Consider the following 57,671-nt stretch of genomic DNA (forward strand, 5'->3'; position numbering starts at 1 on the left):
CTTTCAAGATGTTGGACTCTCTGATTTATGGTTTAGCGGACAGTAATAAATTAAATATGCGTTCAAGAGGGTGTTTCAGCGGTCTATCATCGGGAAGCCGCGTGTAGGATGAAGCTCCCACTTACCATCGCTATCCATGGTGACAAACAGCCCGGCAGCCTCATGGATTTCATTGAGCATGGCGCGTGCGCTGTCCATGGGCATGACCATACACGCCGTGGCAAGCGCATCGGCAGTAACGCAGTCAGGAGCCACAATGGTCACACTGAGCACCCTCGACGTGACCGGCTTGCCGGTTACAGGGCTTATCGTATGCCCTACCACACCGATATCCGAATGATGATAGTTGCGGTAGTTGCCCGAAGTGGCTACGGCATCATTGCTAAGCCTTATCACAGCCATGCCGTCATGGATAATCGAATCCGTGCTCGGTATAGGTGCATCTATCATTACACGCCACTGTTGTCCGGTGGGGCTTTCACCGCCAACCTTTATTTCTCCTCCAATCTCAACCATATAGTCGGTGACGCCGTTACGCTCGAACATAGCGGCTACGAGGTCGCACGCATATCCTTTGGCCAATGCCGAGAAATTAAACTGCGTGGCAGGATCTTTCTTGTGCATGCGTCCGTCGGGTAATAGCATGCAATCAGGCAATCCGACAAACATGCGCACACTGTCAATCCGTTGTGCTGACGGGACCTTTATGCTGTCGACATGCAGCTTATTGGATGGCCCGAATCCCCATAGGTCCACCAAGGGACCTACCGTAGGGTCAAACGCACCATGACTGTAACGGTTGATACGCACCGACTCCTCAAATACCTTGCGGAGAATCGTATCGGCCACGACCGAGGTATCGTTGCGGTTGATGGCAGAGATTATCGAACGGGGATTGAATGTGGACACCGAATTATCGACATCTTTCAACACTTTCTGCACGCTGTCGTCGAGCACGGCGTTGGAAGCATAAGTGACCTTATAAGTAGTGGACCAAACGATTCCGTCACACATACGGTAGGGCTTACGTGAGTCACACCCCACAAAAGCCATTGAAAGAAATGCGATGACAGCAAGAGTAAGAATTGAAGCGTTAGTTTTCATAAGCAATTCCTCATGCGTCTTTTACCCTTAAAGTGAGAGATGGCGTTAGAGTGACGCAAAGTTACAATCTTTCGTCTGAACTATTGCAACCTAATTACATTTTCTTTACGGTTCGTTAACGGTTTAACATTTTTTATTGTTCACAGAAGCAATGAGGCATCCCCGTAGCTAAGAAACCTGAATCCCCTATCGAGGGCGAAGTCGTACATACGCCTCCAGTCTCCACCCGTGAAAGCCGACACAAGCAGAAGCAGAGTTGATTGAGGCTGATGGAAATTTGTCACCATACCCTCCACCACCCGATAATCATAGCCGGGGGCGATAATTATGCGGGTAGAAGCCACGAACCGCGTCGCGCCTGACTCATCCAGATGTCGAAGCAACGCTGCAAATGCCTCCCGGCGGCTTAGGACGGGATAGTTGCCATCATAAGGATACCATTGGGGCACCTCTCCATGCCAGTCACCGGTGTTCACCAGACATCCCGCATGATAAAGGCTCTCCAGAGTGCGCACCGATGTTGTGCCTACCGCTATAACACGCCTGTCAGTAAAGGCAAGCTCCTCTATCAGGCTCCTCGGCACGGATATGAACTCGCTGTGCATGCCGTGTTCGCCCACCGTGTCGCTTTTGACCGGCTGGAAAGTGCCCGCACCGACATGCAGCGTAAGCTCACGTCTGGTAATGCCGCGACGATCCACAGCCTCAAGCACTGCCGGAGTAAAATGCAACCCGGCGGTAGGGGCGGCTACCGACCCTTCTATCCTTCCGTAGACGGTCTGGTAGTCGGCGCTGTCGCTCTCCTCCGTGCTGCGGTTGAGATAAGGCGGTATGGGGATCTCACCCGCGGCCTGGATGATGCGGGAAAAAGTCACGCCGGCGACATCCCAGTCGAAACGCACCTCCGACGCATTGCCGTCACGGCCCGTGCGCGTGGCGCTGAGCGTCACCTCGGTCCCGTCTACGAGAATACTACGGCGCAGCACGCCATCCTTCCATCGCTTCGAGTTGCCGACAAAACATGTCCACGAGCATCCCGAATCAGAGGCGAAGTTCATTGCATAGTCGGCGGGAAAGGCCGGTTCGAGACAGAACACCTCGATAAGCGCGCCGCTGCCGTCATCTCCTTTGCGGAAACGCAGGCGCGCGTTGATCACGCGGGTATTGTTGTAGACGAGCATGGCGTCGGATGGCAGCAGTTCCGGAAGCTCCGTAAAAGCATGCTCCTCAAGCGTGCCGTCATGACGGCGCACCAGCAGCCGGCAGCGGTCGCGCTCAGCCAACGGATGCTTCGCTATACGATCGTCAGGAAGAAGATAGTCGTAGTCGGCTATCCGGATCAGTCGAGGATCGTCATTCATCATCAGAATTCCCTCCCTTCAAACTCGGATACCCGCTTCACCCACTCCGGATCTACAGGCACCGAATGACCGGTATGCGGATCTATTGTCACCATCACCGTGCGTCCTATGCACTTCACATCGCCGGTATTGATATCTATTATTCGTTGCTCAAGCCTGAAACTCGACTCGCCGATATGGGTGATCGCCGTCACCACACATATCTGCTCGTCAATAGTGGTCGGAGCATAGAAATCGCAGTTGACATTGGCTATCACAGTGTTGATTGCGCGCCAGTCGAGCTTGTCATCCATCATCTCCTGGAAATAGCGCATCTTGCCGAGATCCATATAGGCGAAGTACATCTCATTGTTGACATGCCCCAGCAGGTCGATGTCGTTGAATCGTATCTGCAACGGCAACACCGTGCGGAAAGGCTGGGAAGGAGCCGGCACGCGAGGATTCAACGGTTGTGGAAGGATTATTTCAGGTTTCATGGCCGCAAATTTACGAATTTTTACTAACTTTGTGGAGAGTAGGAGGCTGCGAATAGCAGGTCATCACGCCTCCCGTCATGACGAACACCATATGAGCGACGACATAATCACCCCCGACGACTTCAACGATACCGACAACGAGGACACAACCTCCGATTCCGCACAAGGAACCGGCACGCCGACAGGACGTGTCACCCTCGACACTTCAGACGACGTGGTGCGCCATCAGTTGCGCGGCATGTATCAGAGCTGGTTTCTCGAATATGCATCCTACGTGATCCTCGAGCGTGCCGTGCCACATATTGACGACGGACTGAAGCCCGTGCAGCGACGCATACTACATTCCATGCACACCCTCGACGACGGACGCTTCAACAAGGTCGCCAACATCGTGGGCAACACCATGCAGTATCATCCCCACGGCGACGCCTCGATCAACGAGGCGCTCGTGCAGCTCGGGCAGAAAGAACTGCTGGTGGAGACGCAGGGAAACTGGGGCAATGTGCTCACCGGAGCGTCGGCGGCTGCCGGACGTTACATCGAGGCGCGCCTGTCGCCGTTCGCCCTCGAGGTGCTATACAACTCAAAGACCACCGACTGGACCGTAAGCTATGACGGACGCAAGCCTGAGCCGGTGACCCTCCCGGCCAAGTTCCCGCTGCTGCTCGTGCAGGGAGTGGAGGGTATCGCCGTAGGCCTGTCGTCGAAGATACTCCCGCACAACTTCAACGAGGTGATCGACGCCGCCGTGGCATATCTGCGCGAAGAGCCGTTCAACCTCTACCCCGACTTCGTGACCGGAGGCTCGCTCGACGTGTCGAAATACAACGACGGCGAGCGCGGCGGATCGGTGAAGATACGCGCCAAGATAGAGAAAGTCGACAACAAGACCCTCGCCATCACGGAAATACCCTTCGGCAAAACCACCGGCACCATCTCCGACTCCATCATAAAAGCGGCGGAAAAAGGGAAAATAAAGGTGCGCAAAGTCGAGGATATGACCTCCGAAAATGCCTGCATCCTCGTCCACCTGCTTCCGGGCACGTCGAGCGACAAGGCCATCGACGCGCTATATGCATTCACCGACTGCGAGTTGAGCGTATCGCCCAACTGTTGCGTCATCTCCGGACGCAAGCCCCACTTCCTCGGGGTGAGCGACGTGCTGCGCCACAGTGTCGACACCACCCGCGAACTGTTGCGGCGCGAGCTTGAAATACAGCGCGGCGAGCTTATGGAGTCGCTCCACTTCGCATCGCTCGAACGCATATTCATCGAGGAGCGCATCTACAAGGACAAGCAGTTTGAGGATGGCAAAGACATGGATACGGTGCTCGCCCATATCGACAAGCGTCTGGAACCGTTCAAGAAGGACCTCTGGCGTGAAGTGACCCGCGACGACCTCCTGCGCCTGATGGAGATAAAGATGAAACGCATACTGCGGTTCAACTCCGACGAGGCCGACCGCCTCATCGCCAACTACCGCGAGCGCGTGGCCGACATCGACCGCAAGCTCGCCAACATCGTGGAGCACACCATCGCATGGTATCTCCACCTGAAAGAAAAATATGGCGAGGCATTCCCTCGCCGCACTGTGCTCCGCAGCTTCGACAGCATCGAGGCCGCCACGGTAGCCGAGGCCAACGAGCGCCTGTACATCAACCGAGAGGAAGGCTTCATAGGCACGTCGCTGAAGAAGGACGAGTACGTATGCCAGTGCTCCGACATAGACGACATCATAATCTTCTACAAGGACGGCAAGTACAAGGTCGTCAAGGTACAGGACAAGATGTTTGTCGGAAAGGGTGTGATATATGTCAACGTGTTCAAGCGCAACGACCTGCGCACCATCTACAACGTCATATACCAGAACGGGAAGGCCGGAACATACTACATGAAACGCTTCGCCGTGACAGGCGTGACGCGCGACAAGGAGTACAACCTCACACAAGGCCTCCCCGGATCGAAGGTGGCATGGTTCTCGGCCAACCCCAACGGCGAGGCCGAGGTGGTGAAAGTCACCCTGAAGCCAAAGCTAAGGCTAAAGACGCTGCAGTTTGACGTGGACTTCAGCCAGCTCGCCATAAAAGGGAAGCAGAGCCAGGGCAACATGGTCACCAAAAACGAGGTGCACAGGTTCTCGCTTAAGGAGAAGGGCGCATCGACACTCGGCGGACGTCAGGTATGGTTCGACCCCGACGTGCTTCGCCTAAACTACGACAAGCGCGGCACCTATCTCGGAGAATTCAACGGCACCGACCAGGTGCTCGTAATCCTGAAGTCGGGAGAATACTATCTTTCGAGCTTCGACGCCGGCAACCACTACGAGGACGACATACTCCGCATCGAGAAGTTCCGCCCGGGTCACGTATGGACCGCCGTCATCGACGATGCCGACCAGGGCTACCCATACCTGAAACGCTTCACGTTCGAGCCTGCCGCCAAGCGCACACGATTCATCGGCGACAACGAGAAGAGCGCGCTGGTGCTGCTCAGCGACGCTCCCGGATGCCGCATAAGGGTTACATTCGGAGGTTCCGACTCATATCGCGAGCCGCTCGACATCGACGCCATGGATTTCATAGCCGTCAAAAGCTACAAGGCGCGCGGAAAGCGACTAACTACCTATGCTGTCGGCTCGGTCGAGGAACTTGAGCCTCGCGAAGTTGAGAACGCCGAAGATGACGAGCTTGATACGGATGCCGCAACGACCGACGACTCCCCCGCTATACCTGAAGAGGAGGAGCGCTCCGATGACGAGGTGCGCGATGAGATCAACGGTCAGCAGCGCATATTCTGACACATGATGAAAAAATTCATTCTGCTTCTCGCCGGCATGCTTTCCGCTTACGGAGTCAAAGCATCCGAGCCGGCGATGCCCGACAGCATAGTGCGTCCCGTCACTTCCCATTTCACCTACTCCATAGGTTCGGCGCTGATAGCCAACACTTACCTTACCCCTCTCAAATATCACGGGTGGGGCATGCTTCTGGGCTACGACCGCACCCAGGCCATGCGGTTGCGTCCTGAAAAGCTCGTACAGCGTATCGCCGCGGGGCTCGACATCGACCGCACTGAAAATCCCGCAGGCAACGCCTCGATGTGGCGGCTCACGGGCGACTTTTCCTACGGGGTCAACTACCGTTGGCGCCTCCCCTATGAAATCACCGTTGCCGGAGGCGTATCCACAGGCATAGACCTCGGAGTGGTCTACAACAATCGGAACGGCAACAATCCCGTGGCCGTCGAGGCCGCCTGGACCGTCAATGTCACCGGTGCCGTCATGTGGCGCCATACACTGGTGGGGAAGAAGGTGCTCTTCACCTACCGCCCCACCATTCCGCTCACCGGCGTGTTCTTCTCCCCCGACTACGGCGAGCTGTTCTACGAAATCTCGCTCGGCAACCACAGCGGCCTGGCACACTGCGCGTGGTGGGGCAACTATTTCCGCATGGAGAACCTGCTTACCGCCGATATAGCATTGGGGGGCACGCAGCTGCGTCTTGGCTTCCGCAACAGTATCCTGTCAACCCGAGTCAACAACATCACCACGCGCGTGGTGACATGCGCCGCAGTGATAGGCGTAGGGGGCACATGGATGTCAGTGAACCCCTACAAAGGTATAAGCCCCGATGCACGCATCATCTCAGCAACCTATTGATTCCTACCCTACATGAAGCATCTCCATATCATCACTCGCATACTGTCCGCAATAATCCTCCTCGCAGCCGCCTCCGCCACACAGGGATGCCACCCGATCGAGGAGTGGGATGACAATCCACGTGGCAACTTCGAGGCTCTATGGACCATACTCGACGAGCACTACTGCTTCTTCGCCGAGAAAGAAGTCGACTGGCAGGCCATACATGACGAATATGCGCGTAAAGTCAGCAACAAGATGACATCCAAGGAGCTGTTCTACGTATGTGCCGACATGCTCAACGAGCTGCGCGACGGCCATACCAACCTCTCGGCATCGTTCAACACGTCGTACTATCGCAAATGGTGGAGCGACTACCCGCAGAACTATTCAGAGCGCCTTGTCGAGCAATACTACCTCAACTTCAACTTCCTAAGCGCCGCCGGATTCGACTACGCCGTACTACCGCAGAACATCGGCTACGTGCGCTACAGCTCATTCAGCGCCGGCATCGGAGAGGGAAATCTCGACGAGGTGCTGATGTACCTCAATACGTGCGACGGCCTGATAATCGACATCCGCGACAACGGTGGTGGCTCGATGAGCAACGTGGAGACCTTAGTTCGCCGGTTCATAACCTCGCGTACACTCGCCGGGTATATCTCGCACAAGACCGGACCGGGCCACAATGATTTCTCCGAGCCTTACCCCTACTATTTCGACCCTGCCGAGCGCGGACGGGTGATGTGGGGCAAGCCCGTCGTGGTGCTCACCTCGCGCGGCACATTCTCCGCAGCCAACAATTTCGTGTCGGTGATGAAATACATCCCGGAGGTCACCATCGTAGGCGCACGCACAGGTGGCGGCTCCGGCATGCCGTTCAACTCCGAGCTGCCCAACGGCTGGGGAGTGCGCTTCTCGGCATGCTCCGTGCTCGACTGCAAAGGCCAGACCACCGAGTTCGGCATAGACCCCACCCCCGGATGCGCTATCGACCTCGACCCCCAGGCCGCCCTCCTCGGCCACGACACCATCCTCGACTTCGCCATAGCCCGCCTCACCTCAGGCATATAATCAAGCCGGCCATACCCATACATTTATCGCGGATATTTGCTAACTTTGCAATCTATCAATAGAATTGATTTGCATATGGCAGACGACATAGATGAAAAGAAAGCAGAAACCCCGATAAAGCGCTCGGTGCTCGACTATGATGACATCGTGGCGATGGTGCCGAAGGCTGCGGGCCACCGCAAGCTCATCGACAGGCTGCTTCACTGGCTGTCGGTCGACAAGGTCAACGATGTGCATGACCGCTACTGCGACCACCCCGGTCCGGAGTTCTCCCGCAACCTCCTGAAAGACTTCGATATCAACCTGCGCGTGGATGGCCGCGACGTGCTCGACCGGCTGCCGGAAGGGGCTTTCATCACCGTCAGCAACCACCCGTTCGGCGCGCTCGACGGCATATCGCTCATAGCCCTCATGGGCACACTACGGCCCGACTTCAAAGTGATGGTCAACATGGTGCTCAACCGCATATCGGCCATGCGCCCCAACTTCATCGCCGTCGACGCTCTCGCCAGCGACGATCCCGCCAAGCAGGCCGTAAGCAAGAAAGGGATAATGGAGGCCATACGCCAGGTGCGCTCCGGCCATCCGCTCGGATTCTTCCCCGCCGGGGCGGTCAGCAAGATCAACGGCAGGCTGCGCATCGAGGACCGCGAGTGGCAACCCACCATCATCCGCCTCGTGCGCCAAATGGGCGTACCCGTCATACCCATATATTTCCACGGCCACAACAGCGTGCTGTTCAATCTGCTCGGTGTGATCAGCTGGCAGCTACGCACCCTGCGCCTCCCCACCGAGGTGTGGCGCAAATGCCATTCCACCATCCATATCTCTGTTGGCGACATCATCCCCGCCGAAAAAATCAAAGAATTCGGCACCGACGACAAGGCTCTCGGCCAATTCCTGAAGGATCAAACATATAAGCTACGCGACAGAAAATGACCGCCATCTCCGACATCAGCAGCCAGGTGCAGCAGGCCAAGGCACGTTGGGGCATCGTGGGCAACGCACCGGCACTGACAGCCGCCGTGCAGCGCGCCTTGCGCGTGGCCCCTATCGACCTGTCGGTGCTCGTGACAGGTGAGAGCGGTACCGGAAAGGAGTTCTTCCCGCAGATCATCCATGCCGGCTCGCCGCGCAAGCATGCGAAATATATCGCCGTCAACTGCGGCGCCATACCCGAAGGCACGATCGACTCGGAACTTTTCGGCCATGAGAAAGGGGCCTTCACCGGAGCCGTCGCCACCAGGAAGGGATACTTCGAAGAGGCCGACGGAGGCACCATATTCCTCGACGAGGTGGCCGAGCTGCCGCTCACGACACAGGCACGCCTGCTCAGGGTGCTCGAAAGCGGAGAGTTCATCAAAGTAGGCTCGTCGACAGTGCAGAAAACCAACATCCGCATAGTGGCCGCCACCAACGTCGACATGGCGAAAGCCGTCGAGGACGGGCGTTTCCGCGAGGACCTCTATTACCGACTCTCCACCATACGCATAGAAGTGCCCCCGCTGCGCGACCGAGGCAACGACGTGATGCTCCTCGCCCGCAAATTCGCCATCGACTTCGCCGAACGCTACCGCACCCCGGCGGTGACTTTCAGCGACGACGCGGCGCGGATGTTCATGCGCTACCCCTGGCCCGGCAACGTAAGGCAGCTCAAGAACGTGGTGGAGCAGATAGCGCTGTTCGACGCCGGCGAGACAATCACCGGCGACAACGCTGCCGAGTACCTTCCCGCACGGGGCGTGACAACACCGGCCACCATCGACCGCACGGGCGATACAGGCATGCACTCATACGCCGCCGAGCGCGAGCTGCTTTTCAACATGATATTCAGCATGCGCGGCGAAATCGACGAACTGCGCGCCACACTCAACGAACTGCGGGCTTCGTCATCGCCACGCCAGCACACATCATTCCACGAGATGCCCGCACTCGGCGACCTAAGCGGCACATCGCGCTCGATCGTGCGCTACACGCCGGCCCATGACCTTTTCAACAACGCCAACCAGGCCGATGACGAGACGTCATCGACAACCGACAACCGCCCCGACCTGTCGCCGCTGACACTCGAGGACACCGAGCGCGAGACCATACGCCGCGCACTGGAGCACAACGAAGGCCGGCGTAAGGCCACCGCACGCGAGCTCAACATCTCCGAGCGTACGCTTTACCGCAAAATCAAAGACTACGGACTCGAATAGCCGGCATAAACAAGCCGCTCTCCATAACCCCCCACCGATCATGCATCAGATTATCCGCACACTCTCAAACCGCATATCAGCCAACTGCTACGTAGCCATACTGACGCTGACGCTAATCGCTACAAGCTGTACGATCAGCTACAAGTTCAACGGCAGCGCCATCGACTACAACGTCTACAAGACAATCCACATCGGCCAGTTCCCCATACGTGCCGCGCTTGTCTACCCTCCATTGCAGCAGACATTCGAGAACGCCCTCCTCGACTACGTGGCACGCAACACACGTCTACAGGTCAACGACGGCATGAGCGACCTCAACCTCGAAGGTGAGATCACCGGATATTCCCTCTCTCCCCAGGCCGTGACGGAAAACGCCATAGCATCAAAGACGCGCCTCACCATCACCGTGAGGATACGCTACACCGATTCGAAGAACGACAAAAACAACGTCGACCAATCATTTTCCGCATATCAGGACTTCGACTCCAACGAAATGCTTACCGACGTGCAGGAACAGCTGTGCCAGGAGATCACCGACCAGCTGATTGACCTCATATTCAACGCCACGCTCGGAAACTGGTAAACCACGCAGCACCCGTCATCATGTCAAAATCACCTCTTCAGCACCTCACCGAACTCCTGCAAGATCCCGCGCTGCCCGTGACCGTGGAATGGGTCGATGAAATGGCACGCCTCTACCCCTACATGACCCTCCCCGCCAAGCTGCTGCTGGAACGCTCCGGTGACAGCCTCGACCAACCCACACGCCGCCGCATGATGCAGCGTATGGCCCTCAACAGCTCCACACCGCAGACCCTCTACCGGGTGGCAAACCCTAAAAGGGCTGACGATTCCGACTTCTATCCGCCCACACACACTCATGAGACGCTCGACACCGACAGCGCCATCGAGACGTTCATGTCACACTACGGACGACCGGACCCACAGGAGAATGCCCTGCTCGAACGCCTGATTTTCAATCCTGTCCCCGACTATGCGCTTACCCTCGCTGACGAAGAGGAAAGGTCGCTCCCCACCGACGAGGAAGCACAAGGCGATTCCCCCGACTCACTCATAAGCGCGTTCATACTCAAGAGTCGCCGTGAAGGAGGACATTTCCCCTCCTCAGCCGAACCTTCGGAGAAGCCACGGGAGCCTCAAACCGACCCCATCCCCGGCGAAAACCCACAGCCACTCCACACTCCCGCCTCCACATCCGACCAAGGGCTTCTGAGCGAGAGCCTCGCTAAATTTTTCATAAAACAGCGCAGATATGCCAAAGCATATGAAATAATCAGCGGATTAAGTTTGAAATTTCCGGAAAAAAGTCGTTACTTTGCAGACCAATTACGTTTCTTACAGAAACTTATCATCAACGAGCAATTTCAAAAACAAAAATAACCCAATAAAATGTACGTAGTCGTAATTACACTTACCGTCATAGTAGCGCTTCTGATGATCGGCGTAGTCCTCATCCAGAAGTCGAAAGGTGGAGGTCTCTCCTCCCAGTTCGGAGGTGCCAATCAGGTGATGGGCGTCCGCCGCACTAACGATTTCATCGAAAAGACCACATGGTATCTTGCCGGTGCCATGGGCGTCCTCTGCATCCTCGGCGTATTCTTCATGCCCCGCAACCTCATCCAGAGCGCATCACGCGTCACTCCGCAGGCTGTTGAGCAGACCCAGCCCGCCGACTTCAACACGCAGCTTCCCACAACTCCCGCAGCCGAGCAGACTCCCGCCGCTCCCGAAGCCCCTGTCGCCGAATAAAGTCACAGCAACATATTCTACCCAAAGGTGTGTCAGAGTCCTGGCGCACCTTCTTTTGTATATATACCGCACCAATGCAGACATAGCAAAATACAAGTATATGCAATAAAAATATGTCAAAAAGATTGCCATGTTAGAAGTTTTAACTATATTTGCCAAACGCACGGTCTAAATATGACAGATTTGTCCCATCAATACACAATCTTGGAAAGACCGGTCCGAATACCTAAAAAAGACATACAGCATATGGAAAAAATCGACAATCTTGACCGCAGGATTCTTGAAATCGTGATGCGCAACGCACGCATACCGTCGAAAGACGTGGCGGTGGAGTGCGGAGTGTCGCGCACAGCCATACATCAGCGCATACAGCGCATGATCGACCTTAAAGTAATAACAGGCTCGGGCTATCACGTGGATCCACACGTGCTCGGCTACACCACCTGCACATACATCGGTGTTAACCTCGAACGCGGCGCCATGTACCGCAACGTCGTGCCGGAACTCGAAAAGATACCGGAAATCGTGGAGTGCCATTTCACCACAGGACCATACACGATGCTGATAAAGCTCTATGCTCGAGACAACGAGCATCTGATGGAGCTGCTCAACGACAAAATCCAGACCATTCCCGGAGTGCTCGGAACGGAAACACTCATATCGCTTGACAACTCAATCGACCGCGAAATCCACGTCGACTACGAGTGACAAGTTGAAAACGCTCTCTAAATCCAGGTTGCTATTTGATTTCCACTGTAGGATTGAACAGATAAAGGCGCTTTGTAGCACGTGTGACGCTCGTATAGAGCCAGCGGTAAAAATCCATCCCCATCGCCTCGGGGGGTATATATCCGAGGTCAACATACACGTCCGACCATTGTCCACCCTGGGCTTTGTGGCAAGTGACAGCATACCCGTATTTCACCTGTAAGGCGTTGAAATACGGGTTTTTCATCGCACGCACCACACGTTGCGAGTCAGTCTCACCGTCAGGAGCGCCTTCCGGATCGGCCATGATGGCGTCAAACAGTTCGCGCATGGCCTGCGACGATACCGAAGCCTCCTCGCTCATGAGGGTGTCGAGCATAATCTTGCACTCCACCGACACCTCACGGTCGGGAAGCCGCAGGACAACGTCGGCAAACCGGCGTCCGTAACGAGTCTCCGAGCCATACACTTTCTCTACAATGGCCATGTCACCGTTGGCGATGAAATCCAGACCCTTTATATCCTTGGTCCAGAAATAATTGTTTTTCCCCACGAGCAATATCTCATCCTCACGCAATTCCTCCTCGTAATACAGAACCGTGGATCGCACCGCCATGTTGAACTCAGTGGCCCGGCGGTTGGATCTCGTGATAAGAATCGTATCGAGCACACCATGCTCCCCATAGCTGCGTGTAAGCATCTCCTCAAGGTCATATGGATCCACCACGGCGACATCGGGAAACGGCGACACGAACAGCTTAGGCGCAGGGAGCTGCGGCTGACGCATGGCCTTGCGCAGCCACGTGGCGTTATACAGTATACCTGAATCCCGGGCCTGGCGCACAGTGGCGGTAAGTACCACACGGGTGACACGAAGGCCGATGTCGTGGAGCACACGCGCACTCATCGCCGGACTCTCCTCGCATCCCACCGGCGGCAACTGTGCGGTGTCGCCGAGCAATATCAGGCGGCAGTTTACGCCGGAATAGACATAGTGGACAAGATCTTCCAGAAGGTTGCTCCCCGCAGGCGAGTCGCCGCCTATCATAGAAGCCTCATCGACGATGAACACAGTGTTGTGAGCACGGTTTTCAGCCACACGCACCGTGCGGCTCTGGGTTATGCCGTTGCCACCCACGTTGTAGATACGCCGGTGGATGGTGTAGGCCTGTTGTCCGGCAAAAGCGCTGAACACCTTCGCCGCCCTCCCCGTAGGAGCCATGAGCACGGTGCCTATCCCCACCCCGTTGAGCGCACGCACCAGAGCCGCACACAGCGATGTCTTTCCCGTGCCGGCATAGCCGTTGAGCAGGAACACGGAGTCGGACGGAGTGGCACGCGAACAGAAACGGGCAAGCGCCGCTATAAGCTCTATCTGCTGTGAGGTAGGCTCATAGGGCACTTGCTCGAGTACGAGCTGCGCAAAGTCCATCACGTCCATCGTTGTCGCGAATCGTTTATAGCAAGACCACGTTTGTAATCGTCAGAGGGGCATTGGAGTTTATTTAAGACTCCACTCGGCGCCCTGCTTGGTATCTTTGATATCGAATCCGGCCTGCGACAGGCGGTCGCGGATAAGGTCGGATGTAGCCCAGTCCTTGGCGGCCTTGGCCTTGGCACGAACCTCCAGAAGCAGATCCACCGCCTGCTCGAAAGGCTTCATGGCATCGGGCTGCGAGGCGCCTTCAACCATCTCGGTGCGTATGCCGAGTATGTCGACCAAAAAGATGCGGAACAGCTCCTTCAGCTCGTTTATATCAGCCTCGGTAAGGGTTGCCGAACCGTCTTTGACCTGGTTGATGATGCGGCATGCGTCGAACAGCGTGGCTATGACGATGGGGGTGTTGAGGTCGTCGTTGAGGGCATCGTAGCAACGCTGACGCAAACCGGCGACATCCGCCATCGACTTGTCGGAAGGTTTCAGTTCCTGCAAACGACGATAACCGTCAAGCATGCGGTTGAGAGCCTTCTCCGAGGCCTGCAATGCCGCGTTGGAGAAGTCGAGCGTGCCGCGGTAATGGGCCTGGAGGATGAAAAAGCGTATGGTCATCGGAGAATACGGCTGTTCCAGGGCCTCGTGCGTGCCGTTGAAAAATTCGTCAAGGGTGATGAAGTTGCCGAGCGACTTGCCCATCTTCTGGCCGTTGATGGTCACCATATTGTTATGCATCCAGTAGTTGACCGTCTCATGACCGTTATGTGCCACCGACTGCGCAATCTCGCATTCATGGTGGGGGAACATGAGATCCATGCCTCCGCCATGTATGTCGAACGTCTCGCCCAGATACTTCTGCCCCATCGTGGAGCATTCGAGATGCCATCCGGGGAAGCCCTCGCTCCATGGCGACGGCCAGTGCATGATATGTTCCGGAGCCGCCTTCTTCCACAAGGCGAAATCGGCGGGATTACGCTTTTCCTGCTGTCCGTCGAGAGCGCGCGTAGTGGCAAGAAGTTCCTCGACATTGCGTCCGGAGAGCTTGCCGTAGTGGAAGTCCTTGTTATACTTGGGAACGTCGAAATACACCGATCCCTCGCTGACATAGGCGTAGCCGCTATCGAGAATCTTCTTCACGTATTCGATTTGCTCGATTATGTGGCCCGAAGCGTGCGGCTCGATGCTCGGAGGGAGCACGTTGAGCGCCTCCATGGCCTTATGGTAGCGGTTGAGATAGTGCTGAACCACCTCCATAGGCTCAAGCTGCTCAAGACGCGCCTTTTTCGCTATCTTGTCCTCGCCTTCGTCGGCGTCATGCTCAAGATGGCCCACATCGGTGATGTTGCGCACGTAGCGCACCTTGTAGCCGAGGTGTGTCAGATAGCGGTAAAGGATGTCGAACGTGATGGCCGGACGTGCATGGCCAAGATGCCCGTCGCCATACACTGTAGGGCCGCACACGTACATCCCCACCCGACCCTCGTGGATCGGGCGGAAGAGCTGTTTTGTGCGTGTGAGACTGTTGTAGATAAGCAGATCCTGCTGTATCATCCTATATCAGGCTTTGAATGAGTTGGGGATGTTGCCGCCGTCGGAAGGATTGCCACCGGCCACGGGACGACGCTGCTCGATTACTCCGAAAGTGTTCTCGTAGCGCTCGATATTGTCGCGGAGGGCAAAGAAAAGGTTCTTGGCATTCTCCGGAGTCATGATGATACGGGCCTGCACACGTGCCTGCGGCGGATTAGGGATCATGTTGATGAAGTCCATCACGAACTCGTTGGGGGAGTGGGCAATCATAGCCAGGTTGGAGTAATGGCCGTGGGCCACTTCGGGTGTAAGCTCGATCTTTATCTCGTTCTGAGGTTTCTGTTTGTTGTCCATTTGATGATATTATTTAGTTTGTTTATATTAAGGTGATTAACTATCTATTTCTTGATAAACACGTAAGTGTCGGCAGGGAGGTTTGAGTCGTTGACATGTATGCGTATCCCCTCGCAGGATGCCTGTCGCCACACCTTCGATACATCGAACGAAGCATAACTCTCGCGCAGATAGTTGGCGGGAGCGCTATCGAGATCGTGCAACAGGTAAAGTTCCGGCCATGGATCAGTGAGGGTGAGCGAATCGACCACGAGACCGAAGTAGCGCGGCTTGTCGGAATAGTCGGCACGCATGCGCAGATTGATGTATTCCCCGGTGCGCCATATGGCGTTGAGGAACACAGCGTCGTGATCCCACCGGTAACGTTCGATGGGTCGTATGATGGCCGTGTCGCAATTTATTGTGCCGAGCGAACGCACCTCCACGGGGCCGGAAGCATACGGGTCGCCCGACTCGGGATAGTAATAGAGGAGAGCCCTGTCGCCGATACGCTCCTTTGCCACCACCACACGCGACGCCGTGAGCGTGACGAGCGGGGAATCATCGTAGCGCTGAAATGTAAACACAGTCCCATCCTGCTCGGTCGAACCGTCGATGGTGACAATCGAACTGTATAGCATACGGTGGTTGTAGTCGTCGCCGTCGGAGGAACACGCCGCCACGCCGCCACACAACAATGTCGCAGCTACAGAGAGCAATGCCGTATGCCACAGATAGGTTTTCATATCCCGAGGTCGTTGATGCGTTTATCAATCTTGAGTATGCGGCCGTCGGACATGTGCACGATGCGGTCGCACGTAGATGCGAGGTACTCGTCGTGGGTCACTATCACGAATGTCTGTCCCATGTCACGGCGAAGTTCGAAGAACAGGCGATGCAGTTCATCGCGGTTGCGAGTATCAAGGCTGCCCGTAGGCTCGTCGGCGAGCACCACGGCGGGCGAATTGACAAGCGCACGTGCCACGGCGGCACGCTGGCACTCTCCGCCCGACAGCTGCGCAGGCTTGTGGGTGCGCCGGTCGTAGAGTCCGAAGTATCTTATCAGTTCCTCAGCCCGCGACATTGCCTTACGGTGGGACATGCCGCCTATCATGGCCGGTATGGCCACGTTCTCCTGCATGGTGAACTCAGGAAGCAGCTGATGGAACTGGAATACAAAACCGACACTCTCGCAACGGAAGCGGGCCAGGCGCGCCTCCTTCATGCCCACGACATCCTCGCCGTCAAACAGCACGGCGCCGCTATCCGGACGGTCGAGAGTACCGACAATCTGCAGCAGCGTGGTCTTTCCGGCGCCGCTCGGTCCTACGATCGACAGCACCTCGCCTTTATTCACGTCGAGCGATATGTCATGGAGCACCTTAAGCGAGCCGTAGCTCTTCGATATGTTGCGGATGGATATCACAGTCTTGTATCAGTTAATTTACTTACGGCATAGGCCCCGAGCATCAGCCCGAACTGTGCCGGAATCCAGGAGACGGTGCCGAACGACGATCGCTTGAAAGCGATTTCGTCGGTAAGCAGAAGCGACGCCTTGCGCGGCTGCTCGGTAGAGCATACCACTTTCAGTCCCTTGTGTATTCCGTCGCGACGCAGACGGTGGCGCACCTCGCGTGCAAGTCCGTCATGGACAGTCTCGGAGATGTCGGCATACTTCACCTTGGCGGGGTCGGTACGTCCGCCGGCACCCATCGAGGAGACTATCTTCACTTTTGCGCGCAGACATTCCTCGACCAGTGCCACCTTGGGGGCGATTGAGTCGATGGCATCGATCACGAAATCTGGATGCAGCTCCTGCAACAGCCCCGGCACATCGTCGGGAGCGACAAAACCACACCGCGCCACTACCAGGCATGCGGGATTTATGTCGAGTATGCGGCGGCGCATCACATCGACCTTGGCCTCGCCGAGAGTTGAAACAAGCGCGGGGAGCTGACGGTTCAGATTGCTCGGCGCCACGGTGTCACCGTCGATGATGGTGATGCGCCCCACGCCGGAACGCGCCAACACCTCGGCGGCATAGGCACCGACACCGCCCACGCCCACCACGAGCACATGAGCACGCGCCAGACGGGCTACCGCCTCATCGCCCAGAAGAAGGGCGGTTCGTGAAAGGGCTTCGGCATCCATATGCGGGAAGGTGTTGAGCGGAAGTGATTAATAAGTCAATTTTTGAACTTGGCGGCGATAGCGGCAGGCACAGCGTCCTTATGCACCATGATATCCATGGTCTTGGCAAGGAAGAAAGGCACACTCACATACATGAACCCGTCGTAAAGCTGGTTGGTGTCCCAGGAATTCTGTATCTTGTAGTATTTGTTTCCCTCCTGATCCTTGGCTATGCCTACGATAACCATACCATGGTCGTCGGTGGTCTCCTTGCGGTCGAACATCTGCTGACGCATCTCCTGGGTAACCTTTATCTCCTCTACCGGGCCTTTGATGTCATAGCGCTCGTCGGCACGATCCTTGTCGGATAGCTGTACCCAGCGCGACAGCTCGGTACCGGAAAGATCCTTGGCACCCTTCTCTACGGGAATCACGGCGTAGCCCTTGCGCCACTTGAAGCCACCTTCGCTCACATCGGCGCCCCAGGCCACGGGATAACCCTTGTCGATAGCATTATCGACTATGGCCTGCAACTCGTCGAGAGGCACGTTCTGCATGGTATCCCACAGCCAGTTGTCGGCTACCTCAAGGGCAAAAGGCTCATAGAACGGATGATGTGTGAAGGAGGCCACCTCTATATAATCGTCCGTGTCGATGCCGAGAGATTCAGCGAAGCTCTTGGGCGTATAGGTCTTTCCCTTGTATTCGAAAGTCTCGGGCAGAGGGCCGAAGTAGCTGTCAAGGATAGCCTCGAAGCCTTTTTCCCACGCCGTGGAAAGACGCTTGTCGCCCGATGACAGCACGGCATCGAGATATGACTTCAACACTTTCGACAACTCGCCGTGGACATGCTTCTCCTCGCCGTAGTTCAATCCGGTATAAGCCTCTTCGGGCATCGCGCCATAACGGGCCATGACGTAAGGCACATCGTGGGCGGCACCACCCTGAGCGAAGTTGATCTTGCCGTCCATGCGCACATACTTGCGCGCCTTGTCGAGATAACACTGACGCACCACGTACATCTCGCTCAGATCCATCTCGGGACCGCCCTTGCGCATGATTTCATCCTCGAAAAACGTGTTGGTGGAGAAGCACCAGCATGTGCCGGACTGGTTCTGGTCACGCACCGGAGTGGTCTTTACCGTCTTTATGTCCTTGAACTTGAATCCTGTGCTGTCAGGCACCACAACTTTGTCGTCGCCTGCGGCTGCACGGGCCATGGCCGAGCCATCCCATGCCGAGGCGTTGAATGCCACGGCCGAAGCCATGACGCAAGCAAGTATATGTTTCATCGATAATGATTGTTATGTTTAGTCTAAAACAAGTGATTCGCGTACTTACCGCAAACCGTCATAATCTCACCGGAGAAGAATGCCATCTCCGAAATATGCGAATTTACAAAATTACTTCCATACGGCAAACACCCGGCGCGTCGGGAAGCTGACGATGACGCACGGTCATTGGTCGGGAAACTTCCTGTTGTACTCCTGAAGGAGATAGCGGACGTCGAAATAGAACCCTTTAGGCCCTTTCTTGTCGGCATCCTTTATGGTTATGTAGTCGTAGTAGGGAGGGCGGTCCTCCTGCGCATCTACCACATGATTCTGGAAGTTTATGAGGTTGTACTCATGCATGGGGTTGATCACTATCCAGGCATTTTCCTCGTCGAGACCTGTGCCGGTAGATATGATCGCCTCCAGCACATGGTTGAGCTTGTACTGCCATATCTTGGCAAGGTTGTACTTCTTCTTCTCCTGGTATGCGTAGATCAGGAATGACATCTGGCGCAGGTCGAAGGGGTCGTCCTTCAGCGACAGCTCGGCGTAATGTATGATGGTGTCGGCCTCCGCAGGCGTGTGCTTGTCGCGCATGTAAAGCTCCTCGGCCTTCTGGCTGTAGCGGCTGCGGCGGTAAGGGTTGTAGTCCTCCTGAAAGATGTAACCGAGATATAGATGCCGGTACTGGTCGAGCGACATGGTAGTGTCGCGCTTCTGAAACTGGCTCATCAGTTTCGGGTAGTAGTACTTCGACTTCGGGTCGTTGACATCCCTCTTTATCTGCTCCATGTCGGGCTTGACAGGCTTGACCTTCTCGGCAACTGCGGAGAAAGATATGCCTATGGCCATGACAGCGGCGGCTATATGAAGTAAACGTCTCATGCTTTCGAATCAATGGGTTGTTACATGTACTGTATGGTGGCCACCGGATGCTGCTCGATAATCCATAGCATGAAGGCTATACCAATGACGGTAGCGGTAACCACTGCGGGGAATCCCTTGGCACAAAGATACTGAAAAAAACGCGCCGACGGAAATCCGATTGGCTTACCGGCGGGAGTGCGCGCGTAGACGTAGCCTCCGGCAATCACACCGACGGCAGCACCTACCACCATCCACAGGTAGGAAAGTCCGGTCATTCCGACCATCATCCCCACAATCGCGCCGATGCCTATATAGGTCATGCCGTTGGTGCACCGCGCGAGATTGCGCGGCTGGAGCATGTCGATAACAAGCACCATTGCCACGGCTATGCCCCATGATGTCATCAGCCAGTCAGCGGGATGGATGACATGGCTCCATTTCATCATCCACAGCCCGGCATAGGCTGTGGCAGAGGCGGGGAAATAGGGTCTCACTATGAGATAGAGCGATACAGCCATAAGGACAAGTCCGATCACGAGCCATATTATGATTATGTCGTTTGCAGTTTCCATATTGTTTATTTGTCGATTCATTATGAATCCATTATCCGACGGACTCATAAGGGAAAACGCACATATGTGGGATTTTGTTGCACCTACCTCAAAACATAAGAAGTCTCCGGACGGCAGCATGTGCCATACCGGAGACTTTATAATGAAGAGAAAAGTGTCAGGATTATTTCACGGCGACCTTACGGCCTCCAACGAGGTAGATACCGGGGGTGAGGCCTACAGTGGCGTCGGCACGGCGCACATTCTCGCGAAGGAGGATGCCCTGGAGGGAGTAGACGCTGACGGGAGCATCGGGGTCAAGAGATCCGTCGGAGAATATATCGTCAATGCCACTAACCGAGGATATGTCGATGTAGTCTGTATAAAGCACAAGGTTGGGATATACGGTATTGGTCATCACGCAGATTACCGGATCGGTATAGTTGACAAAGAATGTAGTGACACCGTCCTTGATGGAATATTCCGGCTCATCGCCGCTCTCATCGCCCTCGGCCACGAGCTTCTCGCCGACAATCTCATTGGTATCGGGATCTACGGAAATCTCCCCGAGATACCATGTATAGACAGTCTCCGTGTCACCGACACGTGCCTGCGAGGAAAGATCGATCTTGTCGCCGACAAGAGAAGCCTCTACGGGAGCCTGGTTACCATAGTAGAACGCCTCGCCCATGGATGGGAAGTCGGCCTTGCGAGGAAGCGAAGCGAATGTAAACCTGTTGCCTACCAACACGAGCGCCTTCAGCACCGACTTAAGCGGTGAAAGGTCAATTTCGGAGAAGTTGTTGCTGATGAGGAGTAACTGTTCAAGACGCGGAGTGGCTGAGACATCGATCGAGGACAGATTGTTTGAGGTGAGATCAAGACCCCATAACTCAGGATTGTCGAGTTTGACTGATGTGAGTTTATTGCGACCGAGAACCGCAGTCTGCAGCTTAGGAGCTTTTGAAAGATCCATCTCCTCGACCATGCTTCCGGTAAACACAAGCGATTGCAGGGCGGGGAACTCGGAAAGGTCGAGCGAAGTGAATCCAGATTCGTCAATACTCAGTTCCTTCATCGATGTCTTTTCAGGGAACTTGACACTCTCGGGAGCAAGACCGGTACCATACAGGCCCAGCATGGTGAGATTTGTAAGTGACGAGCCGTCGAAATCAGACATCCCGATTCCGTCGACCGAAAGGACAGTGATGTCGGAAGGTGTATCGTAGGTGTATAACAGAGCTTTCTTTCCCACTACGGCATGTATGTCAGTGCTGGCTATGAAAGGAGCATTGCCTGTGGTGGTGGGATAATCCTTGAAGTCAATCCCTTCACCTGTCCAGTCCACATACACGTTGCTGACATCCTTCGTGCGGAATCCTATCGTCGCTCCCTCGGCCACGCTTGTCACGGTGAATGACGCAATGACTGTGGTGGGAGCTCCCATGGGAGTGACATCGGTGGTGGAGAGCACATTCTCTCCGGCGAATGCGGGGAATGCGTCATTGGCAATTTCACAATGCACAGGCACTCCGTCGATGGTAAGGAAGCGTGTGAAACCGTCCTTCATTGTATAGTCGGTGCCCTCGGTCAGTACCGAACCGTCGCTCTTCACCCATCTGAACGATGTGGTATTACCGCCTTTTACTATATTTTGGTCGGCAAGCGCCACCGACGGGGCTTTAGAAGCAATCAGAATCTTAGACTGCGGGGCGTAGACATATTCGGCCGGAGCATTCTCGAAGTAAGGAAGGGTAGCCAATGTAAGCTTGTTTCCCGACAGGTCGAAGTGTGCGAGAAAGGGCATTTCTGTAACGCCGCTCAGCTCGGTTATGGCATTGCCGCTGAAATCTAGATATTCGGCATTGGCAAGATAGGCCATATTGACGGCCTCAAGTTTGTTGCCGGAAAGATCGAGATGACGAATATTGTCGTAGTTCTTGAGGTCATATTCAGCGATAAGGTTGTTTGAGAGGTCGAGATACTCGCATCCTATCGTGTTGATGAGCTTGAACGTGGTAATCTTGTTGTCCGCAGCCTCGATGCGCGACAGGAAGTTTTTCTCATAGTCTCCTCCAACTCCGGTAAGATCCAAGGTCGAAAGGGAATTGCCTGATAGATTGAGCGAACGCAGGCAACGGTTGTTGGCAAGATTCACACTGCTCAAACCGCAGCCGGAAGCAGAAAGCGACTGAAGCTCCGTAGCTCCCTTCACGTCGAGCGACAGCAACCTCTGACCGTCGAGGTCAAGAGCCGAAAGCACTTCACCCTCCGGGAGGTAGATATACATATTATAACCGGCAGAAGTACCCGACACGACTGTCGAGGCCTCAGGCGAATCAACGATGATCTCCTTCAGTTCTCCGTCGCCGAAATCGACCATAAGCTTTCGCGGTGACTCAGTCGTAGCACCGTAGACCCCTACCTTGAAGCTGACAGCGGAATTTTTCAACACCATCATGGAGACTATGCGGGAAGGGAGGCCAATCTGGTCGGTGGCCTTGACCATGAAAGGGGTGCTGGTAAGAGTGTAGTCGCTGAGTTCGGAGTTGGCAAACTCCACATATACAGAATCGGCAAATGTCTTATGGAACGTAAGCTTACCATCGGCCCATGTATAGGAATCCACATCGACCTCTCCCGGTTCGGCACCGAGAGGAATGCTCATCACGCGCACATAAGTGTTGCTCCCCTCACGAAGCATTGATGTAAAATCGATAGGAGCCTCCGCAGCCAGAGAACGGCTCACTACATAAGGCTTCTGTGAATAGAAGTATTCATTAAATGTCGTACGGTCGGCAGGGAGCGTCGAGTACGTGAACCTGTTGCCTGTGATGTCAAGACTTCCTATGGCATTGTTGCCGGATATGTCAAGGCTCGGGAGATCATTATAACGGATATATAGAGTCTTGACCTTCGGATTCTTTGACAAGTCGAGCGACGTAAGCTTGTTGTCAGCGGCGGCAAGATACGTAAGCTCAGGATTGTGTGAGAGATCGAGCGAGGTGATCTTCACGTCGGTATTGACCGTTCCCGACGAATGGTCACAGAAAAATTCTGACAGCTTGGGCACTTTCGACAGGTCTATCTCCCGGATACGACTCTCCGCGATGTTGAGATGCAACATGTCGGGCACGGGGGTAAGGTCGAGATGCTCTACAGCAGTAAGCTCTACGGCGAGACTCAAAAGGCCCGGACAGCCCGAGAGGTCGAGTTTGTCGAGCTTCTTGGTTGCGTAGCAGTCGAGGACTTTGAGCTTCGGATAATCAGGTGTGAAACCGGGATCAAGCCAATCGATTATATCGACCTCCAGAATCTGCAGGTCGGGCTTGGGAGCACCGATTATGATGGGGGTCTCCTGCGAGCCGGGGTTATCCGAAAGGTATATGGCCTGGAGGTTGGTGTTTGGTGTAAGGTCAAGTCCTTTAAGCTCGTTGTGCTCAAGGTAGAGTATGTTGAGATTGACACACTTGCTGAGATCAATCTCAGTTATGTAACATCCTGAAGCCTGGATTACATCAATCTTGGTGGCGTCTCCGTAAATCTTTATCTCACCTTTTTCCGACACTCGGGCATGCAGGAGCGACCCGCTCCAGTTGCCTTCGGAGTCGAGATTGGAGAATGTGGCCTCGAACTCCTCGATTCCGAAACCCATGTCTACATCGTAGAACTCGTTCTCCCCGTTGACACCTATCAGGATCGAGAAGCTGTTGGCCTCACCAAGGGTGGCGTAGGCATTGGTCTTTATCGTAATGGCCGGTTCTCCCAATTCGGAGGCGTCCTGGGCAAATGTCCCGAAAGGCATCGACAACGCCAAGGAGCAGGTGAGGGCCATGTTGCGTAATATGCGCATAATCTTTATTTTTTAATTTATTTCACAATCATCTTACGTGCATGTCCGTTGACATTCACTATATAAATTCCTGACTGCATGCCGTCGAGGCTAATCGTCACCTCATCGCCGGATACAGTGCGGCTGAGCACCTTGGCGCCTCCAAAAGTGTAGACTTCCGCAAGCAAGGATGGAGCACCCCCGATGAAGAATGTATAGGCATTCGCGCCTGCCTGCGTCACTATAAGATTTCCCGCCGCATCGTCAGGCGATATGCCGGAGATTGACGACGAACCCTTGCGACGGATCACCTCCTTTATGCCGGCGAGGGCATCGAACTTGCCGGCACCCCATTGCACAGGGTCGCCCGCACGCACGTCGTCATCTACCACAGCCGTGCTCTTTATGATATCCTGCACATCGGCATATGTAAGCGATGGGTCGGCCTCAAGCCAGCAAGCGATGGCACCTGCCACAAGCGGCGTAGACATCGAGGTGCCGATCTCCTGCTTCCAGTAGCTTATGCGACCGTCGTCACCTACGGCCTTGGCCTGATACAGCCGGGCAGCCTGAGTGTCGACACCCTTGATTTCGGTAAAATAGCGGTTGACCGACGAGACGACGGTCATGCCCGGAGCGCACACCGTGGGCAGGTCGCGCCCGTCACGAAGCGTTCCGAACGAGGAGAAGCCGCTCACGCGTCCGAGGGTGAAATAATCGTTGTCGGACTCGTAGCGCGAAGCATAGCCGTCAAGACAGAACCATTCGTTGCGCGTATTATACGAACCGACTACGATCAACTTTTTGCCAATGGCCATGTCCGACACGGATCCGTTTCGCGAACCGTTCTCGAAACCGTCCCGGCCGTAGTCGTACATCTCCGAGGTCTCGCCCGAACAGTAACATTCGACATGAACACCACCTTCCGGAATCTTCTGCCCGGGGGCGATCTTTACCTGAAAGCCGAGGATATAATTGTCATCCCGATTGTTATCAAGATTCTGGATGCCGTAATCAATCATGGCATAGTAGCGGTTCACCTCGGTATCCATCATGCCGCCAAGACCTACCGACCCATAAAAATACTTGGCAAGAGTATTGTCGACCTTGTCATTAGTGGTAAGCCGCAGAGAATCATTGGAAAGATAATATGCCCCAACCCCGTCGCCGATCACAGGCATGCGTGAGGCCACACGGTAGTTGCGTGTCTTGTTGAACAGAAGCGCCTGTACCTCCAGCCTGGTAGTGTCGGAAGAATATATGGCGATACGGTCCTGGCGTGCTGTGACCGAACCTTCTACTTCCGGATCATATTGATAGACCGACGGCCATATCATAGTCTGGAACACATCGTCGGCGGTATTCAGGGTCTTGCGCAGGCATATGCGGCGGTCACCCTCGTTTCCTGCCGAAAGACAAAGGATAGGAGGATTGGGATTGTCCTCGCCCTTGGTGGCTATAAGGTCGAGGAAACGGTTCATGTTGGAACTTTCATCGTGAGGCCCGACATTGGATCCGAGCGACATGCTCAACACCATCGGTTTCTTCTGGTCGAAAGAGTATGAACACATCTGGTCGACGCCATAGGCTATGAACATATCGTTGAGGTCGGCGCATGCCGATGCTGCAAGCGTGGCGCCTGGTGCCGCTCCGCGAAACGGATTCGGAACGTCAACGATAGCCACGGGATGGTCGCGGTCGACAAACGCCGACGCGTCGGGCATAGTGACATCACCCTGGTAGTTGCCACCGAGTATGCCAAGCGTGTGTGTGCCATGGTAGCCGTAAGGAGTGTCGGTGGTGAAATTCTTCACCTCCTCCCCCCAGAAACCGTCATCAGCAAATCCGGAAGGATTGTTGGCATAGTCGATAGTATAGAGGTAGCCCATACGGGTTGTACCGTCGGGATTCAGAAAGCTTACATGGTTGGGGTCGATACCCTGGTCGACCACGGCGGCGATTACACCCTTTCCGGTGTATGGCTGCTCAAGCCCCGAGTCGCCGGAATGCACTCCATCAAGGCCAATGGCAGCACGGGAGCGATCCATATGCGTGTGCAGCCTGCGGGCAATCTGCATACTACGCACCGACGGCCGGGAGGCAAGCATCTCGGCGGAATCAACCGGCACCATGCACAGGGCGATATCGCCACGGCATGTGAGCACCTCGATGCCGTCAGCCTCAAGGTCGGCTACCGAATATCCATCCACGAGCCTTACGAATGCTCCGATTTTGGAACTTACTGCATCATTTGCAACACCCTTGCCAGCCAAAGGCGATGGCGAACGCACGGGACCACGGGCCGGCATGCGCTCCGCACGCAGACGCCTCAGTTCCGAGCGGCTTAGAAGGTCAAGCTCTCCGGCATAGAGGCAACCTCCCCCTATGGCGAAGGCGAGCATGACAAGTAAAGATTTCTTCATTGAATTGCAAGAACTTATATCATGGTTAAATCACATCTCTTTCATGGATTTCCTTTAAGCCAAGAATTCCCGGGGGACATGCCGCAACGTGCGTATGTCCTCCGGAAATACTTGTTTGTCAGGAAATGCAGGCGTAAAGGCAGCCTGTTACTTGACGGCTACTTTCTTGCCGTTGATGATATATATGCCGGCGGGGAGATTTTCGGCATCCGGCATGCGTATGCCCTGGAGGTTGTATACAACCTTTGCAGCGCCTTCAACGTCGGAGGCTATGCCGTCGACGCCGGTTGTGCTCATATCAAGGGCCACGTTGTGGTCGCCTGTGACTGTGAACGAGAAGTTGCCGTCGGCATCGGCGCTTACCGGCTTGCCGTCGACGTTACACTTGATGGTCTTTCCATCATCGGCGGTAGCGGGAATAATCTTCACCGTAGATCCCTTGAAGAGCGACATGCTCGACCAGTCGGCCACGGCACGTGTGTCCACCTCCACGGCGATCTTCGATTCATCTACAGCCTCCGACAGCGTAACGGCCACAGTGGCCTTCTCCGGCTGCTCGTAGAAGATACGCAGGATATCGCCATCGGTCATGGCAGGCTGTCCTTCATAATCATAGTTCCTCATGATAATATATGACAGTTCTTCGGCATCCTTATCGTTGAACGATATGAAAGGAGACCATGGCATGTAACCGTCAGGAATAGGATCAGGATGTTTGACATTTATATCCATCTGCATGGAGAGGTCACTGTAGCAATAGTTGAACACGTTGATCCCGCTCTCCACGGTCATCTCGCCAAAGACCTTGCTGCCATACGTCTCTTTGAAAACCAGGTTCTTAATTGAATTCACAGCAGCAGGATCGACCCATATAAACAATTTTGTATCAGGTTCTTTCACCGCAGACGTGATATACATCTTGTCTCCCTTCTTTATAGTGAAATTACCACCCAGCTGGGTAGATTCATTATCACCATTTACAATGCGCACACTCTTTATGATATTGCCTTCGGTAGGCTCGACATAAAATGAAGTGCCATACTTACTCTCTTTCAGGGTTACTTCATTTACACCGGCAACAAGTTCCATAAGAGTGCCACCCCACTTACCACCATTATAGACATTTACGCGTGCCGGATCATCTACATTAACCTCAAATACAAAGTTTTCAAAGGCATAACCCTTGATCTCAAAGGTATAAGGCTGATCGATGACACCATCCCAATAGGTTTTCTGAGTCGAAATCCCGTTTACGAGGATATCCTCCACATTATAATCCGTGGTATTAAGATTCATCCTCAAAGAAGTTCCGGCATGCACCTGTACACCTTCAAAGAAATTACCCTCAAGATTGGACTGATCATTGTAATTAACGAATCCCAAGAACGCGCCTTCCAAGCCTTCAGGAACTACGATTTTCACAAGATAATCTTCATCAGGGAAATTAGCAGCAATCTCTATTTTGTCACCATCTTTTACGTCTACCTGATATTGACCATACACCTTCTCGACTTTTTCCCCATTGAGCTTTACAAAATTGATAGGATATGCAGGAGAGTTAGCAACTATCTTAATCTGGTTTTCGGTTGCCGGATCAAACTTGACAGTCTGAGAGCCAGAGGTCAATGTGAGATCTCCTCCTAAACCGCCCTTACGAGAAACTCGAACTTTTGAGGGATCGTCAATTGTAATCTCGACTGACGACGTACGCACCTCATCAAGATTCATCGTAGAGATCACATACACATATCCATCGGAATAGGAACTTATCGACGTGCTCCACGAATCGTTTATGGAGTAGGTTTGCTCTACGTCATCTTTCTTCACGGAAGCAATAGCGTAGCCTTCCTTAGCCTTTACATAGGCATAAACGTATTCGTCAGCGCCGACAGTTACTACATTGACATCCTGAACAGGATCTACGAGAGGAGTCTCCACATACCCTCCAGTCGATGTCTCATCGTCCCATACATAAGTGCTGGACACGATATTTACTGCAGCAGGGTTATCGACAATGAATGTCACCGATGCGGCATCGGCTGTTGAGGCAGAGGCCAAAGCCAATACCGATGCAAGAAATGAGTAAATCTTTTTCATATATAACTGATTAGTTTATAAAATTCACGCAATAGTTTTGAATACACGGAACAACATAGCACACACATCACGTTCCCTTTTTCAACAAAGACTTCCGATACTGAAAAAGGATGCGCCCACGGGCATCTCCTCCTCGGTCGGAAAAGCGGTTTTGATTGCTCCCTGTAGAAAATATCACATTATGGCTGCAAAGTTAATCATTTTTATTAATCACAAATAACAATCCATGATTTTATACACCAATTTTACATCACAAAAACATCGCTTGCCGCCTTGATATTGTATGGATGGCAAACGATGCATGGCTGAAAGCCCATTACATCTTCATCACACCGGAGCTATTTTTTCAGTTCGGGATAGCTGACGCGGGCATGGTACATGGTGCGCAGGCGCTCGATGAAGGCCTGCTTGATGATATTCACGTCGCGGAATGACAGCGGCGACTCGTTGTGGAGCCCGTCGGCGATTTGGCCGTCGATGATGCGGTTGACAAGCGCCGTTATCGACTCTTCGGAGTGGTCTTTCAGCGACCGTGATGCCGCCTCGACGGCATCGGCCATCATCAGTATCGATGTCTCGCGCGACTGGGGGTTAGGCCCGGGATAGGTGAAGGGCGCCTCATCGACCTCCTCGCCGGGGTGGGCGTTGACATACGTGTTATAGAAGTACTTTGCCTTCCCCTTGCCATGGTGCTGGCTGATGAAATCGCGCACCACCTGAGGCAGTTTCGACTTCTCGGCACGACGGAGGCCGTCGGTCACGTGGCCTATCACTATGCGTGCGCTCTGCATGGGGTTGAGGGCGTCGTGTGGATTCACGCCATGCTGGTTTTCGGTAAAGAACGCCGGATTGTCGATCTTGCCGATGTCGTGGTAGAGAGCGCCCGTACGCACAAGCTGCACGTTGGCACCCACGCGGTGGGCCGCCTCGGAGGCGAGGTTGCTCACCTGCATAGAATGCTGGAACGTGCCCGGACACTCCTGGGAAAGCTCGCGCAGCAGCGGACTGTTGACGTCGGACAGCTCCACGAGAGTTACCGTAGAGGTGAACCCGAACACCTTCTCAAGCACGAACACGAGCACGTAGGCAAACGAGATGAGCACGGCGTTGATGCCGAACGCTCCGAACATGCGCGTGTTGATCTTATCGATAGTGCCTGCCTGCATCACCTCCACTCCCACATAGGCCAGACAGTAGGCCAGGAAGATGAAGAGTGCGCAACGCACGAGCTGCGAGCGTTTGTTAAGCTCCTTGAGCGAGCATATGGCCGTGATACCGGCTATCCACTGCACGTAAATGAACTCAAGGGGGAAGGCGCTTACAAGCGTGCAGAGCATTATCTCGGTGATATACACGAAAAATGCCGTGCGCCCGTCGAAGAACACCACCATGAGTATGGGCACTATGGTGAACGGCACCATATAGAGACCGCACGTCAGGCTGTCGCCCATGAGATAGGCCATGAGGAGGAAGCCGGTGACAAGCGTCATGATAAACACTATGGCCCTGTTGTCGGAGAATGTGCGCCGCCGGAAATAGAGCAGGAAGCAGTAAAGTGCAGTGAAGATAATTATGACGTACAGTATCTGCCCCAGCACGGGATAGTAGTGCGAATCCACCTGCGACGGCGATTTCTGGCTTGCGATTTTCTCATACGTGCGCAGCAGCGAGTAAAGCTCGGGGGTCACCACGTCGCCCTTGTCGATGATGCGTTCCCCTTGTTGTATCACCCCGCGCGGAGCCATGGCTCTCTGCAGGGCCTCGCCGCGCAGACGATTGGTGGCGGCTGTGTCGCATATGATATTGCTCACCAGAAACTGCGACATGGCGGTGCGCTCTATGGCAGCGCGATACTCGTCACCCTCAAAGAGGCTGTCGATAGCCGCATAGGCGGCACGCGCCGACAAGAGCGTGGAGGTCGGCATCGACATGGCCGTGTTGTCGTGGATGAAACGTATCTGCGGCAGCCTCCCGGAGCGTATCTGCTGGTAGGTCTCCTGGTCGACTATGCCGTTGTCGAGCACCTTGCGCAACGCGTTGATCAGCTTGTTGCGTTCGAGCGGCGACAAACTCAGGTCTGTGGCGTTGACACGTGTGGCATATGCGGCCTGGGCCTGCTTCTCGCGGGAGATGTCGCGCACATACACAGGCACGAAAGAGGCGTCGATGCTGTCGAGCACCCTCTGTGCGCTCACACTGTCGAGATATACCGGCATGTCAGCGGGCGCAGTAAGCAGGCTGTAAGCCCAGGGCTTCCCCATCTCGTAATGGTAGGAATGACGGCCCTTCCTCGGAAGCAGCCACACGACTATGATGACCGCCGCGACAAAGAGCGCGGCACGGAGCAGATTGTATGAGTTGAATATACGACCCATCGATCAATGAATTAGGGAGTTATTCGAGATGATTTACACGTGCGGCACGCTGCACCCCGCGGATGTTCTTCAACTTGGCACACAGATCGGTGATCACTTTGGTGTCATGCACGCGCACCGACAGATCGCAGTGGAACACCTCCTTCTCGGCCTCGATGTCGAGCTTGCGTATATCGATGGCAAGGTGCATCGATATCATCTGTATGATTTCCTGAAGGATGCCGAAACGGTCAATCCCCTCTATGCGCACCTCGGCAAGGAAAAGCCCCTGCTGCTCGGCCCAACGGGTGTTGAGGATACGTTTGCCATAGCTCGCCTTCAGCACCGACGCACGAGGGCATGAAAGAGCGTGCAGCTCGACCTCGCCATCGTCGTTGACCCATCCCATCACGTCGTCGCCGGGCACGGGGCTGCAGCAATCGCAAAGCTTGAAGTTATTGCCGTTTTTCTCATCGCATTGGAGCACATACGTCTCCTTGATATTGATTTCAGGTTTTACGGGAGCCGTCCCGGCAATCTGGAGCTGCGACTTCTTGCCCTTAAGCGGACGCAGTATCTTTGACAGAATCGATGATGATGCCGGCCGGAGAATCTTCACAAGATGTTCGGGCAAAACCGTCTCACCACGCCCAAGTGCAGTGAAAAGCGCCTCGCGATTATCGTAGCGAAGAGTGCCAAGCACCTTTGTTATCACGTCGTTATTGTCCGTTATGCCGTTGTCCGAAAGGTATTTTTCATATATCTCACGTCCTTTTTCAATCACCGGCGCCATCTCCTTGCGCATCAACTGGCGCAGGCGCGATTTGGCCTTGGCGGTGGCAAGATAATTGACCCAATCGGGTTTGGGTGTCTGCGACTGCGACGTCAGAACCTCCACCTGATCGCCGGAATGCAGACGATGGCTGAGCGGCACCAGTTTGTGGTTGACCTTTCCGGCTATGCAATGCATGCCTATCTCGCTGTGAAGCTCGAATGCCACGTCGAGCACTGTAGAATTGTTGGGGAGCGTAAGCAGTTCGCCCTTGGGCGTGAACACCACGATTTCCGAAGCGAACAAGTTAAGTTTCAGCGTATCCAGGAAGTCGATGGCATTAGGCTCAGGATTATCGAGGATGTCCTTGATGGTAGAAAGCCAGGCGTTAAGCTCGCTCTCCTCATCGCCCTCGCCGATCTTGTATTTCCAATGGGCGGCGAATCCAAGCTCGGCGATCTCATCCATGCGTCGCGAGCGTATCTGCACCTCGATCCAGTTGCCGTCTGGACCCATCACCGTGAGATGTAGGGCCTGGTATCCGTTGGCCTTCGGATTGCTGATCCAGTCGCGGGTGCGCTCGGGATGCAGCCGGTAGATGTCTGTAATGGCCGAGTATATCTGCCAGCATATCGACTTTTCCTTTGTCGGGTCGTCGCAGTCGAATATGATGCGCATGGCATAGAGGTCGTAGACCTCCTCGAAAGGCACATGCTTCGTCTCCATCTTGCGCCATATGGAGTAGACCGACTTAAGGCGTGCCTTGGCCTCGTATTTCAGCCCCATTCCCACAAGCTTTTCCTTGATAGGCTCCGAGAAGTCGTTGTAGACGGCCGAACGGCGTGCCTCCGAGGCACTTATCTGCCGGCTGATGCGCTCATATGCGGCCGGATGCTCGTATTTGAAGCTCAGATCCTCAAGTTCCGTCTTTATGGCGAACAGGCCGAGGCGGTGAGCCAGGGGAGCGTATATATATAATGTCTCGCCGGCTATCTTATACTGCTTGTTGGGCGACATGGACCCGAGAGTGCGCATGTTGTGCAGACGGTCGGCCATCTTTATCAGCACTACGCGTATGTCCTCGCTCATGGTGAGGAGCAACTTGCGGAAATTCTCGGCCTGAGCCGATGCCTTATCGCCGAATATGCCTCCTGAAATCTTGGTCAGACCCGCCACGAGCTGCGCTATCTTCTTGCCGAAATGCTGCTCGATATCCTCCACAGTATATTCGGTGTCCTCCACCACGTCGTGAAGCAGGGCCGCGCATATCGACGTGGAGCCAAGTCCGATCTCCTGGCTGGCAATCTTGGCCACTGCTATTGGATGAAGGATATACGGCTCCCCCGAGCGACGCCGTATACCCTTGTGGGCTTCCTTGGCAAAACGGAAGGCGCGCTCTATTATCTCTACTTTCTTCCGGTGGTTGCTCGACAGGTAGCCGTTGAGCACGTCCTGGAATTCGGCTTCGACCATGCGATCCTCCTCTTCGGGAGTGAGCTGGTGCGGTGTTTTCGTTGACATGGGACTGGTTGAAGTCATAGTAATCGGATATGGCGGAAAGCCTGTGGGTATTGTAGTTTACAAATTTAGCGTATTTACACAAAAGTTGGCACAAAAAAGTGCTATATTTGCGCAAAATATGGCCTACACCCTCTTAGAAAGCAATCACCAATGGGAAAATACGATTTTGACAAAGTAATAGACCGCCATGGTTCGGGAGCGCTCAAGGTTGACGCATTAAGTGAATTTTTCGGTCGCCAAGACCTCAAGGGACTCTGGGTGGCCGACATGGACTTCGCCGTGTCACCACGCATACAGGAAGTACTTGTCGAACGCATGCGCCATCCTATTTACGGCTATGGAGCGGTGAGTCCGACCTATTGGCAATCAATCACCGACTGGCTGTGGCACCGCCATGGATGGCAGGTGTCGCGCGAGGAACTTACCTATATCCCCGGCGTGGTGAAAGGGATAGCCTATGCCGTCAACTTCTTCTCGCGTCCGGGAGACAAAATCGTGATACAGCCGCCCGTCTACCACCCGTTCAAGATGGTAATCGAAGGGAACGGCCGTGTAGTGGCCAACAATCCGCTCATCTGTCGCGGAGACTCTTATGAAATGGACATCGACGGACTCGAACACATCTTCGCCGAAGAGCATCCGACGATGATGATACTCTGCAATCCTCACAATCCCATAGGCATACAGTGGGACGAGGACACTCTGCGACGCGTGGGCGAACTTGCCTGCCGCTACGGAGTGACTGTGGTCAGCGACGAAATCCATGGCGACCTCGTCCTATACGGCAAGCCCCACTACCCGTTCGCATCGGTCAGCGAAGAGGCCGCACGTGTGGCCGTCACTCTCGGCGCGCCATCAAAGACATTCAACATCGCCGGCCTGGTCAGCTCCTGGGTGGTGGTGAAAAACAAGAAACTGCGTGAGCCGTTCTACGCATGGCTCGCCGCCAACGAGTTCGATTCGCCCACATTCATCGCCACCATCGCCACCGAGGCGGCCTACCGCTACGGCGAGGACTGGCTCGACGAGTGCCTTGCCTACATCGAGGGTTCAATCGACGAGACAGCGGCCATTATTTCCGACACAATGCCGGGGTTGAGGATGATACGTCCGGCGGCGTCTTTCCTGGCATGGCTCGACTGCCGAGGACTCGGACTCGACCACGATTCCCTGCAAGACCTGTTTATCAACAAGGCGCACCTTGCCCTCAACGATGGAGCCATGTTCGGCACGGAAGGCACGGGATTCATGCGTCTCAATCTCGGCTCCCCTCGATGCATCATCCGTGAAGCCCTCTCCTCGCTCGCCCTATCACTGGCACCAGTCCACGCCGACCGCCGGCCATGAAAGGCAAACAACGGGTAGACAAGGGCAGGCGTCCCCTGACACAGCATTCCACAATCCATAGTGAGCCAAGCGATTTTACTGGCATATTTACGTAGTTTTCACAGTTTTTATGGCGTGGAATTTGGCGGATAGATTAATTTGACATAAATTTGCCCGTTGAATGAAAAATCAATCACTTGTGCGGCCTACATTCACGCACATGATTTTTCCAATGATTTTGATTATATCCCAAATCTCCACTTTTAATAATCGTTTCGATAACTGGAAAGCGCCGGGCCTGTGAAGGTCCGGCGCTTTCGCAGATTATTCAACAAAGTCAAGTGTCATATCCCCATTGGTAAATCAGTATATAACGATGTAATTGGAAAAACTTATTCATACGTAGCTTAAAGAGTAAGCGTACGGGCATCAATCACGCGCCTGCGGTCTCACACTTTTGCAAGAGCTTGTTCGATATCGGCGATAAGATCGTCGACATGTTCGGTACCTATCGAGAGGCGCACGGTGCCGGGATATATCGACTGTTCGGCCATCTGCTCCTCGGTGAGTTGGGAGTGGGTGGTGGTGGCAGGATGTATCACCAGACTCTTCACGTCGGCGACATTGGCAAGAAGCGAGAAAATTTCAAGGGAGTCTATAAACCTGTGCGCCTCGGCCACATCTCCGTCGATCTCGAAGGTGAATATCGAGCCTGCGCCATGCGGGAACAGCTTTCCATACAACTCATGGTCCGGATGCGACGGAAGCGACGGATGGTTCACCTTCTTTACCTTTGGATGCGCGTCGAGATACTTCACAATCTTCAAAGCGTTCTCCACATGGCGCTCTACGCGCAATGAAAGGGTCTCGAGCCCCTGAAGAAGCAGAAACGCGTTGAACGGGCTTATGGCCGCACCGGTGTCGCGCAGAATCACCGCCCTTACGCGTGCCACGAACGCATTCTGTCCGGCTACCTCGGTGAACACGGCGCCATGATAACTCGGGTCAGGCTGCGAGAGCTGGGGAAATTTCCCCGAAGCGGCCCAATCGAAGCGGCCTGAATCAACGATCACTCCACCGAGCGAGGAGCCGTGGCCACCGATAAATTTGGTGGCGCTGTGTATCACTATATCCGCTCCGTGCTCGATGGGACGGATAAGATACGGCGTGCCGAAAGTGTTGTCGATGACCAGCGGTATGCCGTGGTTATGAGCCACATCGGCGATGGCACGAATATCTATGCAGTTGCAGTTCGGATTGCCGAGGGTCTCGATATATAGTGCTTTGGTCTCGGGTCGTATAGCCTTTTCGAAATTGGCGGAATCGGACGGGTCAACAAATGTGGTAGTTATTCCATAGGTCGGAAACGTGTTATCCAGCAGATTGTACGAGCCGCCGTAGATGGTGTTGGCCGACACGATATGATCGCCCTTGCCGGCAAGTCCGAGTATAGTGTAAGTCACGGCAGCCGCTCCGCTCGCCACAGCCAGTGCGGCCGAGCCGCCTTCAAGGGCTGCCATACGCTCCTCAAGCACACCTTGGGTGGAGTTGGTCAGTCTACCGTAGATATTTCCGGAATCTTTCAGGCTGAAACGGTCGGCGGCGTGCTGAGAGTTGCGGAATACATAGCTCGTGGTCTGGTATATAGGTACTGCACGCGCATCAGTAGCCGGATCAGGTTCTTCCTGGCCCACATGCAACTGTAGAGTCTCGAAATGCAGTTTTTTATTATCAATTGCCATAATCGTATTTGTTTTCTGCAAATTTAGCAATACAAGAAATAATCAGAAGAATACTATGCGTATTTTAGAACATTTGACTATTTTTGCAAAACACGCCGGAACAAACGTTACTATCACACAGAAACTGACCTGCCATGGCAGAACAAATGACACCATATCGCCCGGAACAGCTCGACGATATCGATATCGACATCCTACGCGCCTTGCAGAACGACGCACGCCTTTCCACACGGCAGCTTGCCGCAAAGGTGCACCGCTCCCCCACACCCGTGTTTGAGCGTGTCAAGCGTATGGAAGCGGAAGGCTACATAAGGCGATATCTTGCCGTGCTTGATGCCGACAAGCTCGGGCGAGGATTCGTGGTGTTCTGCCAGGTGAAGCTCAGGCAGATAAACCGCGACATAGCTTCCGACTTCGTGAGGCTCGTGCAGTCACTCCCGGAGGTCACGGAATGCTACAATGTCAGCGGTGCCTTTGACTATCTGCTGAAGATACACGCTCCCTCAATGACCGAATACCGCGACTTCGTGCTCAACAAACTCGGCGCCTTCGACCTTGTAGGATCCATCGAATCGACATTTGTAATGTCGGAAATAAAACACGATTATGGCATTCCGCTTTGATGGCATACGCCCCCGGCAAATGGTATTATGGTTATTTAACTTTAGTGTGTCGCGACTCTGCACACATCATTCCTTATCTTTGCATTATCAATCGAAAACAATCAACATTACATAAAATGGCACCAACCGACAAAACCAAGAAAACAGCCGCCAAGAAAAAAGGCGACACCTCCGCCGACCCGAAACAGGCAAAACTGAGCGCCTTGACAGCCGCCATGGAGCGCATAGAGAAAGCTTACGGGCGTGGAGCGATTATGAAACTCGGCGATGACAACATCACCGATGTCGATGTAATCCCGACCGGCTCGATAAGCCTCAATTTCGCCCTCGGAGTGGGAGGATTCCCGCGCGGACGAATCACCGAAATCTACGGACCCGAATCGTCAGGAAAGACCACACTCGCCCTCCACGCCATCGCCGAAGCCCAGAAGAAAGGCGGCATAGCCGCACTGATTGACGCGGAGCATGCGTTCGACCGCTTCTACGCGGCCAAGCTTGGAGTGGATGTCGACAACCTGCTCATCTCACAGCCCGACACCGGCGAGCAGGCCCTTGAAATAGTAGAGCAACTCATCCGCTCGTCGGCAATCGACATAATCGTGGTCGATTCCGTAGCAGCATTGACACCCAAAGCCGAAATTGAAGGTGACATGGGCGACCGCAACGTAGGACTCCAGGCAAGACTGATGTCGCAGGCAATGCGCAAACTCACAGGAGCTATCGCACGCACTAACACATGCTGTATATTCATCAACCAGCTACGTGCGGCCATCGGAGGAATGGGGTTCGGCCCGGCAGAAACGACTACCGGCGGCAACGCATTGAAGTTCTATGCATCAGTGCGTATCGACATCCGTCCCTCATCGACACTCAAGGACAAGAAAGAACAGCCAATAGGCCGACATGCAAAGGTGAAGATAGCAAAAAACAAAGTGGCTCCTCCATTCAAGCGCGCCGAGTTCGACATAATGTTCGGCGAAGGCATATCACGCACGGGCGAGATAGTCGACCTTGGAGTGGAGTACGACATAATAAAGAAAAGCGGCTCATGGTTCAGCTACAACGGCGACAAACTCGCCCAGGGACGTGACGCCGTCAAACAGCTGCTCTCGGACAACCCCGAACTTTTCGAAGAGCTTGAGGCAAAGATCACCGAGGCCATAAAGGGCGATCCGGAAGGCGGTGCTCCCAAGAAAGCTAAGCTCTCGCTGAAGAAAGACGCCGATGAAAAGGATACCGACAACGATGACTTCGACCGCGACGACAACGAAGAAGAAGGACGCCAGGCCGACCTTGACCTCGACGATTTCCCCGACGAGGATTTCTCTATCGACGATGACGCACGCGACTGATACGCCATAACTACTCGATCCGGCTGCGACAAAATCGTCCGACGAGCCAGACCAAGCCAGACCGGTCCTACTTGTCTGACCGGCCCTGACTCACAGAAACAGCTTATCCCTACATGAAACTACGACGGTATGCCGAAAAATCGGCATACCGTCGTTTTATTGCTTCCAATATACGGTAGTATAGCCCGTACCGGTATTGTAGAGCTGTAGACATCCGTTGGGAGCGAACGACCAGTTGAAGTTCCACACCGTTCCATCGTAGAAGTACACGCCGAGCCATCCGCTGCCGGCGCTCCACGTGAAATCGTAGTCGTAACCGTCGGCACGCTCGAACTCTCCACTTCCGTCGCCGTAAAAATCAAAATATGTGTCGGTCTCCGGACTATACCATTCCCCGCACAACGGGGAACTGGAGGAATCATAGTAATCGTCATCGTCACTATCGCACGATGACACGCAAAGAGCCACAACCGCAAGAAGCATCCCAATAAACCAAGGCCTGCGCGCTTTAAACATCTCTATCATAGGTATATCAGTATTTAGTTGTCAGGTAAAAGGCCGGTCGCGCCACCATGATACGCTATAGGCTTGCCCTACAAATCAACCGGTGCGACCGTATAGATTTAACAAATTTCCATTAACTTTGTTGTAAAGTTAACAAAACGACCCGCCGATGCACATTACACGACTTCTCCGACCGATATTCCTCCGTCGAGTGGATGCGTGGCGCCGCAACTCTGTGGTGCCCAGGGATGTGCAGACAGGCGAACTGCGTCAGCTCATCGGAAGCGCAAGGTCGACCTACATCGGCGAGACCTATGACTTCGGCAGCATACGCTCATATGACGACTTCGCGGCACGCGTGCCGGTGAGCGACTACACGTCGTTGCGCCCGCTTGTCGAGCGCATGATTGCCGGCGAACGCGACATACTCTGGCCAGGTGTCGTGCGAAACTTCGCCCAATCGTCAGGCACATCCGACGGCAAAAGCAAATATATCCCCGTCACACCCGAAGGATTGCGCCACAACCATTACCAGGGAGGATTTGATGTTGTGGCCCATTACCTCGCATCCAACCCCGACAGCCGTATATTTTCCGGGAAGGCGTTCATACTCGGGGGCAGCTTCGCCAACGAATTGCAGCTGCCACCCGGCGTTAAGGTCGGCGACCTCTCGGCAAACCTTATCGACAACATAAACCCGCTCGCCAACATGGTGCGCATACCATCAAAGCGCATCGCATTGATGGCCGACTGGAGTCAAAAACTGCCGCGACTGGTTGAAACCGCCATGAAATGCGACGTCACCAACATCTCCGGCGTACCGTCGTGGTTCCTGACCGTGATAAAGGAGATCGTCAGACGGAGCGGTGCCGAATCCATACATCAGGTGTGGCCCAATCTTGAAGTATTTTTCCATGGCGGCATATCTTTCAATCCATACAGAGAACAATATGACCGCCTTACAGACCGCGAGAAAATGCACTATCTGGAAAGCTACAACGCTTCGGAAGGCTTCTTCGCCCTACAGACCGACCCGCTGCGCCATGTCATGTCGATGCTCCTCGACATAGGTGTGTTCTTCGAGTTCATCCCGCTCGACCAGACCGGCGAGCCGTTTCCAGAGGCTGCCACAGCATGGACCGTCGAGGAAGGAGAGACGTATGCACTCGCCATCACCTCCTGCAACGGCCTATGGAGATATGCCATCGGCGACACCGTACGCATCGAACGCCGCTATCCTCTCGAAATCACCATAGCCGGACGTACCAAGAGCTTCATAAACGCATTCGGCGAGGAGCTGATGGTATACAACGCCGAGGCCGCCATCGCCGCGACATGCTCGCGGCTGGGATGCGCGGTAGCAAACTATACTGCCGCACCGGTCTATGCCGACGACCACTCGCACGGAAGGCACCAATGGCTTGTGGAATTCACCACCCCTCCACAGTCGATGGAAGAATTCGCAGAGGTGCTCGACAAGGCGCTCCAGACCGAGAACTCCGACTACCAGGCCAAACGCGCCGGTGGGATATTCCTTGACCGGGCGGAGGTAATCACGGCGACACCGGGAGTATTCGACCGCTGGCTGGGACTTACCGGCAAACTCGGAGGGCAGCGCAAAGTGCCCCGCCTATGCAACGACCGGAAAATCATGGACAGGCTTCTCGCCCTAAACGACAATCAACAATCTGAAATATAACCATATTACGACAGACAACATACAGATATGATACGCAACCTGCTTTTCGATCTCGGCGGAGTGATTATGAATATCGACCGTAACCGCTGCGTGGAAGCCTTCAAGGAACTCGGGATGGACGACATCGAGGATTTCCTCGGCGACTATGGACAGAAAGGGGCTTTCGGAGCATTGGAGCAAGGACTCGTCACCCCTGCCGAGTGGCGCTCCGAAGTACGACGCCACATACTCACCGAAGTGACCGATGCACAGATCGACGCGGCATTCAACCGCTTCCTTCTCGACATCCCGGTCAGACGGCTTGAGGCCTTGCGGCAACTGCGCAAGCACTACAGGCTATACCTCCTGAGCAACACCAACGAAGTGATGTGGAACTCTAAGATAAAAGAGGAGTTTACCAATGAAGGGCTGACCATCGACGATTACTTCGACGGCGTCGTGACCTCGTTCGAGTCCAAAGTGATGAAACCCGACCATGCCATATTCCGCAAAGTAGCCGACGACTTCGGCATCAAGCCCGAAGAAACCATATTCTTCGACGATTCCCTCGCCAACTGCAAGAGCGCCTCACAGCTCGGCTTCAACTATATCCACGTGACCCCTGGTTCTGAATTCCATACCCTCCTCGACAAAAGCACCAAGAAAGACTAAGAGGGTGTTTCATAACATGAACTGATTTAAACTTATTACAAATTAACATTCAGAGGCTGTTTGCGAGGCGATTTTGAGCTTTTCAAGGGAGCGATGGGGTTCCATCGTGACCGAGAAAAAAGAAGAAATCGGCCGGAAACAGGCCTGAAGGTTAACGGCAAGGTTTACATCAGTTCCGGGTTTAATATTTTGTAATAAGTTTAAATCAGTTCCATATCAGAATATCAATGAAAATCGTAAACTTCGCCGACTATCCATCGGTGATAAGCCAATACATGATGGAGCTGCGCAATGTGGCCGTGCAGGGCGACATGCTGCGCTTCCGCCGCAACCTCCAGCGCATGGGCGAAATCATGGCATTCGAGATCAGCCGCACGTTCCGCTACCGGAAGGAAACCATCGATACCCCGCTCGCCCAATGCAAATGCGACGTCATCGACACACAGGTAGTGCTCGGAACGATATTCCGCGCAGGCATTCCATTCCACCAGGGATTCCTCGACGTGCTCGACACGGCGGAAAACGCATTCGTTTCGGCCTACCGCAAATACCGCGAGAAGGAGGACTTCGACGTGTTCATCGAATACCTTGCCTCTCCGCGTCTCGACGGCAAGACCCTCATCCTTGTCGACCCGATGCTTGCTACCGGCAAATCGATGGAACTCAGCTACCGGGCGCTGCTCACAAAAGGGACTCCGGCGCATGTCCATATCGCTTCCGTAATAGCATCACAGGCTGCTGTCGACTACGTTAAGGAGCACTTCCCTTCCGACTCCACCACACTATGGGTAGGAGCTGTCGATCCAGAGATAAACGCCCACAGCTACATCGTGCCCGGACTGGGCGACGCCGGCGACCTCGCCTACGGGTGCAAAGACTGAACAAACACAGGCATTACGAGGTTAGGATATTGAACAACAATATCCACCGTGCCCATGAATGCTTCAGAACTACGTAGCCGCCTGCTCCGCACTCGCGACGAGATAATAGAGAACAATCCGGACGCCATACGCCCCATCATCGAACAGCTCGGCATAAAGCCCGACAACATCGTGCTTGATGCGGCCACCGGCACGGGACAACTTCTGCCATATATCATAAGAGAGATTTCCGGCTCCGGATGGGTAGACGCATACGACTCCTCATGCGGACTTCTCGAACAGACCGCAGCCGCCCATGCATCAAGCGGGAAAGCACGCTTCATTCTCGGAGACGTAGAACACGATGCCATATTCGGAGCCTACGACGCCGTGGTCATATTCTGTATGCTCCCCACGTTTGATGATCCGGTGTCAACGGTAAAACACTTATACGACGACCACCTTATGCCCGGCGGGCACCTCGTGATCGGATTCCCATGCTCCAAGGAAGTGATAAACTCTCTTCACGACGATGTGGGAGAGAAAAGACATGCCCGCTATCTCGACTCTGCCGAGGAACTGTCGTCACGCCTGAGCGAAGCCGGACTCAACGTGGCATACACCCGCGACGACGACAGCGCCTATATCATCACCCTCCGTAAATAACCGTACCAAACAGGATTATTTCAAACCGAATCCCCATCTCAGCCAAGCCGGCTTCAGCCTCGAAGCGGCACGGCTCATCACAACCCCGCATAAAAGCGCCAGCAGGCAGCTCACAACATAGAACGGCAATTGCATCCACGCGGCATGCACGTGTCGCCATACCATAAGTTCAACCATCATTTGAGGGAATATGCCGACAAGGAATATCTGAAAAGAATGGTCGCGGAATGAAGAAAACAAGTGCGGAAAACGAGTAAGCCTGCTCCCCCAGCCAAACGTCATTAGGATGCCTAACGATGCGGTGACCAACGGAGGCATAGATCCAACCATGAAACACACAAGATATAGGGCGGTTATCGCAATCGTAGCCCACAGATGCCTCGCAAAGAAATCTATCAGGTCATATTTGAAAAACAGTATCCCTCCGACGAAATAGAATGCGTATTGTGTCACTCCCGCCAGATTCAGCCATCCTTTCACATTAAAATGCATGTCGAAAAGAAATGGAAGGAGTGTCATCCCGAGCAGAAGCCACTCGCTCCACGGCCTACGGAGCATGATTTTGTAGACGGGATACATGAACATAAGCCACATGAGCGTGCCGACGAACCACAATTCCTTCAAAGGACCGTCGGCAGGATTGAAAAACGCCGAGAAGAAGCCTCCGACACTCAGGTCAAGACCGCTCTTTGTCATACCGGCCACCGGAATCTTCACAACAAAACCTATCACAGTAAAAGCCACGAATGGAACGAGGAGACGCTTCAGTTTGTCCTTATACAAGTCAATAGTACCCCACCCTTTGCGCAGGCGCGTGAAATACAACAAGCCGCCGGACACAAACATGAACAGAGGCATATGGAACGAATAGCAGAATCTATTAATCCAGGTTGACATCGGATACATCTCCCCCTCCACTCCGGAATATGTGAATGCGTTGACATGTCCTATCACCACAAGAAGTATGGCCCACCCCTGTATGATCGAGAGCCATAGTATTTTATCTGACGGCTTAACCATAAAATATGCATATATGCCCGACAAAGATACGAATAAGTCGAGAGCAAAAGCAAATTTTATTTGATTTTGCCGAGCGTGAGTATCTAAGACGTAGTCAAAGATACGGATAAGTCGAGAGCAAAAGCAAATTCCATTTGATTTTTACCGAGCGTGAGTATCTACAGCGCAGCCAAGCATACGGACTAACCGCTTGTTCGCAAAAAAGAGGCTTCCGCCAACCCCGGTAAGGACTGACGGAAGCCGATGCTTTATAAATGATTGGGGGCTTATTAGCCGTTTACCTTCTTCATGTGGGCAATGAGGTCGAGCACCTTGTTGGAGTAGCCGATCTCGTTGTCGTACCAGGAGATAACCTTAACGAAGGTCGGGGTCAGCTGGATACCGGCAGCCTTGTCGAAGATAGAAGTGCGGGTGTCGCCGAGGAAGTCGCTGGAAACGACCGCGTCCTCAGTGTAGCCGAGGATACCCTTCAGCTCGCCTTCGCTGGCTTCCTTCATGGCAGCGCAGATTTCGTCGTAGGTAGCGGGCTTCTCAAGGTTGACGGTGAGGTCGACAACGGAAACGTCGAGGGTGGGGACACGCATCGACATGCCGGTGAGCTTGCCGTTGAGTTCGGGGATAACCTTACCTACAGCCTTTGCAGCTCCGGTGGAAGAGGGGATGATGTTGCCGGAAGCGGCACGGCCACCACGCCAGTCCTTCATGGAGGGACCGTCTACAGTTTTCTGGGTAGCGGTGGTAGAGTGAACTGTGGTCATGAGGCCTTCCTTTACGCCGAACTTGTCGTGGAGAACCTTGGTGATAGGAGCGAGACAGTTGGTGGTGCAGGAAGCGTTCGAAACGAACTGTGTGCCCTTGACATACTTGTCGAGGTTGACGCCGCATACGAACATGGGGGTGTCGTCCTTGGAAGGAGCCGACATAACTACATACTTGGCACCGGCTTCGATGTGGGCCTGAGCTTTCTCCTTGGTAAGGAAAAGACCGGTAGACTCAACAACGTACTCAGCCTCTACTGCGCCCCAAGCGATTTCTGCGGGGTTCTTGCAGGCGGTAACGCGGATAGCCTTGCCGTTAACGATGAGAAGGCTCTTCTCCATGTCATAGTCAACTGTACCGTCGAACTTGCCGTGCATGGTGTCATACTTAAGCATGTATGCCATGTAATCAACGGGAAGGAGGTCGTTGATGGCTACAACCTCGATGTCGTCACGCTTGGTAGAGGCACGGAACACGAAACGTCCGATACGGCCGAAGCCGTTAATACCGATTTTAGTCATAGTAATTCAATAAATTATTGGGTTATGTTCTTGTTGTATCTGCCTTTGCAAAAGAAGCGGAGCTTTCCACCTCTTTCACACCGCAAAAGTAATAAATATTTTTCATTCACAACAATCTATATTTCCAAAATAAAAGAAAAATTTCCTTAATCATCGGCCTTCTGTCGGCCGCATGACATTTTTTGAACCTTGGGGACGATTATTCCGTTAATTTTCGTAGTTTTGCACTAATTTTTCATCCTTACAAAATCAATATGGGAAAGTTTCTCACAGAATTCAAGGAGTTTGCCATGAAAGGCAATGTCATTGACATGGCTGTCGGCGTGATCGTCGGCGGCGCTTTCGGCAAGATCGTGACCTCGCTCGTCAATGACGTGATAATGCCGCTCGTAGGTATAGCCACAGGCGGAGTCAATTTCAAGGACCACAAGATACTGCTGAAAGCAGCTGAGACGGCAGCCGACGGCACGGTAATCAATCCCGAAGTGGTGCTGACATGGGGTGTATTCGTGCAGTCGATAGTCGACTTCCTCATCATAGCGTTCTGCATCTTCATGGCCATACGCTGGATGAACAAGCTCAAGAACGCCACCAAGAAGGCCGAAGAAGCAGCTCCCGAACCAGCTCCGGCACCGGAACCGACCAAGGAAGAGCAGCTTCTCACTGAAATCCGCGACCTCCTCAAGGCGCATGAAGGCGGCAAGAAATGAAAATCCAACAAAATTAGATACACCTGATGTCAAAAGTCGTAATCATCGGCTGCGGTGGCGTAGGCACCGTCGTAGCCTACAAATGCGCACAGAATCCCGACGTATTCACTGAAATCGTGCTCGCATCGCGCACAAAGAGCAAGTGTGACGCCCTCGCTGCAAAGATCGGCGCGCCAAATATCACAACCGACCGTGTGGATGCCGACGACGTGGACGATATCGTGGCCCTCTTCGAGCGCCACAAGCCGCGCCTGGTCATCAACGTTGCGCTCCCCTATCAGGATCTCGCCATCATGGAGGCATGTCTGAAATGTGGAGTAAACTACCTCGACACGGCCAACTACGAGCCTAAGGACGTAGCCCACTTCGAATACTCATGGCAGTGGGCCTACCGCGAGCGCTTCGAGAAAGCCGGACTGACGGCAATACTCGGCTGCGGATTTGATCCGGGAGTGTCGGGAGTGTTCACGGCCTATGCCGCAAAGCACTATTTCTCCGAGATGGAATATCTCGACATCGTCGACTGCAACGCCGGCGACCACGGAAAGGCTTTCGCCACCAACTTCAACCCTGAAATCAACATACGCGAAATCACGCAGAACGGCCGCTACTATCAGGAAGGCGAATGGAAGGTGACCAAACCGCTTGAGATCCACGCGCCGCTCACCTACCCCAACATCGGCCCGCGCGACTCCTACCTGCTCTACCACGAGGAGCTTGAAAGCCTTGTGGCCAATTTCCCCACCATCAAGCGCGCACGCTTCTGGATGACGTTCGGGCAGGAATACCTGACCCATCTGCGCGTAATCCAGAACATAGGCATGGCGCGCATCGACGAAGTGGACTACAACGGCACCAAGATCATCCCGCTCCAGTTCCTGAAAGCAGTCCTCCCCAATCCCCAGGACCTCGGCGAGAACTACCACGGCGAGACCTCCATCGGCTGCCGCATAGCCGGCAAGGACAAGAATGGCAAGCCGCTGACATATTACATATACAACAACTGCAGCCACGAAGCTGCCTACCGCGAGACCGGCATGCAGGCCGTGAGCTACACAACCGGTGTTCCCGCCATGGCCGGCGCCATGATGTTCCTCACCGGACAATGGGACATGCCTGGCGTGCACAATGTCGAGGAGTTCGATCCCGATCCCTTCCTCGCCGTCATCGCCGCCCAGGGACTCCCCTGGCACGAAGTCCTCAACGGCGACCTCGAGGTCGACAAAATCGACTGACCTGCGGCACCATCCGAATCAATTTTTATCATGAAGAGGATGGAAATAATCCATCCTCTTCATGTATTTTAATTCACATATCGGTTCTCCTCGTCCTAAAGCATAGAGTATGGAGTATTTCCTAATAGATACCCCGGGAGACACATATTATCCCCGCCCCAAAGGCAGTATTCTGCTCAACTCGCCGACCTCATCGAGAAAACCGATCACTTGGCTGGCGGGTGCATGGCATGCTGTCAACAGAACAAAGAAATCTGATCTATTGATCTGCTATCTCGACATACAAGGAATACTATGCTGGTGGCTTTCGCACCTTACCTTACGCAAACGCAAAATTGTAGCCATAAACCTGCTCCTCAAGGACAAGCCTACCATAAAAAACAGAATCGCCACATGGATATACCGGCGCGCACTGTCATCACCGGATTTTCATGCGACCGTTACCTCAAAAGAGTATGGAACCTGGCTCAACAAAAAATTCAAGCGAGATTTCAACTACTACCATCTACCGGACCTATATGTTTATGAAAACTTATCCGAGGCATGCGCCGCATACGGCACTTCGCCGAATACGGTGTTTTGCGGAGGACGCAATGGCCGCGACTGGCATACAATGCTCGAAATAGCACGCAATATGCCTGACACGACCTTTACAATCGTGTTTCCGGATCATATCTTGAATTCGCTGAACCAGCGAATTCCTCAGAATGTACGTGCTCTGCACGACATACCATATGAAAGTTTTATCCAAGAGATGGCTGCGGCCCGCATAGTCTGCCTGCCTCTCGACACGGAGGCTCCGGCAGGACTGATTGTGATATTCCAGGCCGCAGCCTTGGGAAAACCGGTAATAACGTCCGATACAGTGACAACAAGAGCTTATATAACTCCCGATATGACAAATGCCACATTGGTTGACGGAACCAACCCCACCAAATGGATCTCGTCAATACAAGAGATGATGGCGCGAGTTCCATCGGAAATCAACAAGGTTCCACTAGGCGAATCCCTCAAGCCACATTGCGATAAAGAAGCCTACCTACACCACCTCAAAAAACTCGTATCATTATATAAGCCTTAAATCCAATCCATTAACCACTGTAACAGTCAATCAAGCAGCGCAAGCAAAAACCGCATGGCCACACTCAAAAGGAATTTTTTTTACAGTTTTTTTCTTACCACGTCCAACTATCTTATGTCGTTGGTCGTTTTTCCTTATGTGTCACGCGTACTTGGGCCTGAAAGTCTCGGATTAGTAAGTTTTGTCAACGGTACGGTCGGATGTTTCACCCTTCTTGCCACCATGGGGATAAATTCATTAGGAATCAGGGAAGTTGCCCGGTGGCGTCATAATCACACCAAACTATCAGAAATCTACAGCAGCCTGCTTGCCCTATCAATTATTTCTACAATCATAGGAGTAGCCGGATTTATTACGACATGCATACTTATACCAAATCTAAGGGAGCACCGAATGCTTGTCGCATTCGGAGTGCCATGCATAATATTCCAGGTACTTGTAATCGAATGGTTCTATAAAGGCATCGAGGATTTCCGTTATATAACCATAAGAGGAGTCATAGTCAAGACATGCTACATCGTGGCAGTATTCCTTTTCATAAAAAATCCAAATGACTATGTAATATATTTCATCCTGATAACGGCCACATTTGCCATCAATGCCATAATCAACCTGATTCATACCAGAAAATTCGCAAGATTCAGCTTCCATACAATATCCATAAGACAATGGATACGGCCGTTCCTCTATCTTGGAAGCTATACTATTCTTGGAGCTTTGTACACAACATTCAACCTATTATTTCTCGGAATTGTAACAAATGATACCCAAGTAGGATATTATGCGGTATCAGTAAAGGTCTTTACCATTATACTTGGCACATTTACGGCCCTCACATCCGTCCTGATGCCGCGGATGAGTGCTATGCTTGCAAACAAGCAGGAACAGGAATTCATACATCATGTAAAACGCACTATAAGCACATTCACAGTATTGGCAATACCTCTGACCATTCTGGGTATCACATACTCGCCGATAATAGTGACCTTGATCGCCGGGGACGCCTATGCTCCGGCAATATTACCGATGCAAATACTCATGCCGTTGATATTCCTTATCGGATATGAGCAGATTCTTGTAGTACAGATCCTTACCCCTCTCAACCGCGACCGACTAATTTTACGCAACAGCCTCCTTACAGCCGTGCTGGCTATCGTGCTAAATTTCTGTATCGTAAAGGTCCTTGGCGCAACCGGATCCGCAATAATATGGACATCATGCGAATTATTCCTTGTAATATTGTCACAGATATATACATCTCGACTTACCGGAATATCCTTCCCCTGGAAAGAGGCACTCTCCATCCTAACCGTGTGCCTGCCAGGCATTACAGCCATCATCATAATCAATCAGATTACGGAAAACATATGGCTACAAGCCATCCTCGGCACAATATTCTTTTTGAGCATATATTTGTCCATACAGCTTTTCATAACCAAGAATGAGGCCTGCAAGCAACTTGTCGCTGCATTATCAAAAAAACAATCAGGGAAAAACCAATAATCAGCCAATTCAAGCTCCAACTCCACGATTCCAACAATAAATCGTATATCGCCTCGTTTGTATAGTATTAGTACAACATAATTTATATATGGTCAGAAAACTGTTTCCTCTAATCCTCATCGGTCTGCTCACCACGGCATGCCACACGCAAAAAGACTTAGGATACTTTGACAATATCCAGGACTCATCAGCAGGCACGATTGCTGTGGCCGACTATGGAATAAAAATTGTTCCGGAAGATGAACTGCTCATAACGGTAACATCTGAAATACAAGAGGCTACTAAACAGTTTAACCAGAACATGTTCAATCCCATTTCCAGAAACGACCTACAGGAAATGGCTGGAACCACTCAATCCATCGCTTCCAAAGCTAACACATCGGGGTCGAGCCGCCTGCCGACCTATATGGTAAATCGTGAAGGGAACATAGATTTTCCGATATTGGGAACTATACATGTGGAAGGAATGACCACCGCTGAACTAGCTGCCTTTATACGGGAACGTGTGAGTCGCACGGTAAAAGATCCGCAAGTAAAGGTAACTCTCCTCAACTTCAAAGTCAATGTGCTTGGAGAAGTGCAATCCCCCCATACAATAAACGTCACCACGGAAAAATTCTCCATAATAGATGCGCTTGCAGCGTGTGGAGATTTGACCGAATATGGAAAACGCGACAACATAATCATCATACGCGAGCAAAATGACGGTACACGCTCCTACCAGCGTGTCAACCTACATGACACAAATCTGTTTTCATCTCCATATTTCTATCTGAAGCAGAATGATATAGTTTACGTTGAGCCCAACAATATTAAACAAGACAACTCAAAGTACAACCAGAATAACGGGTATAAGCTATCGGTAACATCAACGATTGTAAGCATGGCATCCGTTATCGCCTCTCTCATAATAGCCCTGACCATAAAATAAACACCTCGGTTACTCTCGGGATGAAGGCAAATAAAACGCGGATACTTTACCTTGATATCGCCAAGATTATCGGTATTTTGCTGGTGATTTTCGGACATACTAATTTTATAAATCCTGTTCCGGAAATCCAATCGGTAAAATACATCATATACACTTTCCACATGCCGCTATTTTTGTTTATAAGCGGACTGGTGTATGCGACCTATGTGAAGGATACCCCCTATCTAAGTTTTGTAAAGCATAAGACTTTGCGTCTGATGGTGCCGTATCTTGTCGTCTCGATAATACTAATAACGGTAAAACTTCTGACCCCGGCCAACACTATGACAGTGAATCCCGTGACAACCTATTCATATCTCCACATATTTTATAAGGCCGAGGCCGGATATTTCTTATGGTTCTTATGGGTGCTTTGGATCATGTTCCTCATAATACCGTTTTTCCGGACAAAGCGCGCAAGAATATATCTTTTATTGTTCTTTGCAGGTCTGGCAATACTTCCGGTAGACTTTCCGACTATAATATGTCTTGATTCCCTGAAGAGGTACGGGCTATATTTTGTATTAGGATGTATTGCAATCGACCAAACTAAAGTATTTGAATACTTGATGTCAAAAAGGTTATTGACCTCAGCAATATTTTTAATAAGCATCTCCGCATACATTATGTTTCCGGATACTATCATGAATGGAATAGCACAATGTGTGCTGCCATTTGCCGGAACACTGCTCATATTGCAAGTGTCGCGAGCCGTATCTGCACCAATTCAATCCTCGGTGCCGACATTCGTGGTTCTTGCCTCATCATCCATGTTTTTCATATATCTTTTCCACACCATATTCATGGGAGTCGCATACTATCTGCTTTATAAAAGCGGGATAGCAACGACAGAAAGCACCTTACTAAGCATCTTCTGCAATGTCGCCATAATATGCACGGGATTCCTGTGCCCATTGGCCTTGTATCATATCCTTGAAAAACATCCTACACCGATAAACCGATTGCTCGCCGTCCCATACCGCAAAGAACCCTTGACCAGAACAATAGATTCTTCCACGACAAGATTTCAATGATTAGACTATCCGACATATACAACTTTCTCATTACTGTACTCCTTCTATTGCTCCCAATAGGTGCGATGCCGGGGACAGGGTACATTGACGAAGTTATGTTCGTGTCGTTTTTGGCCATCACATTTGGAGATTGCCTCATAAATAATGCATGGAAACGGTACAAACTTCTGTGGTGCATCATGGGAATCATGGGGTTCTATCTGGCCTATACGCTATTATTTCGTAATTTCAATATAACCAAAGTTGTTCTGCTGGATGCGTTCATAGAGGCAAAACCATTTGTCGCATTTGCGGTAATACTTAATTGCGGTTTATCGTTGGACAATCTCAATCGCAATCTGCTTAAACATTTGTCCGCATTAATCGCTACCATATCAAGCATCGAAATGCTCGCAGGTTATCGCGTCCAGACTACGATTTCCGGACATCCTGCATTTGCAGGTATGTCTCTATTCTTAGCTGTGATACTGTATCTCGCATTAGCGATAGATGCTCAAGGCAAAATTTCAAGAAAGGATCTCGCATTTTCCGTCATATGGTTATGCTGCGGGCTGGCATGCGGCCGGTCTAAATATTACGGAGAATTCATTCTGACAATATTCTTTATCTTTCTATATAGGCCGGGTATGCTGAAGATGGTAAAGCCCGGATATGTAGCTACATTAATCTTGCTGTCAGTAATACTTATCGCGGCCATATGGCATAAATTCTCATACTACTTCATCCTGGGAAATTCCGACACGTTTGATCCCAATATGGCCGCATCATTTGCACGACCCGCATTATATTTTACCGGATTTTTAATACTCTTAGATTATTTCCCATTCGGGAGCGGACTGGCATCCTTTGCCACCTACGCCTCTGATGTGCACTATTCCACACTTTATTACGAGTACAATCTGGACAAGGTATGGGGCCTTTCCCCGACATATTCAGAATTCATCTGTGATGCATATTATCCATCGCTTGCCCAATTCGGAGTAGTGGGTCTCATACTGTTCATCTGTTTCTGGAGGTACATCTACAATATCACACTTAGATTTATCCATATTAATGCTGCACTCTACCGCAATTATTTCGTAATCGGCACGTTGTTGATATGTTTCGTTCTTATAGAGTGCACGACAGGCACCGGATTTTCTACGGCGCCAGGATTCATGGCCATGATAATTCTCGGACTTATTTGCCGCAAAGCAATAGATGTGTCCACTCAGGCGACGGACAATACTATACCTCTTGAGAAAAATGAAAAAACAAAAAGAATCACTATATGATGGAAAAGAACAGTGACAATTCGCTTGATATAAGGCGGTATCTGCGCGAGATGCGGCGCCTGTGGTGGGTCTACGCCCTCGTTTTCGCAGGCATAATGGGACTGGCGGGATTTTATTTTGCAAGATCCCTGAAGCACTGCGAATCATCGGCCCTCGTGCTCATCGAAGAGAGCACGTCCGACACATCCTCCGGCGCAAGCAAGGGAGGAGGATTGTTGGGAATGATGAAGATGTTCTCGGTAGGAGGCTTCGGCTCATCGTCGGTAAACAATGAGATATACCTTATCGGCGCACACGACATGGCCGTACGCACGGTCAAGGCCCTCGGGCTGACATCGACCTACATCGAACGCGACGGACTGAAGAAGAATCTTCTGTTTCCAAAGACCCCGGTAAAGGCCATGATGCCGCAGAGCGTGCTCGACACGCTGTCGAAAGCAATCCTCGTGCGCGTTACAGTTAAACCCGACGGACGTATAGACGCAAAGGCCGTGAAAGGCCCGTTTTTCTGGCGTACCACACTCGACGAGGTTAAAGATGCCACACTGCCTGTGAATCTTGACACCCCCTACGGTCCGGTCACTCTCTCAACAGGCGACATGAAAATGCCAGCAGGGGAAGAGATGAAGCTTGATATAGCCGTCATGGGTGTGAACCTTGCCGCACAGAAACTTGAAAAGGAAATCAGCACCGACGTAGTCGACAAACTCGCCGACGTGATCGACGTCACTATCTCGGGAGCAAGCAACGCTTATTGCAACACCGTGCTCAGCGAATACATAACCCAGTACAACAACCGACGCATCGAGCGACGTGCAGAAAACGCCACGAGCGAGCTGGAATTCTACGACGCACGTATCGCCGACCTTTTCAGCGATCTTTCGGAATCGGAAGAGAAGCTCGAGAAATTCAAGTCGGAGAACAACCTCATGGGGATGGACTCGCAGGCCGGAATGCTTGTGGAGAGCACCGTCGGGAAAGCCGAGGACATAGCCCTTGAGCGCACCAAGCAGGAGTATTACCGTACGGTCAAATCAACGCTCGACAACCCTGCATCGGCCTATGAACTGATTCCCGTGGTCGAAAGCCTGGGCAACCCGATGATAGCAAAATACAACGAACTGCTGCTCGCACGCAAGAATCTCGTGCGCTCGGCCAAAGAGGGCAACCCGCAGCTCACCGCACTTAATGACCAAATCGCCGATCTGCGTGCGTCAATACTCAAGAACGTTGACGGAATGCTTGCCGAAAGTGCCATGCAGCTCGAAACCATGACCGGCCTGGTGGGCACCGCACAGTCGCGCCTAAACAAGATGCCGTCATATGAACGCGAGTATATCAACCTCATGCGCGACCGCACAATGAAGAACGAGCTTTACATGTTCCTTCTCCAGAAACGCGAGAACGCCGCCCTCCAGGTTGCGTCCACCTCGACCCTCGGATTCGTGATCGACCCGCCCCATTCCCCCGAAAAGGTGAGCAACATAAAGACTATCATCATCATCCTTGCCGCGCTGTTCATGAGTCTGCTGCTGCCGACTCTGCTGGCGATATTCCTCGTGCTGTGGCGCAACCGTATCGAGGACACATCCGACCTGGCATCGATGCACATAGAACCGCGCGCCTCAGTCGTAGGAACCGACGCCCCGTCGATAGCCGCGCTACGCACAAAACTACTTGCAACACCCGAGGATACCACAATCTATGTATGCAATCTCGCCGACGGCGAGGGCAATGACATCGTGGGCGAACTCTTAGAAAGTCTCGAAAATATCGGCCGCGCAACCAACCTCGTCAACCATCTGCCGGACAACGACGCAATGCTGACACAGCGTTTCCTCTCGCAACTCAAGCCCGGGGCATGCAACTTTGTCATGATTCCCGACTGCGAGCATCCGGGCGCATATGTCGATGCATTCAATGCCGACGGCGCGACATTCCTGCTGGTGGTAAAGAGCGGGACAATGCGCCGTAATGCCCTCAAAAAGCTCCTCCACGGCATCTACGCCGACAAGGTGGTCACCGCTATCATTAAGTGACACATCCTTGCACAAAGACGCGTCCTGACCAAAACGGCGGTGTGTCGAAAATCGACACACCGCCGTTTTGGTCAGCATAAACCATTACTTCGATGAGTCCGACCGGTCTGACAGGTCGGACTTGTCAGACTTACCGGACTTGTACGGCTCGGTTCAGACAGCCGCATCAGTCGGACACACTTTCGGCATGCAGCGCCTGAAAGACTATCGAGGCTCTCGAAGGGCCGACTATGTCGGCAATCGAATCAATCGATGCCTCTTTGAGGCGCTTTACACTCTTAAAATGCTGTAACAGAGCCTCTTTGCTCTTTTCACCAACACCCTTTATGCCATCTAATTCACTGACTGTCTGCCCCTTGCTTCGACGGTTGCGATGATGCGTGATGCCAAACCGATGAGCCTCGTCGCGAAGTTGCTGCACGATGCGAAGCGATTCGCTATTCTTGTCGATATATAGCGGTACGCTGTCGCCCGGGAAATATATCTCCTCAAGACGCTTCGCGATGCCTACTACCGCGATCGTGCCGCGCAGCCCCATGTCGTCAAGGGCCTCCACGGCGGCACTCAGCTGCCCCTTTCCTCCATCCACCACTATCAGCTGCGGCAACTCCTCGCCCTCTTCCATAAGGCGTGTGTAGCGACGCGTAAGCACCTCCTTCATCGATGCGAAATCGTCCGGTCCGACAACAGTCTTTATGTTGAAATGACGGTAGTCGCGCTTGGCAGGCTTGGCATTGCGGAACACCACGCACGACGCCACGGGATTCGTGCCCTGGATATTGGAATTGTCGAAACACTCTATGTGGCGCGGCAGTTCCGAAAGCCGGAAATCCTGCTTCATACGCTCCAACGTGCGCTCCACGCGCTTCTCCGGAGCATGCTTCTCCATCATCTTGAGCGCATCCACCTTGTTCTGCCGTGCATTGCGGACCGACACATCGAGAAGTTTCATCTTGTCACCACGCTTAGGCACGGTAAACACTGCTCCGGCCACGGGCGTCTCCGGCATTTCCGGCACAATTATCTCATCATACTTTATCTCGAACCTTTCGGCCACCTCGGCTATGGCATAGTCGAGCAGCTGCGCCACGGTCTCGTCGAGACGGCGCTTGTATTCGAGAGTGACACTGCGCACTATGGCGCCGCGCCGCACATGCATGTAATTTATATATACCTGGTCCGTATCGTCGTCAACACCGAACACATCCACATCGTCGAGGGTCTGGCTCACTATCACGCTACGCGAACGATATCGGTCTATAAGCAGGTATTTCTCCTTCACCGCCTGCGCCTCCTCGAAGCGCAATTCCTCGCTCAAGCGCTCCATCTCACCGCGCAGATAGTCGAGAAGTTCCTGGGTGTCGCCGCGCAATATCTGCTTCACATGGTCAATCATCTCCCCGTATTCAGCCTCACCGATCCGCCCCGTGCAGCATCCCATACAATTCTTGAGATGGTACTCCAGGCAGAGCCGCCCTTTCCCTTTTGCTATATAGGCAGGGGTGATGGCATGACGACACGTGCGCACCGGATAAAGCTCGCGGATAAGGTTGAGCACAGCCTTCGCCACACCGGTATTAGCGTACGGTCCGAAATATTTCGAGCCGTCCTTGAGCCGGGTGCGCGTGAGAAACACCCGAGGGTAATGTTCCTTCGTGACCACAATCCATGGATAGGACTTATCATCCTTAAGCAGCACATTGTAGTGGGGCTTGTACTCCTTGATCAGCGAGTTCTCCAGATTCAAGGCGTCCTCCTCTGTAGGCACGACGATATACTTCATGTCTGCGATATTGCGCACGAGCATGTTGGTACGAATACTGTCGTGAGTACGGTTAAAGTATGACGACACACGCCGTTTCAGATTCTTCGCCTTACCTACATAAATCACCGTCCCGGCTGCATCATAGTAAAGATAGCAGCCGGGAGTATCGGGCAGAATGGAGATCTTCTCCTTCAGTTCTTCTGATTTGTCGTGTTTTGCCAAATCTTATACGGATTATTCGGCGACATGGCAAATCATGTCACGTCGCTGTTTATTTTGTCCAGACGGACCGACGATGTCAATATACGATGAGCGAAGTCACCTCGGCATCAGCCGGGAGATTGTCGCGTCCGTGAAGGTCGCTCAACTCAACGATAAAGTTGATATAGACCTTCTTAGGGTTCATCGACTTTACCAGTTCGTAGCATGCGGCCATCGTACCACCCGTGGCCAGCAGGTCATCGTGTATCACCACCACGTCGTCGGGAGTGATAGCGTCGCGGTGTATCTCGATTGTATCAGTGCCATATTCCTTTTCAAAGTCGGCACGCACAGTATCGGCAGGGAGCTTTCCGGGCTTGCGTGCAGGCACGAATCCAGCACCGATCTCGTAAGCCATGATCGCGCCGCCGATAAAGCCGCGCGACTCTATGCCCACTACCTTAGTAACACCCTTGTCGCGATAAAGTTGGGCGAGGTCCCAACCCACGATATGCATCGCGCGCGGATCTTTGAACATTGTTGTCAGGTCTCGGAAAATAATCCCGGGCTTCGGGAAATCGTACACATCGCGTATTTTCTGGCGAACGTATTCCATCGTCTGTAGTGTTTAAAATGGTGTATTATATTTACTTATATCTGTTCCACGTGAAACATTCATCTGCCGA

At 53.0% G+C, this 57,671-nt stretch carries 47 protein-coding genes and 1 pseudogene (1 of these 48 running past the window's edge); 24 read left to right on the forward strand and 24 right to left on the reverse strand.

Going from position 1 to position 57,671, the window contains the following annotated elements:
- Positions 1-75: 75 nt before the first annotated feature.
- The 3 genes from QZ303_RS05105 to QZ303_RS05115 form a co-directional block, all read right to left on the reverse strand.
- Complete coding sequence (locus tag QZ303_RS05105; RefSeq protein WP_295730053.1) at positions 76-1,104, reverse strand: FAD:protein FMN transferase; 1,029 nt, start codon at positions 1,102-1,104, stop codon at positions 76-78.
- A gap of 140 nt (positions 1,105-1,244) precedes the next feature.
- Positions 1,245-2,465 (reverse strand): S-adenosylmethionine:tRNA ribosyltransferase-isomerase, encoded by a 1,221-nt coding sequence (locus QZ303_RS05110; protein WP_295730176.1) that lies wholly within the window; start codon positions 2,463-2,465, stop codon positions 1,245-1,247.
- 2 nt (positions 2,466-2,467) lie between these two features.
- Positions 2,468-2,941 (reverse strand): thioesterase family protein, encoded by a 474-nt coding sequence (locus tag QZ303_RS05115; RefSeq protein WP_295730056.1) that lies wholly within the window; start codon positions 2,939-2,941, stop codon positions 2,468-2,470.
- Positions 2,942-3,032: 91 nt separating this feature from the next.
- On the opposite strand from QZ303_RS05115, the gene QZ303_RS05120 reads away from it, so the two are divergent.
- From QZ303_RS05120 to QZ303_RS05160, 9 genes are all read left to right on the forward strand, one after another.
- On the forward strand, positions 3,033-5,738 hold the full coding sequence (locus QZ303_RS05120; RefSeq protein ID WP_295730059.1) for a DNA gyrase/topoisomerase IV subunit A: 2,706 nt from the start codon (positions 3,033-3,035) through the stop codon (positions 5,736-5,738).
- A 3-nt stretch (positions 5,739-5,741) separates the two neighbouring features.
- Complete coding sequence (locus QZ303_RS05125) at positions 5,742-6,599, forward strand: DUF3316 domain-containing protein (protein ID WP_295730062.1); 858 nt, start codon at positions 5,742-5,744, stop codon at positions 6,597-6,599.
- Positions 6,600-6,611: 12 nt separating this feature from the next.
- The gene (locus QZ303_RS05130) at positions 6,612-7,652 is read left to right on the forward strand and encodes a S41 family peptidase (RefSeq protein ID WP_295730065.1); all 1,041 of its coding nucleotides are present in this window, start codon (positions 6,612-6,614) and stop codon (positions 7,650-7,652) included.
- 75 nt (positions 7,653-7,727) lie between these two features.
- Positions 7,728-8,591: a lysophospholipid acyltransferase family protein gene (locus QZ303_RS05135; RefSeq protein ID WP_295730067.1), complete on the forward strand. Its 864-nt coding sequence runs from the start codon at positions 7,728-7,730 to the stop codon at positions 8,589-8,591.
- A complete protein-coding gene (locus QZ303_RS05140) occupies positions 8,588-9,853 on the forward strand; it encodes a sigma 54-interacting transcriptional regulator (protein ID WP_295730070.1) in 1,266 nt (421 codons plus the stop codon). The genes QZ303_RS05135 and QZ303_RS05140 overlap by 4 nt, the downstream gene beginning before the upstream one ends.
- Before the next feature lie 40 nt (positions 9,854-9,893).
- Entirely contained in the window at positions 9,894-10,436 is a 543-nt protein-coding gene (locus QZ303_RS05145; protein WP_295730073.1) for an LptE family protein, read from the forward strand.
- A 20-nt stretch (positions 10,437-10,456) separates the two neighbouring features.
- On the forward strand, positions 10,457-11,254 hold the full coding sequence (locus tag QZ303_RS05150; RefSeq protein WP_295730075.1) for a hypothetical protein: 798 nt from the start codon (positions 10,457-10,459) through the stop codon (positions 11,252-11,254).
- A gap of 9 nt (positions 11,255-11,263) precedes the next feature.
- Positions 11,264-11,623 carry a preprotein translocase subunit SecG gene (gene secG, locus QZ303_RS05155; protein ID WP_295730078.1) on the forward strand — a complete coding sequence of 120 codons (360 nt, stop codon included), beginning with the start codon at positions 11,264-11,266 and terminating at the stop codon, positions 11,621-11,623.
- A gap of 246 nt (positions 11,624-11,869) precedes the next feature.
- Complete coding sequence (locus QZ303_RS05160) at positions 11,870-12,331, forward strand: Lrp/AsnC ligand binding domain-containing protein (protein WP_295730080.1); 462 nt, start codon at positions 11,870-11,872, stop codon at positions 12,329-12,331.
- 31 nt (positions 12,332-12,362) lie between these two features.
- Here the strand turns inward: QZ303_RS05160 and QZ303_RS05165 are convergent, their stop codons facing one another.
- The 14 genes from QZ303_RS05165 to QZ303_RS05230 all read right to left on the reverse strand — a co-directional run bounded on the left by QZ303_RS05165 (position 12,363) and on the right by QZ303_RS05230 (position 33,450).
- Complete coding sequence (locus QZ303_RS05165) at positions 12,363-13,772, reverse strand: ATP-dependent RecD-like DNA helicase (RefSeq protein ID WP_295730083.1); 1,410 nt, start codon at positions 13,770-13,772, stop codon at positions 12,363-12,365.
- A gap of 60 nt (positions 13,773-13,832) precedes the next feature.
- Positions 13,833-15,314, reverse strand: coding sequence for a cysteine--tRNA ligase (gene cysS, locus QZ303_RS05170; protein ID WP_295730179.1), 1,482 nt, complete (start codon positions 15,312-15,314; stop codon positions 13,833-13,835).
- Positions 15,315-15,323: 9 nt separating this feature from the next.
- The gene (locus QZ303_RS05175) at positions 15,324-15,650 is read right to left on the reverse strand and encodes a DUF3467 domain-containing protein (protein ID WP_295730085.1); all 327 of its coding nucleotides are present in this window, start codon (positions 15,648-15,650) and stop codon (positions 15,324-15,326) included.
- A gap of 44 nt (positions 15,651-15,694) precedes the next feature.
- The gene (locus tag QZ303_RS05180) at positions 15,695-16,375 is read right to left on the reverse strand and encodes a NigD-like C-terminal domain-containing protein (protein WP_295730087.1); all 681 of its coding nucleotides are present in this window, start codon (positions 16,373-16,375) and stop codon (positions 15,695-15,697) included.
- Positions 16,372-17,055 carry an ABC transporter ATP-binding protein gene (locus QZ303_RS05185; RefSeq protein ID WP_295730089.1) on the reverse strand — a complete coding sequence of 228 codons (684 nt, stop codon included), beginning with the start codon at positions 17,053-17,055 and terminating at the stop codon, positions 16,372-16,374. Before QZ303_RS05185 ends, QZ303_RS05180 begins: the two co-directional genes overlap by 4 nt.
- Positions 17,052-17,780 (reverse strand): tRNA threonylcarbamoyladenosine dehydratase, encoded by a 729-nt coding sequence (locus QZ303_RS05190; protein WP_295730093.1) that lies wholly within the window; start codon positions 17,778-17,780, stop codon positions 17,052-17,054. The genes QZ303_RS05185 and QZ303_RS05190 overlap by 4 nt, the downstream gene beginning before the upstream one ends.
- 35 nt (positions 17,781-17,815) lie before the next feature.
- Positions 17,816-19,051 (reverse strand): C1 family peptidase, encoded by a 1,236-nt coding sequence (locus QZ303_RS05195; RefSeq protein ID WP_295730096.1) that lies wholly within the window; start codon positions 19,049-19,051, stop codon positions 17,816-17,818.
- Between the two features lie 165 nt (positions 19,052-19,216).
- The gene (locus tag QZ303_RS05200; RefSeq protein ID WP_295730098.1) at positions 19,217-19,918 is read right to left on the reverse strand and encodes a DUF4919 domain-containing protein; all 702 of its coding nucleotides are present in this window, start codon (positions 19,916-19,918) and stop codon (positions 19,217-19,219) included.
- A gap of 20 nt (positions 19,919-19,938) precedes the next feature.
- Complete coding sequence (locus tag QZ303_RS05205; RefSeq protein WP_295730101.1) at positions 19,939-20,472, reverse strand: hypothetical protein; 534 nt, start codon at positions 20,470-20,472, stop codon at positions 19,939-19,941.
- A gap of 163 nt (positions 20,473-20,635) precedes the next feature.
- On the reverse strand, positions 20,636-24,304 hold the full coding sequence (locus QZ303_RS05210) for a hypothetical protein (protein WP_295730104.1): 3,669 nt from the start codon (positions 24,302-24,304) through the stop codon (positions 20,636-20,638).
- Between the two features lie 17 nt (positions 24,305-24,321).
- Positions 24,322-26,706, reverse strand: a complete 2,385-nt coding sequence (locus QZ303_RS05215; RefSeq protein WP_295730106.1) for a S8 family serine peptidase — start codon at positions 26,704-26,706, stop codon at positions 24,322-24,324.
- 147 nt (positions 26,707-26,853) lie between these two features.
- Positions 26,854-28,803: a hypothetical protein gene (locus QZ303_RS05220; protein WP_295730108.1), complete on the reverse strand. Its 1,950-nt coding sequence runs from the start codon at positions 28,801-28,803 to the stop codon at positions 26,854-26,856.
- A gap of 338 nt (positions 28,804-29,141) precedes the next feature.
- Positions 29,142-31,178, reverse strand: coding sequence for an HDIG domain-containing metalloprotein (locus tag QZ303_RS05225; RefSeq protein ID WP_295730111.1), 2,037 nt, complete (start codon positions 31,176-31,178; stop codon positions 29,142-29,144).
- Between the two features lie 19 nt (positions 31,179-31,197).
- A complete protein-coding gene (locus tag QZ303_RS05230; protein ID WP_295730113.1) occupies positions 31,198-33,450 on the reverse strand; it encodes a RelA/SpoT family protein in 2,253 nt (750 codons plus the stop codon).
- Between the two features lie 150 nt (positions 33,451-33,600).
- Here QZ303_RS05230 and QZ303_RS05235 point away from each other — a divergent pair, with 150 nt between their 5' ends.
- On the forward strand, positions 33,601-34,797 hold the full coding sequence (locus QZ303_RS05235) for a MalY/PatB family protein (RefSeq protein ID WP_295730117.1): 1,197 nt from the start codon (positions 33,601-33,603) through the stop codon (positions 34,795-34,797).
- Between the two features lie 428 nt (positions 34,798-35,225).
- On the opposite strand, the gene QZ303_RS05240 is transcribed toward QZ303_RS05235, so the two are convergent.
- Complete coding sequence (locus QZ303_RS05240; RefSeq protein WP_295730202.1) at positions 35,226-36,512, reverse strand: O-acetylhomoserine aminocarboxypropyltransferase/cysteine synthase family protein; 1,287 nt, start codon at positions 36,510-36,512, stop codon at positions 35,226-35,228.
- A 152-nt stretch (positions 36,513-36,664) separates the two neighbouring features.
- Between QZ303_RS05240 and QZ303_RS05245 the strand changes: the two genes are divergently transcribed.
- Entirely contained in the window at positions 36,665-37,141 is a 477-nt protein-coding gene (locus QZ303_RS05245) for an Lrp/AsnC family transcriptional regulator (RefSeq protein WP_295730205.1), read from the forward strand.
- A gap of 116 nt (positions 37,142-37,257) precedes the next feature.
- A pseudogene (gene recA, locus QZ303_RS05250) lies at positions 37,258-38,307 on the forward strand (recombinase RecA); the annotation flags it as partial.
- Positions 38,308-38,649: 342 nt separating this feature from the next.
- Here recA and QZ303_RS05255 read toward each other — a convergent pair.
- Positions 38,650-39,018 (reverse strand): hypothetical protein, encoded by a 369-nt coding sequence (locus tag QZ303_RS05255; RefSeq protein ID WP_295730119.1) that lies wholly within the window; start codon positions 39,016-39,018, stop codon positions 38,650-38,652.
- A gap of 148 nt (positions 39,019-39,166) precedes the next feature.
- Here QZ303_RS05255 and QZ303_RS05260 point away from each other — a divergent pair, with 148 nt between their 5' ends.
- The 4 genes from QZ303_RS05260 to QZ303_RS05275 all read left to right on the forward strand — a co-directional run bounded on the left by QZ303_RS05260 (position 39,167) and on the right by QZ303_RS05275 (position 42,873).
- The gene (locus tag QZ303_RS05260) at positions 39,167-40,696 is read left to right on the forward strand and encodes a GH3 auxin-responsive promoter family protein (protein WP_295730122.1); all 1,530 of its coding nucleotides are present in this window, start codon (positions 39,167-39,169) and stop codon (positions 40,694-40,696) included.
- Between the two features lie 27 nt (positions 40,697-40,723).
- Positions 40,724-41,347, forward strand: coding sequence for an HAD family phosphatase (locus QZ303_RS05265; RefSeq protein ID WP_295730125.1), 624 nt, complete (start codon positions 40,724-40,726; stop codon positions 41,345-41,347).
- A 227-nt stretch (positions 41,348-41,574) separates the two neighbouring features.
- A complete protein-coding gene (gene upp, locus QZ303_RS05270) occupies positions 41,575-42,228 on the forward strand; it encodes a uracil phosphoribosyltransferase (RefSeq protein ID WP_295730128.1) in 654 nt (217 codons plus the stop codon).
- Positions 42,229-42,282: 54 nt separating this feature from the next.
- Entirely contained in the window at positions 42,283-42,873 is a 591-nt protein-coding gene (locus QZ303_RS05275; RefSeq protein WP_295730131.1) for a methyltransferase domain-containing protein, read from the forward strand.
- Positions 42,874-42,888: 15 nt separating this feature from the next.
- On the opposite strand, the gene QZ303_RS05280 is transcribed toward QZ303_RS05275, so the two are convergent.
- Positions 42,889-43,893, reverse strand: coding sequence for an acyltransferase (locus QZ303_RS05280; protein WP_295730133.1), 1,005 nt, complete (start codon positions 43,891-43,893; stop codon positions 42,889-42,891).
- Between the two features lie 269 nt (positions 43,894-44,162).
- Entirely contained in the window at positions 44,163-45,173 is a 1,011-nt protein-coding gene (gap, locus tag QZ303_RS05285) for a type I glyceraldehyde-3-phosphate dehydrogenase (RefSeq protein WP_295730136.1), read from the reverse strand.
- Positions 45,174-45,427: 254 nt separating this feature from the next.
- On the opposite strand from gap, the gene mscL reads away from it, so the two are divergent.
- The 8 genes from mscL (at position 45,428) to QZ303_RS05325 (ending at position 55,019) form a co-directional block, all read left to right on the forward strand.
- Entirely contained in the window at positions 45,428-45,883 is a 456-nt protein-coding gene (mscL, locus tag QZ303_RS05290) for a large-conductance mechanosensitive channel protein MscL (RefSeq protein WP_295730139.1), read from the forward strand.
- Positions 45,884-45,909: 26 nt separating this feature from the next.
- Positions 45,910-47,118 (forward strand): saccharopine dehydrogenase family protein, encoded by a 1,209-nt coding sequence (locus tag QZ303_RS05295; RefSeq protein ID WP_295730142.1) that lies wholly within the window; start codon positions 45,910-45,912, stop codon positions 47,116-47,118.
- A gap of 109 nt (positions 47,119-47,227) precedes the next feature.
- Positions 47,228-48,199, forward strand: coding sequence for a glycosyltransferase family 4 protein (locus QZ303_RS05300; protein WP_295730145.1), 972 nt, complete (start codon positions 47,228-47,230; stop codon positions 48,197-48,199).
- A 54-nt stretch (positions 48,200-48,253) separates the two neighbouring features.
- Entirely contained in the window at positions 48,254-49,702 is a 1,449-nt protein-coding gene (locus QZ303_RS05305; protein WP_295730146.1) for a flippase, read from the forward strand.
- 88 nt (positions 49,703-49,790) lie between these two features.
- Positions 49,791-50,633: a polysaccharide biosynthesis/export family protein gene (locus tag QZ303_RS05310; protein ID WP_295730149.1), complete on the forward strand. Its 843-nt coding sequence runs from the start codon at positions 49,791-49,793 to the stop codon at positions 50,631-50,633.
- A 20-nt stretch (positions 50,634-50,653) separates the two neighbouring features.
- A complete protein-coding gene (locus tag QZ303_RS05315) occupies positions 50,654-51,706 on the forward strand; it encodes an acyltransferase family protein (protein ID WP_295730151.1) in 1,053 nt (350 codons plus the stop codon).
- Entirely contained in the window at positions 51,703-52,980 is a 1,278-nt protein-coding gene (locus QZ303_RS05320; RefSeq protein WP_295730153.1) for a hypothetical protein, read from the forward strand. The genes QZ303_RS05315 and QZ303_RS05320 overlap by 4 nt, the downstream gene beginning before the upstream one ends.
- Complete coding sequence (locus QZ303_RS05325; protein WP_295730156.1) at positions 52,977-55,019, forward strand: GNVR domain-containing protein; 2,043 nt, start codon at positions 52,977-52,979, stop codon at positions 55,017-55,019. Before QZ303_RS05320 ends, QZ303_RS05325 begins: the two co-directional genes overlap by 4 nt.
- A 166-nt stretch (positions 55,020-55,185) precedes the next feature.
- Here the strand turns inward: QZ303_RS05325 and uvrC are convergent, their stop codons facing one another.
- The 3 genes from uvrC to mnmG all read right to left on the reverse strand — a co-directional run.
- On the reverse strand, positions 55,186-57,006 hold the full coding sequence (uvrC, locus tag QZ303_RS05330) for an excinuclease ABC subunit UvrC (protein WP_295730159.1): 1,821 nt from the start codon (positions 57,004-57,006) through the stop codon (positions 55,186-55,188).
- Between the two features lie 76 nt (positions 57,007-57,082).
- Positions 57,083-57,601 (reverse strand): adenine phosphoribosyltransferase, encoded by a 519-nt coding sequence (locus tag QZ303_RS05335; RefSeq protein WP_295730161.1) that lies wholly within the window; start codon positions 57,599-57,601, stop codon positions 57,083-57,085.
- A 59-nt stretch (positions 57,602-57,660) separates the two neighbouring features.
- Positions 57,661-57,671, reverse strand: the end of a protein-coding gene (mnmG, locus tag QZ303_RS05340) for a tRNA uridine-5-carboxymethylaminomethyl(34) synthesis enzyme MnmG (RefSeq protein ID WP_295730164.1). The gene runs 1,867 nt beyond the window's last position; the window shows 11 of its 1,878 coding nt (coding positions 1,868-1,878); its start codon lies beyond the right edge, outside the window; its stop codon occupies positions 57,661-57,663.

Source organism: uncultured Muribaculum sp. (genome assembly GCF_910583865.1).
Classification (GTDB): Bacteria; Bacteroidota; Bacteroidia; order Bacteroidales; family Muribaculaceae; genus Muribaculum.

Coding starts and splice junctions, on each gene's coding strand:
- QZ303_RS05105 (WP_295730053.1), bottom strand. CDS start 1,104: ATGAAAACTAACGCTTCAATTCTTACTCTTGCTGTCATCGCATTTCTT.
- QZ303_RS05110 (WP_295730176.1), bottom strand. CDS start 2,465: ATGAATGACGATCCTCGACTGATCCGGATAGCCGACTACGACTATCTT.
- QZ303_RS05115 (WP_295730056.1), bottom strand. CDS start 2,941: ATGAAACCTGAAATAATCCTTCCACAACCGTTGAATCCTCGCGTGCCG.
- QZ303_RS05120 (WP_295730059.1), top strand. CDS start 3,033: ATGAGCGACGACATAATCACCCCCGACGACTTCAACGATACCGACAAC.
- QZ303_RS05125 (WP_295730062.1), top strand. CDS start 5,742: ATGATGAAAAAATTCATTCTGCTTCTCGCCGGCATGCTTTCCGCTTAC.
- QZ303_RS05130 (WP_295730065.1), top strand. CDS start 6,612: ATGAAGCATCTCCATATCATCACTCGCATACTGTCCGCAATAATCCTC.
- QZ303_RS05135 (WP_295730067.1), top strand. CDS start 7,728: ATGGCAGACGACATAGATGAAAAGAAAGCAGAAACCCCGATAAAGCGC.
- QZ303_RS05140 (WP_295730070.1), top strand. CDS start 8,588: ATGACCGCCATCTCCGACATCAGCAGCCAGGTGCAGCAGGCCAAGGCA.
- QZ303_RS05145 (WP_295730073.1), top strand. CDS start 9,894: ATGCATCAGATTATCCGCACACTCTCAAACCGCATATCAGCCAACTGC.
- QZ303_RS05150 (WP_295730075.1), top strand. CDS start 10,457: ATGTCAAAATCACCTCTTCAGCACCTCACCGAACTCCTGCAAGATCCC.
- secG (WP_295730078.1), top strand. CDS start 11,264: ATGTACGTAGTCGTAATTACACTTACCGTCATAGTAGCGCTTCTGATG.
- QZ303_RS05160 (WP_295730080.1), top strand. CDS start 11,870: ATGGAAAAAATCGACAATCTTGACCGCAGGATTCTTGAAATCGTGATG.
- QZ303_RS05165 (WP_295730083.1), bottom strand. CDS start 13,772: ATGGACGTGATGGACTTTGCGCAGCTCGTACTCGAGCAAGTGCCCTAT.
- QZ303_RS05175 (WP_295730085.1), bottom strand. CDS start 15,650: ATGGACAACAAACAGAAACCTCAGAACGAGATAAAGATCGAGCTTACA.
- QZ303_RS05180 (WP_295730087.1), bottom strand. CDS start 16,375: ATGAAAACCTATCTGTGGCATACGGCATTGCTCTCTGTAGCTGCGACA.
- QZ303_RS05190 (WP_295730093.1), bottom strand. CDS start 17,780: ATGGATGCCGAAGCCCTTTCACGAACCGCCCTTCTTCTGGGCGATGAG.
- QZ303_RS05195 (WP_295730096.1), bottom strand. CDS start 19,051: ATGAAACATATACTTGCTTGCGTCATGGCTTCGGCCGTGGCATTCAAC.
- QZ303_RS05200 (WP_295730098.1), bottom strand. CDS start 19,918: ATGAGACGTTTACTTCATATAGCCGCCGCTGTCATGGCCATAGGCATA.
- QZ303_RS05205 (WP_295730101.1), bottom strand. CDS start 20,472: ATGGAAACTGCAAACGACATAATCATAATATGGCTCGTGATCGGACTT.
- QZ303_RS05210 (WP_295730104.1), bottom strand. CDS start 24,304: ATGCGCATATTACGCAACATGGCCCTCACCTGCTCCTTGGCGTTGTCG.
- QZ303_RS05215 (WP_295730106.1), bottom strand. CDS start 26,706: ATGAAGAAATCTTTACTTGTCATGCTCGCCTTCGCCATAGGGGGAGGT.
- QZ303_RS05220 (WP_295730108.1), bottom strand. CDS start 28,803: ATGAAAAAGATTTACTCATTTCTTGCATCGGTATTGGCTTTGGCCTCT.
- QZ303_RS05225 (WP_295730111.1), bottom strand. CDS start 31,178: ATGGGTCGTATATTCAACTCATACAATCTGCTCCGTGCCGCGCTCTTT.
- QZ303_RS05230 (WP_295730113.1), bottom strand. CDS start 33,450: ATGTCAACGAAAACACCGCACCAGCTCACTCCCGAAGAGGAGGATCGC.
- QZ303_RS05235 (WP_295730117.1), top strand. CDS start 33,601: ATGGGAAAATACGATTTTGACAAAGTAATAGACCGCCATGGTTCGGGA.
- QZ303_RS05245 (WP_295730205.1), top strand. CDS start 36,665: ATGACACCATATCGCCCGGAACAGCTCGACGATATCGATATCGACATC.
- QZ303_RS05255 (WP_295730119.1), bottom strand. CDS start 39,018: ATGATAGAGATGTTTAAAGCGCGCAGGCCTTGGTTTATTGGGATGCTT.
- QZ303_RS05260 (WP_295730122.1), top strand. CDS start 39,167: ATGCACATTACACGACTTCTCCGACCGATATTCCTCCGTCGAGTGGAT.
- QZ303_RS05265 (WP_295730125.1), top strand. CDS start 40,724: ATGATACGCAACCTGCTTTTCGATCTCGGCGGAGTGATTATGAATATC.
- upp (WP_295730128.1), top strand. CDS start 41,575: ATGAAAATCGTAAACTTCGCCGACTATCCATCGGTGATAAGCCAATAC.
- QZ303_RS05275 (WP_295730131.1), top strand. CDS start 42,283: ATGAATGCTTCAGAACTACGTAGCCGCCTGCTCCGCACTCGCGACGAG.
- QZ303_RS05280 (WP_295730133.1), bottom strand. CDS start 43,893: ATGGTTAAGCCGTCAGATAAAATACTATGGCTCTCGATCATACAGGGG.
- gap (WP_295730136.1), bottom strand. CDS start 45,173: ATGACTAAAATCGGTATTAACGGCTTCGGCCGTATCGGACGTTTCGTG.
- mscL (WP_295730139.1), top strand. CDS start 45,428: ATGGGAAAGTTTCTCACAGAATTCAAGGAGTTTGCCATGAAAGGCAAT.
- QZ303_RS05295 (WP_295730142.1), top strand. CDS start 45,910: ATGTCAAAAGTCGTAATCATCGGCTGCGGTGGCGTAGGCACCGTCGTA.
- QZ303_RS05300 (WP_295730145.1), top strand. CDS start 47,228: ATGGAGTATTTCCTAATAGATACCCCGGGAGACACATATTATCCCCGC.
- QZ303_RS05305 (WP_295730146.1), top strand. CDS start 48,254: ATGGCCACACTCAAAAGGAATTTTTTTTACAGTTTTTTTCTTACCACG.
- QZ303_RS05310 (WP_295730149.1), top strand. CDS start 49,791: ATGGTCAGAAAACTGTTTCCTCTAATCCTCATCGGTCTGCTCACCACG.
- QZ303_RS05315 (WP_295730151.1), top strand. CDS start 50,654: ATGAAGGCAAATAAAACGCGGATACTTTACCTTGATATCGCCAAGATT.
- QZ303_RS05320 (WP_295730153.1), top strand. CDS start 51,703: ATGATTAGACTATCCGACATATACAACTTTCTCATTACTGTACTCCTT.
- QZ303_RS05325 (WP_295730156.1), top strand. CDS start 52,977: ATGATGGAAAAGAACAGTGACAATTCGCTTGATATAAGGCGGTATCTG.
- QZ303_RS05335 (WP_295730161.1), bottom strand. CDS start 57,601: ATGGAATACGTTCGCCAGAAAATACGCGATGTGTACGATTTCCCGAAG.